Origin of the sequence: Propionivibrio soli, from assembly GCF_025770765.1 — a bacterium.
GTDB lineage: Bacteria > Pseudomonadota > Gammaproteobacteria > Burkholderiales > Rhodocyclaceae > Propionivibrio > Propionivibrio soli.
The window spans coordinates 1-57,671 of the sequence record NZ_JANZKY010000013.1 but is presented as its reverse complement, the minus strand read 5'-3'; the positions used below and the strand labels follow the sequence as shown (position 1 = coordinate 57,671).

The window sequence follows — 57,671 nt, the reverse complement described above, 5'->3', positions numbered from 1 at the left end:
AGGCTCGGCGAATCGACGTTAAGCGAGCTGCTGACCGCCCCTCCGCGGATGGAAAAGCATGTCTTCTCCGATGGTACGGAACGTCTTGTGAGCATTCACAGCCTGCCGCAATACGGTCTCAAACTCATGGTCACGCGCGACCTGAAGGCCGCCCTGCAAACCTGGCACGACGTGGCTTTCTGGGCCTTGCTTGGAATCGTGCTGCTCTCGGTTGTGCTCATTGTTTCCGTGCGTCGCATCGCGCGCTCCGACCGCCGCTATGCTGAAGCGCGCGATGCGCTGCGTCTGCAAAAGTCGCGGGCCGGGAAGTTCGAAGCGCTGGGCACGCTGGCCAGCGGAGTGGCTCACGATTTCAATAACGTACTCGCCGCGATCGTCGGCTTCGGCGAAATGGCGCGCGACGCGGCACCCCCTGGCAGCAGCCAGGCGCGGCACCTGGACAAGGTGATGCAGGCCGCGCTGCGCGGGAAGGCATTGATCGGCCGCATCCTCAAATTCAGCCGCACGGGCGCCCACACCGCGGCCGTGTTCCGGCTGGAGCCGATTGTGGACGAAGTGCTCAGTTTGCTTGAGAGTTCGCTGCCCGCCGGCGTCCGGGTCGAGCGCTATTTCGACGCGGGGCCTGGAAAGCTGCGCGGTGATCCGACACAGGCATTCGAAGCCGTCATGAACCTGTGCACCAACGCCATTCAGGCGATGCCCGAAGGCGGCACGCTGCGCGTCAGCATCATGCACACCACCTTGTCGGTATCCCGTCTGCTCTCACACGGCGAGTTGGCACCCGGCGCTTATCTTGCGCTTTCCGTCGCCGATGAGGGCTTGGGTATGAATACAGACGTCATGGAGCGCCTTTTCGAGCCGTTCTTCACGACGCGCGGCGACCGTTCAGGTACCGGTCTCGGACTTGCCGTCGTGCACGGCGTCGTAGGCGAGTTCCGCGGGGCGATCAACGTTGAGAGCGCCGTCGGCCGCGGATCGCAGTTCACGCTGTACTTCCCGGAAAGCCAGGACGAACTCACCGGCACCGCCAGCCTCCCGGAGTCCGCCATGCCGGTCTCGGGCCAACGCCTGATGATCGTCGACGACGAACCCGACCTCGTCGCGCTCACGCAGGAGACGCTGAACGGGCTCGGCTACGAATGCGCAGGCTTTTGCGACCCCAAAGCCGCGCTGGCGGCGCTGCGCGAAGACCCGAAGCGATTTGCTGCCATCATTACTGACGAAGTGATGCCGACGCTGTGCGGCACCCGCTTCACGCAGGCGTTGCGCGCGTGCGCCCCCGACGTCCCTGTCCTCCTCGTCAGTGGCTGCGGCGGCTCGTTCCTCGCCTCCCGGGCGGCCGCTGTCGGCGTCACCCGTGTACTTGCCAAGCCGCTGGAGCGCGCCGACCTGCAGCGCGCGCTGATCGAGGTTCTCCCGTCGGCAACACGCCAGGATGGGGCGCCAGCCGCGACGATAGCCACGGCGATCTGAGATCCAGTAGGCAAGGTCGCGATAGGCAGCTAGGCAGCGCAAGACGCTCGCGTTGACCGCGCTTGCCACCGCCGCTAGACAACGGTCGCCTGTTCCTCGGCGTTCTGTTGCTCGACCTCGCTGCGCAGCGTGTTGTACCCGGGGCGGTAGGGAAAGCCGCATTCGCGGGCGGCATGCGCCGCGCCGCCAAGCAATGGGCAACTGCCGAACAGGTCGGCGACCCAGTCGACAAAAGCGCGCACCTTCGGCGAAAGATGCCGGTTCTGCATATACCCCACGGAAATGGGCATCGGTGACGGCGAAAGTTGCGGCAGAATCTCGACCAGCGCCCCCGACTGAAGGTGCGGGATCGCCATGAAGCGTGCCGGCTGAATAAGGCCGAAGCCTTGCAGGCCGCAGGCGAGGTATGCCTCCGCGTCGTTCACTGAGACCATGCCGCGCATCTTCACCGGCGTCGCGACGCCATCCACGACGAAGTCCCAGTCGATCGTGCGGCCTGTGCGGTGAGAGAAGTAGTGGACAGCGTGATGATCCTGCAAATCGTCGATGCTCTTCGGCGTTCCATGACGTTCCAGGTAATCCGGCGAGCCGCAGGTGATCGAGCTGAACGATCCGATGCGCCGCGCGACGAGCGTCGAGTCCTGAAGCTCGCCGACGCGTATGACGCAGTCAACGGCCTCGCGTACGAGGTCCACCAACCGATCACCCATACCGATGACAAGCTCGACGTCGGGGTACTTCGAATGAAATTCGCATAGGCGCGGAATCAAAATGAGACGGCCAATCACTGACGGCACGTCGACGCGCAGGCGCCCCTTCGGTCCGCGGGCCGCGTCCCGGAACGACGCTTCCGTCTCGTCGACTTCCGCCAGGATGCGCGCGCAGTGCTCGTAATAGGCGGCGCCGTCGGGCGTCAGGCTGATGCGCCGTGTCGTCCGATTGAGCAGGCGTACTTGTAGCGCCGCCTCCAGGCTTTGAATGATCGTCGTCACCGTCGCGCGCGGCAGACCGAGGTTGTCGGCGGCGCGCGTGAAGCTGTGGCAATCGACAACGCGAGTGAATACTTGCATGGCTTGAAAACGGTCCATCGGTCGATTCTCCGGCTCGGATTGTTTGCTCGAACTGAATAGTGTTGTCGGATTTTGGATATTTATCCATAGACAAACAGCATCGAGAATTGCTCCATCGATTTTTGACTTTGTTTCACTACCGACAAACGCGATGGACACTCTGCTCAATCCGACCGCCTCACGCCTACGCGACTTCGCGATTCCCGGCCCCGCCGGCGCAATGGCCGCCCGTCTGCACGGAGAGCCGAAATCCGCAGGACTCCTTCCGGTCGTGCTCTACCTCCACGGGGGTGGCTTCGTGAGCGGTAGCCTCAATGACGCTGACGTGCCGGCGCGATTCATTGCCGAAGCGTGCGGCGTGTTGGTGCTGGCCGTGGACTATGCCCTTGCGCCGCAGCGCCCGTTCCCAGCCGCGCCCGAGGACGTGCATGCCGCTGCGCTATGGATGGCAGACAATGCTACGGGCTTTGGCGGCGACGTGCACCGCCTCGTGGTTGCCGGCGACGATGCCGGCGGCAACCTGGCGGCTAGCCTGACGCTGATGTCGCGCGACCGTAACGGCCCGGCCATTGCGGCCCAGGTGCTGATCGGTCCAATGCTCGATCCAAGCATGACGCGGCTTGCGGACGCCATACGGATCAAATCGGATATCGACGCGACCATATGTGCCGAACGGTATCGGCAGTACCTGCCATATTCCCGCCAGCGTCTGCATCCCTACGCCTCACCGCTCGTCTCATGCCGACAGGCGGGTCTGCCGCCAGCGTTGATTCTGACGGCGGAGTGCGACGTGTTGCACGACGAGGCCGAGAAGTACGCGGCCTCGCTGATTGCCGCCGGGGTGCCAACGCACGTTGTGCGCTTTCCCGGCATTACCCATGCGGCCCTTCCGCGCCACACGCCGGCGCTGGAAGAGATCGGTTGTTTTCTTCGTCATCGGCTGCGGACGGATAGCGCCTCGCGCACATAAACCCAAACGCCGACAAACGATTTTGCATTAACCCGTGTCACAGAAAGGAATCGCCATGCCCCGACGTCATAAGCAGTTCGTACTTGTCGCCGCTATTGCCGGCCTCTTCATCGTGGGCGGGGGGCTCACGGCTTATCAGAGCCGCGCGGCGGCGGCCCCCGGACCGGCGGCCGCCGCGCCGGCCACCGTTGACGTGGCCGAAGTCGGCAGCCGGCTGGTAACCGAATGGCAGCAATATTCCGGCCGCCTGGAGGCCGTTGAGCGCGTTGAGGTTCACCCGCAGGTCTCCGGAATATTGACGGCTGTCCACTTCAAGGATGGCAGCCTGGTAAAGAAGGGGGACCTCTTGTTCACGATCGATCCGCGACCTTTCGCGGCCGAGGTGGCGCGAGCCGAAGCCGTCGTCGCCGCCGCGCAAGCACGGGCCGCGTACACCGCGGATGACCTGGCGCGCAGCGAGCGCCTGCTTGCCGATAATGCCATCGCGCGACGCGACTTCGACGAGAAGCAGAACGCTTCCCGCGAAGCGGATGCCAATCTGCAGGCCGCCCGGGCTGCGTTGCGCGTGGCGCAGTTGAATCTCGAGTACACGCATATCACCTCGCCGATCACCGGCCGTGCCTCGCGTGCCGAAGTGACGGTCGGCAATCTCGTCGCTCCCTCTGATAGCCGGCCGCTGACGACGCTCGTCTCCGCAGATCGCATCTATGTGTCGTTCGACGTCGATGAGCAGAGCTACCTGAAGGTGGTGAGCGGCGCCCAGGGCAAACCGTTGCCGGTTCATCTCGGGTTGGCCAATGACGAAAACTACTCGCTGGAAGGCATTCTCAGTTCGGTCGATAACCGGCTCGACAGCACATCGGGGACGATCCGCGTGCGTGCGCTCGTCGACAACCCCGGCGGCCGACTGGTGCCCGGGCTTTACGCCCGCGTGCGACTTGGCGGTGCCGACCAGCGCGACGCGCTGCTGATCGACGAGAAAGCGGTGGGCACCGATCAGGACAAGCGCTTCGTCCTTGTCGTCGGTGCCGACGGCAAGACGGCGTATCGCGAAGTGCTGCTCGGCAGCATTCAGGAGGGCTTGCGCGTCGTCGAAAGCGGGCTCAAGGCCGGCGAACGCATCGTGGTCAACGGCCTGCAGCGCGTGCGCCCGGGCGATGCGATCACGCCCAACGCCGTACCGATGGGTGGCGCGACCACGCTAGCGCAGAAAGGCTGAGGACCACGCATCATGAACATCTCGCGATTCTTTATCGACCGGCCGATCTTCGCCGGCGTCCTGTCGATGCTCATCCTGCTCGGCGGAATCCTGGCGCTCTTCCGGCTACCCATATCGGAGTACCCGGAAGTAGTCCCGCCATCGGTGGTCGTGCGGGCGCAGTATCCGGGCGCCAACCCGAAGGTGATCGCCGAGACTGTCGCGTCACCGCTCGAGGAGTCGATCAACGGCGTCGAGGACATGCTTTACATGCAGTCGCAGGCGAACAGCGACGGCAACTTGACGGTGACCGTGTACTTCAAGCTCGGTATCGATCCCGACAAAGCACAGCAGCTCGTGCAAAACCGCGTCTCGCAGGCTTTGCCAAGACTACCCGAAGACGTGCAGCGCCTCGGCGTGACGACGGTAAAGAGCTCGCCGACGCTGACGCTGGTGGTGCACCTGATCTCGCCCGACGACCGCTATGACGCCACGTATTTGCGCAACTATGCGGTGCTCAACATCAAGGACCGGCTGGCGCGCCTTTCCGGCGTCGGCGAAGTGGCCATATGGGGCGCCGGCAACTATGCCATGCGGGTTTGGCTCGATCCGCAAAAGGTAGCGCAACGCGGACTGACGGCGCCTGACGTCGTGCGCGCGATTCGCGAGCAGAACGTACAGGTAGCCGCCGGTGTCATCGGTGCCTCTCCGACGCAGGCGGATACCGCGATGCAGTTTTCGGTCAACGCGCAGGGCCGGCTGCAGTCGGCCGAAGAATTCAGAGAAATTGTTCTCAAGTCGTCCCCCGACGGCGGCATCACACGGCTAGGCGATGTGGCGCGCGTCGAACTCGACGCCGCCGAGTACGGACTTCGTTCATTGCTCGACAACAAGCCGGCGATCGGCATGGGCATCATGCAATCGCCTGGCGCCAACGCGCTCGAAGTCTCGTCGCAGGTACGCGCGACGATGGCTGAACTCGCCAAGGATTTCCCGTCGTCCGTCGAGTACCGCATCGAATACGACCCGACGCAATTCGTGCGGGCCAGCATCAAGGCGGTCGTGCATACGCTGCTCGAAGCCATCGCGCTCGTCGTGCTGGTGGTCATCGTGTTCCTGCAGACCTGGCGTGCCTCCGTCATCCCGCTGCTCGCCGTCCCCGTGTCGATCGTCGGCACCTTCTCGCTGATGCTCGCCTTCGGCTACTCGATCAACGCCCTGTCGTTATTCGGGATGGTGCTTGCCATTGGCATCGTGGTCGACGACGCGATCGTCGTCGTCGAAAACGTGGAACGCAACATCGAAGCCGGCCTGACGCCGCGCGAAGCGACGTACCGGGCCATGCGGGAGGTCAGCGGGCCGATCATCGCCATCGCGCTGACGCTCGTCGCAGTGTTCGTACCGCTCGCGTTCATGACGGGGCTCACCGGCCAGTTCTACAAACAGTTCGCGATGACGATCGCCATCTCGACGGTGATCTCGGCGTTCAATTCGCTGACGCTCTCTCCAGCGCTCGCGGCGTTGCTGCTAAAGAGCCACGACAGCAAGCCCGACTGGCTGACGCGGCAGATGAACCGCTTTCTCGGCCGCTTTTTCGATGCGTTCAACCGCTTCTTCGGACGCGCTTCGGAGAGCTACGGACGGGGCGTGACGGGCGTCGTTCGGCGCAAGGTCTCCGCGATGAGCGTTTACGCCTTGCTGATCGCACTCACCGCCGGTGTTTCCTACATCCTTCCCGGCGGCTTCGTTCCGGCACAGGACAAGCAGTACCTGATCGGTTTTGCGCAACTGCCCAACGGCGCATCGCTGGACCGTACCGAGGCGGTGATCCGGCGCATGGGTGAAATCGCTCTCGCGCAGCCGGGGGTGGAAAGCGCCATCGCCTTCCCCGGCTTGTCGATCAACGGCTTCACCAACAGTTCGAGCGCCGGCATCGTCTTCGCGACGCTCAAACCGTTCGACGAACGTCACGACAAGAGTCTTTCGGCCGGAGCCATCGCGGGCGCACTCAACCAGAAGTACAGCGCGCTGAAGGAAGCCTTCATCGCCGTCTTCCCGCCACCGCCGGTGATGGGGCTGGGCACGCTCGGCGGCTTCAAGATGCAGCTCGAGGATCGCGGTTCGGTCGGCTACGCGGAGTTGAGCGCCGCGGCCAACGCCTTCATGGCGGCGGCGGCAAAGACGCCCGAGCTCGGCCCCACCTTCTCCAGCTATCAGATCAACGTTCCGCAACTCAACGTTGATCTCGATCGCGTGAAGGCGAAGCAGCAAGGCGTTTCCGTCACCGACGTGTTCGATACCATGCAGATCTACCTTGGTTCGCTGTATGTGAACGACTTCAACCGCTTCGGCCGCACCTACCAGGTACGCGCCCAAGCGGATGCGCCGTTCCGCTCCCGCCCTGAAGACATTCTGCAGCTGAAGACGCGCAACAGCAGCGGCGAGATGGTGCCGCTCTCTTCACTGGTGAAGGTGCGGACGACGTACGGGCCGGAAATGGTCGTGCGCTACAACGGCTACACGGCGGCCGACATCAACGGCGGCCCGGCGCCCGGTTATTCGTCGGCACAAGCGGAGGCCGCCGCTGAGCGCATCGCCGCCGAAACGCTGCCGCGTGGCGTGCGCTTCGAGTGGACAGACCTTACGTACCAGAAGATTCTGGCGGGCAACGCCGGCATCTGGGTGTTCCCGATCAGCCTGCTGCTTGTGTTCCTTGTGCTTGCCGCTCAGTACGAGAGCCTGACGCTGCCGCTCGCGATCATCCTCATCGTGCCGATGAGCATCCTGGCGGCCCTGGCCGGAGTCTTCCTGACGGGTGGCGACAACAACATCTTCACGCAGATCGGGCTCATGGTTCTGGTCGGGCTCGCCTGCAAGAACGCGATCCTGATCGTCGAGTTCGCACGCGAGCTGGAGCTGCAGGGCGCGACGCCGGCGGAAGCGGCGTTCCGTGCCAGCCGGCTGCGCCTGCGGCCGATCCTGATGACGTCGATCGCCTTCATCATGGGCGTCGTTCCCCTCGTCCTGTCGAGCGGTGCGGGATCGGAGATGCGGCACGCGATGGGCGTAGCGGTCTTCTTCGGCATGCTCGGCGTAACCTTCTTCGGCCTTTTCCTGACGCCTGTCTTCTACGTGCTGTTGCGCTCGCTCGGCAAGCGTCGCCCATTGCATTCGGCCACGCACCACGAAGCGCCGCTCGCCGCGCGCGAAGCCGTCCAACACGTCTGATGCGGAGAATGACCATGCTGCATACAACCCCCCGATTCAATGCCGCGGCGCTGACGCTACTGGCGAGCGCAATGCTGCTCGCCGGTTGCGCCACCGGCCCGGATTACCAGCGACCTGCCGTCGATACACCGACCGCCTTCAAGGAAACCGCGGAAGGCCAATGGAAAGCCGCCGAGCCGGCGGAAAGCGTGCCGCGCGGCGAGTGGTGGAAGGTGTTCCGCGATCCGACGCTCGACGCGCTGCAGACGCAGGCGGCGGAAGCCAACCAGGATCTGAAAGCAGCCCTGGCGCGCGTCGCCCAGGCTCGCGCCACGCAGCGCGATGCGCGCGCCGCGTACTTCCCGCAGATCGACGTCGGGGCCGGCCCGACGCGCCAGCGTTCGTCGCCCGCCTCACGCGGCCTGGAGGCGGGTGCCGACAGCGACCCGTTCACGCTATGGCGCGCGCAAGCCACGGTATCTTACGAAGTCGACCTGTTCGGCCGCATCGGCCGCACCGTCGACGCCGCCACGGCAGCCGGCGATCAGCAGGAGGCGTTGTTCCACTCGATGCAGCTCGCAGTTCAGGCCGACGTCGCGCAGACCTATTTCACCGTGCGCGAACTCGACGCTCTCGCCGAACTCTATGCGGAAACGGTACGCCTGCGCGAACGCAGCGCGGGTCTGATGCAACGCCGTTTCGACGAGGGCTACGTCAGCGAGCTGGAGGTTGCACGCACGCGTACCGAACTTGCCACGGCGCGTTCCGAGCAGGTCGGCGTCGCACGGTTGCGGGCCGCCGCCGAACACAGCCTGGCGATCCTGCTCGGGCAGGCGCCGGCCGCGTTCTCGCTGGCACCCCGGCCGCTCGACCATGCGACAGTGCGCGTCCCCAGCGGGCTGCCTTCAGCCCTGCTCGAGAGGCGACCGGACATCGCTGCCGCCGAACGGGCCATGGCCGCCGCCAATGCCCGCGTCGGAGCGGCACGGGCTGCGTTCTTCCCGAGCCTGACGCTGACGGGAACGCTGGGTTACGAATCCGCGGAGCTGGGCGATCTCTTCAAGTGGAGCAGTCGCGCGTTCGTTCTCGGTCCGGTCGTCGGGACGATGCTGTCGCTGCCGATCTTCGACGGCGGCGCCCGCGAGGCACGCCTCGACCGCGCCACCGCCGCTTACCACGAGGAAGTCGCCACGTACCGGCAAACGGTGCTACGCGCCTTCAAGGACGTCGAGGATAACCTCGCCCACTTGCGCCTGCTCGACGAGCAGATGCGGGCGCAGGACGATGCCGTACGCTCATCCCGCCGTGCCGCCGACCTGTCGCAGACGCAGTACCGTGAAGGCTCGATCAGCCACCTCGGCGTGATCGACGCCGACCGCAGCGTGCTGCAGCAGCAACGCGTCGCGGTCCAACTCGGCGCGGAACAGGCTCGGGCCACCGTCGCCCTGATCCGGGCGCTCGGGGGCGGATGGGATGTAGCGCAAGCAACGCCTTGAGGTCTTTGGGGCTGCTGAAAGCGAGGCAGCCCCGCATTCGCATTTCCCCGTCCTGCACACCGACAACGGCGATTCGAGGCACAATAATGGCACACGGAGCCACCGCGCCCGTCCGCCAATCACGTGACCAGGAGACCGCCATGGAGATGAAACGCCTGCATTCCGGGAAACTGCGCGCCGTCGGCTACGAGCCGCGGGATCGGCTGCTGCGGGTTGAGTTCGACAACGGCCGCGTGGTCGAACACAGCGGAGTCGGCGACGAGGTCTGGCGACGGCTGTCGACGTCCGGTTCGGCGTGGAGCTATTACCGCGACAACGTCGAAGAGGAGTACACGAGCCGCTTCGTTGCGGCGACCGAGACGGCCGAAAAGAGGCCCAACCCGCTCGACGAATTGTTCAAGAAGTAGCGCCACCGCTGTTCGGGGTACAGCGACCCGGGGGACGACCGCACGTCAAGCGTCTGGGCCCCGCCCGGTCTCATTTTTCGCGGCGCGGCGAAACGCCGGCCGTTCGAAGACGACCGGCAGCGAATCACGGGTAAATGGTTTGAACCGCTGTATGCGAAAAAACAGCGGGGCGTTGCCAGCGTCTCGGTACGCTACGCCCAGGTGTCGATACGAGCCTGAGCCGTGTTCAGCGCCGATTCCTTGATCTTGTTCATCGTCTGGTTTTGCTCGGCTTTGATCGCAAAGCTCTCGCTGACGACCGCCTTCAGCGCTTCGTGCTGTTTCTGCATGCGGGCGAGGTCAAGTTCCGTTCCGCGCGCATTCGCCTGGTTGTTCTGCTGGATGTAAGCCATTGCACTACTGCCGACGCTACCGACTGCCATTCGGGATCCTCCGGGTCTCGGGTGGTGGGTTTGAAAAAGCCAGGGTGGATTTATATCAGGGAGAGACCCTGAAATCGTGTCTTTTTTGTGTCGCGTCGTGCACCTTGTGACACTGGACAACGGGGGCCGGACACGAAACAGGCGCTGCCGTACGAGGGAAAGGAGTCAGCTGCGGGAGCCAGTCGCAGAAATCAGCGGCGCAGTTCGGCGACGAAATCGTAGTAGTCGCTGCGGCACCAAGTGTGGGTGATTTCAACCGGGCGGCCATCGCTGTGGTAGCCGATGCGGGTAATGAAAAGGAGCGCCTGCCCGAGCGGAATACCGAGGAGTTCGGCATGGCGGGCGTTGGCGTTGGCAGCACGGATGTGCTGCAGCGCGCGCGCCGGTACGCAGTCGCGTTCCGCGAGATAAGTGTAGAGGGAATCCGTCACCGCCTCCGGGTCCGGAACGACCGTGATCGGCAACGCGCTCGCCTCATACGCCATCGGCGTCTCGTCGGCGAGACGAACCCGTTCGAGCCGCGCAACCCGTTCGCCGGGCGGCAGGCCCAACGCCACCATTTCTTCCGGACCGACGACCGAGATCACCCGCCGTATCCAACGCGAGTGGGGGACAAATCCCCTTTGCTTGAGCTCTTCGGTAAAACTCGTCAAACGGGTTAGCGGCTGTTCGAGCATCGGCGCGATGTAATTGCCCGAACCGTGCCGACGCACCACAAGTCCTTCGTCCACCAGCGCACCGATCGCCTTACGCGCCGTCACGCGCGAGATTCCCAGCTTGTCGGCGAGCACCCGCTCGGAAGGCAGGGGGTCGTCGGCGCTGAACCGGCCTTGACGAATCAGCCGTTCCAGTCCGTTACGGACCTGCAGATAGAGGTGCGGCGACGCCGTAGGATCGAGCTTGAGTTCGGCGACCAGGGAATCCGCTTCTTGCGATTCGGCTATGTTGCTCACTTATTCGGAATCGTTCTGCGAAAGATGGCGAGACATGCCGAATGATACCACTCGGCCCGGATACCGGATCGTAGCGAGGGGCGCCTTGGAAACTTCCCCTCGGCCGACAACGACGAAAGCATATGTCGGCCGAATGCGCGGACGCCTCTCGCGCGTCCTCCGAATCGCTCAGCTTGTCGCAGCACCCTTGGCCAGCAGGCGCTGCATCGCCGCGGCGACAAGTTCGGCCATCGGTCCAACGACGATCTGGACGTTCTGGCTATTGAGCTTGATCACACCGCTGGCTCCGGCACGGCGCGCCGCCGCTTCGTCCACCCGAGACCCGTCCTTCAACGTGAGCCGCAGGCGGGTGATGCAGGCGTCGACGTCGGAAACGTTGGTCGCACCGCCGATCGCCGAGAGGTAATCGCGGGCGAGCGACTCGACCTCACTGCCCGAGCCCTTTGCCGCCGATCCATCGTTGCCCGACGCAGCACCGCCGAATACCTTATGCATGGCGGTCGCGATCGATTCGGCTTGTGGGCCGACGATGATCTGGACGTTCTGGTTGTTGAGACGAATGACACCGCTCGCGCCGGCACGTTTCGCCGCCATTTCGTCGACCTTGCTCACGTCACGCAAGGTAAGCCGCAGACGGGTGATGCAGGCGTCCGCATCGACCACGTTTGCCGCCCCGCCGATGGCCGCCAGATAAGCGCGGGCCAGGCTCTCGGCATCGCCCATGGACGCGGAAGCGTGCGCGGGGGCGGTGCCCATTCCCTGTACGGGAGAAGTCGCAACTCCCTTCTCGTTCTCATCTTCCTCGCGGCCCGGCGTACGCAAGTTCAGCGCGCGAATGGCGAACGAAAACACGAAGTAGTAGAGCGCGAAGAAAACGACGCCTTGTACGATCAACATGTACCAGTTAACCGCCAGCGGGTTGCGGGCCGAAAGCATCATGTCAACGAGCCCGGCGCTGAAACCGAAACCGGCGATCCAGTGCAACTGCGCCGCGAGGAAAACCGAAATGCCGGTCAGGAGCGCATGCAGCACATAAAGCAGCGGAGCGACGAACATGAACGAGAACTCGAGCGGCTCCGTCACGCCGGTGAAGAACGACGTGAAACCCGCGGCGAGCATCAGCGAGGCAACACGCGTACGGTTGGCCGGTTTGGCGGCACGGTAGATCGCAAGCGCCGCGCCCGGCAGGCCAAACATCATGATCGGGAAGAACCCGGCTTGGTACATGCCCGTCACGCCGAGCACTGCCTTGCCTTCGGACAGCGCCTTGGCGCCGGCCAGGAAGTTCGGGATGTCGTTGATGCCGGCCACGTCGAACCAGAACACGCTGTTCAGCGCATGGTGCAAGCCCACCGGGATGAGCAGGCGGTTGAAGAACGCATAGATGCCCGCACCGACCGAGCCGAGGTTGACGATCGACTCACCGAAGCCGACCAGGCCGCTGTACAGCGGCGGCCACACGGCCATGAGTATGAACGAGACGACGATCATTACCGCCGAGGTGATGATCGGCACGAGGCGCCGGCCGGAGAAGAAGGCTAACGTCCTGTGCAGTTCGATGCCGCTGAAGCGGTTGTAGAGTTCGGCGGCAATCACGCCGCACAGGATGCCGACGAACTGGTTCTCGATCTTCTTGAACGCGACCGGCACCTGCTCGAGCGGTATCGCCTGGATTTGGGCGACGACGTTCGGCTTGAGCAGCGTCGTGACGACAAGGTAGCCGACGAGACCGGCCAGCGCCGCGGCACCATCCTTGTCTTTCGACATGCCGTAGGCGACACCGATCGCGAACAGGATCGCCATCTTGTCGATAATCGCCGCGCCGGCCTGGATCAGGAAGGCCGCCACGGCACTGTCGGCACCCCAACCGTTCGGGTCGAGCCAGTAACCGACACCCATCATGATCGCGGCCGCCGGAAGAACCGCCACCGGTACCATCAACGCGCGACCGATTTTTTGCAGATAGCCTAGAGCGCTCACTTTGATTTCCTCATGTAGAAAACGAAACGACACTTCTGCGAAAAGAACCGGATGCCCGCACCGGATTCGTCCGGGCATGTCGGTGATAAAACTCGTTCGGTCGGAGGGCTCATGCCCCGTTCAGCCGCTTTCATCGCTCGCCCCCCGTCACTTCAACCCGCCGCTCCGTCAAGCCACGGCCAGTTCTTCTTCACGTATTCCCGTACCGCCGCCGCCGATGGCAGATCGACCGCCTGCCGTGCCGCGTCACGACAATCGGCGAGGCTGAGGCGCCGCACTACGGCCTTGATTTCTGGAATCACCGCAGGGCTCAATGACAGCTCGCTCGCGCCCAGGCCGAGGAGCAACGGCACCGCCAGCGGGTCCGAGGCGAGAGCACCGCAGACGCCAAGCCACCGCCCGTGGCGCTCCGCGCCCTGCGCAGCAAGGGCGACAAGACGCAACACCGCCGGATGCAAACCGTCGATACGCGCCGCCAATGCGGCATTCCCTCGATCCATGCACAAGGCATACTGCGTAAGATCGTTCGTACCGACCGAGAAGAAGTCCGCCTCGCACGCAAGCTGGTCGGCGAGTACCGCAGCGGCCGGCGTTTCGATCATCACGCCGACTTCGATCTTTTGTTCCCCTCCGCTTTCGGCCGCCAAACGGTCGATGAGGGCACGTACGGCGCGCACCTCGCCGACGTCGGCGACCATCGGCAGCAAAATCTTCACGGCCGCGCGCGGCTGCACACCGAGGATCGCGCGCAACTGCTCGATGAAGACCGCTTCGCGGGAAAGCGACAAACGGATGCCGCGCAGACCGAGCGCCGGGTTCTCCTCGTCTGCCAGCGGCAGATACGGCAGGGTTTTGTCGGCGCCGACATCGAGCGTACGGATGATTACATTGCCCGGTTGGCACGCCCGCATCGCGTCGACGATCTCCTGATAACACGCGCACTGCTCCGCCTCTGTGGGCGCCGACTGGCGTTCGGCAAACAACAGTTCGGTACGCAGGAGACCGATCGCCTCGGCGCCTAGTGCTGCGGCTTCAGTGGCATCGGCGGCGCTGGCCACGTTGGCGGCGATCTCGACGCGCGTTCCGTCGCGCGTCGTCGCCGGGTCACAGGCCCGGGCGCGCGCTTCGGCCGCGAGGCTCCGCCGACGGGCGACTTCCGCTTCCGCGGCGGTGAGATCCTGCATGGAGGGCGCTACATCGAGAACGCCACGGTCGGCGTCGAGCACGACCATGGTCTCGTCGGCGATTTCGGCCAGACGCGGCCCGAGGGCCACCAGAGCCGGAATACCATGGGCGCGGGCGAGGATCGCGACATGCGAGGTCGGCCCGCCCTGTTCGGTCGCAATGCCGGCGACACGGGCGCGCAACAACGCCGGAAAATCCGATGGCGCGAGATCATCGGCAATCACGATCGAGTCCGGCGGCAGCGAGAGCGCCTCCGCTTCCTCGCCGGCCAGCTTGCGCAATACCTGGCGCTCGACATCGCGCAGGTCGGCGGCGCGCCCGGCCAGCAAGGCATTTCCGGTGGCCTGCAACGTGGAACACTGTGCTTCGACGGCGGCTCGCCAGGCGAATGCGGCGCTCTTGCCGGCCGCGATCAATCCGGCGGCATAGGCAAACAATTCCGGGTCTTCAACCAATGTGCGATGCGCGGCGAAAATGCCGGCTTGCTCGGCGAGACCGCGTCGCGCCGCTTCGGCGACGGCCGCCTCGATCTCGCCGGCTACCGCCTGCAGCGCGGCCGCGAGCGCGCGCCGTTCAAGAATTTCGCCCTCGCCCTGCTCGCGGATCGCGGCTACGGCGTGACCGAAGCGCGCGGTGGCGCCGATGGCGAGGCCGGGAGCAGCGGCAACGCCGGCCAACTGATGTCCGTTCAGCGCCACCGATGCAGCAACCGGCGCTACGATGCTCGCCGGCATGGGCATTTCGGCAGGCAACGGCGTCTCCAGAGCCACGACAGCGGCTTCCAGCGCGTCGCCTGCGCCTTCGCCAACGGCGACGACTTGGACTTCTTCGCCTTCATCGACAGCCAAGCCCATGACGGCAGTGACACTGCGCGCGTTGGCGCGCCGACTGCGCGCTTCGATCTCGACGACGGCCGCGAAGGGCTTGACCGAGGCGGCGAGGGCCGCGCACGGCCGGGCATGCAGTCCGCCCGGGTGGCGGACAATGGCCCAACCTTTAGCGGTCTCTGCGTCGGCTGCCGTGAGCGAAGAAGCGTCCGATGCCTGCCCAGCCTCGCCTGCTTCGGCGTCGGCTTTCGTGCTCACGGCGAGTAGTGGGGCACCGACCGCAACAGTAGAGCGGTCGGTACGCCACGTGATAGCGAAGGCGTCACCGTTCTCGACGGTCAAGATGGTAATGGAGGGCTTGCCTTGGCGGGCGAGTTCGGCGATGTCGAACTCGATCAGCGGTTGCCCGGCGTAAACGAGATCGCCTTGCGCCACACGTGTCGAGAACCCGGCACCTTTCAGGAGCACGGTGTCGATACCCACATGCAGGAGGACGCGCATCCCGTCGTCTGTCTCGAGAATGCAGGCATGCCGCGACGCATGCAGTTGAACGACGCGCCCGGCACAGGGAGCGCACAACCGACCTTCGGTCGGATCGACCGCGACACCGTCGCCCATCATGCCGCCGGCAAACACCGGGTCGGGCACCGACCCGAGCGAGACAACCGTTCCCGTGGCGAACGCCGACAGCGTCTGTTGCGACAAGGTCATCGATGGCTCCATATCGGGTCGCCGTAACCGCGGCCCCCCGCAGATTAACTAGAATGAAACCAGTGTAAGACCAGTTGTAACAGCGTGTCAACGAGGTACACGCTTCGCGGATAGCAACTCTGCTCTCCTACAGTTCTCGCATACTGCCGTGGTAGAAACCAGTGGGCGTTTCTTGACAGAGCGGTCAGCGCATTGACCTCCTCGCCCGACTGGTACTATAGTGGAATTACCAATTCGGATAAGGCTTATGCAGAATCAACTCACCGGATGCATCCTGACGCCTGAGGGATGGGTGAAGGGATCGATTTCCTTCGATACGCGAATTGTCGCCATCGAGGGGGAAGAGGTGCCGGCTCCCAGTCCGGCCGATGCTCTCGTTCTCCCAGGATTCGTGGACCTGCACGTGCATGGCGGCGGTGGTGCCGACGTGATGGACGGCGAGGGAGCGATCGACGTGTTGGCCCGGACGCATGCGCGCCACGGGACAACCAGCCTGCTGGCGACGACGATGACGGCACGCCGCCCGGAAATCGAGCATGCCCTGCGCGATGTAGGAAGGGCCATGCGGTCCCGCGCGGAAGGCGGCGCGCGCGTTCTCGGCGTCCATCTCGAAGGCCCGTTCATCAACCCCGGCCGGCTCGGCGCCCAACCCAACGACTGCCGTCCGGCAACGCCGGAGGAACTCGGGGCGTTGAACGCCTTGGCAACGATCCGCGTACTGACGATTGCGCCAGAACTCGCCGGTCATCTGGATTTCATTCGCCAGTTGAAGGTGGCCGGCATCGTGCCGCAGATCGGCCACAGCAACGGCAGCTATGAGGACGGCGTGGCTGCGCTCGACGCCGGAGCCGGCGGCTTCACCCACTTGTTCAACGCAATGAGCGAACTGCATCACCGCAAGCCGGGCATGGTCGGCGCGGCGCTGGCGCACGCCGAGTATGCCGAAATCATTCCGGATTTGCTACATGTCCACCCCGGCGCAATCCGGGCGGCAAAGCGGGCGATCCCCAAACTCTATTGCGTGACGGATTCGACCTCCGGTGCCGGCATGCCGGACGGCGAGTATCACCTTGGATCGCAGCGCGTCACCCGTTGCATGGGCGGTGTCCGGCTTGCTGACGGCACGCTGGCGGGAAGCGTTCTGACCATGGACCAGGCTTTCCGCAACTTGCTGTCGATCGGTATACCAATCGATGAAGCAGCGCGCCACGTATCCACCTTCCCGGCGGACTACCTCGGCGAGTTTGAACGCGGACGGCTCCAGCCAGTGGCCTACGCCGATATCGTCGTCATGTCGCCGCAGATGCATCTGACGCATGTGTTCGTCGAAGGCGAGGCGATCAACCTTTGCCACCATTGACGGCGCAACCCGATCACGCCGGCGCCGCCGTGCTTTTCTTCGCCGTCCAAACCGAAATCAATGGAACATAGATGGAAATAGTCATCCAGGAAACGCCGGAAGCCGCAACGGAGATCGCGGCAATGATCGTTGCCCGCCTACTGCGCGAGAAACCCGATGCCGTGCTCGGGTTGGCGACGGGCAGTACGCCGTTGCTGCTCTATCGCTCCTTGATCGAGAAAAAGCTCGACTGGAGTCGCGTGACGACGTTCAACCTCGACGAATACATCGGCTTGCCGCAAGACCACCCGCAGTCATACCACAGCTTCATGTGGACGAACCTCTTCCGCCACGTCAACATCGACAGGGCCCGGGTGCATATTCCTGACGGCAATGCCAAAGACATTCCGGGAGTCTGCGCGGCCTACGAAAAAAGAATCCGCGCAGCGGGAGGCATCGATCTGCAGATATTGGGAATCGGCACCGACGGCCATATCGGATTCAACGAGCCGACGTCGTCGCTCGCTTCGCGTACGCGCATCAAGACGCTGACACCGCAGACGCGCAAAGACAACGCGCGCTTTTTCGGCGACGAGGAAAGTGTGCCGCATCACGTTGTCACGATGGGCATCGGGACGATCATGGAAGCGCGCGAAGTACTTCTGCTGGCGTTTGGAGCACAAAAGGCGCAGGCCGTGGCCGAAGCGGCCGAGGGCCCGATGACCGCCATCAATCCGGCGTCGGCCCTGCAAATGCACCCGGAGGCGCGCTTCTGTCTGGATACCGGCGCCGCGTCCAAGCTGCAGCGCGCCGAATACTACCGCTGGGTTTACGACAACAAGCCAGACTGGCAGCGTCCTTAAAAAGCGCTATGCGCCGCAAAACCGCGTCAAACGCGGATGCCGAGGGCCTGCAAATCGGTGCTGAGCTGTTCGGGCGAAGTGAATCGCAGCGCGTGCATGCCGATGTTCCTGGCCCCCTCGACGTTGGCCGGGCTGTCGTCGATGAACACGGCCCGCTCGGGGACCACGTCGTAACGTTCGCAGAGCAGCCGATAGATCGCCGGGTCCGGCTTCACGATCATCTCGTCGCCGGAAACGAGGACGCCCTCGAACTCCTTGAGGAACGGGTTGAGGCAGACGGCACGCGGGAAGGTCTCGCGCGAAAAGTTCGTCAGCGCCAGCGTCCTGTAGCCGGTTTCGCGCAGCCGACGGGCCAATGCGACGGTACCGTGGATGGGTTCGGCGATCGTCTCTTCCCAGCGGTCGAAGTAGGCCTGCAAGAGATGACGATAGTGCGGAAAATCAGCCGAGAGTTGAGCGATGCCGCGCTCGAAGGTCTGGCCGGCATCGTGCAACGCATTCCAGGCGGCGAAGTCGACCTCGGCAAGGAAGGTTTCGACAGCGGCTTCGCTCGGCAACAGCTTGCGGAAAAGCCAACGTGGATCCCAAGGAATCAGGACATTGCCGACGTCGAAGACGACGGTATCGATGGGTGCCTTCACTCCTCCGCGGCCCCCTCGGCTTCCGTGACCAGACTTTCCTCGGCGGCACGCCGGGTCATCACCTTGCCGATGATCAGGACCAACAGGGCGCCGATCACGGGCAGCCCGTAGTGCATGTATTCCATGCTGCTGACGGACGACGCCACGACCTCTTCCTTGTAAAGCATCTCACCCGCGATCCAGCCAAGCAGCATGGCGCCGAGCGTTACGATCACGGGGAAGCGATCCATGAACTTGAGAACGATGCTGCTGCCGAAAATGACGATGGGAATCGACAAGGCAAGTCCGACCACGAGCAGCAGAAGTTTGGTTTCGGGCGGAGCGGCATCCGCCGCGCCGGCGACTGCGAGAACGTTATCCAGGCTCATCACCAAGTCAGCGATCAGGATCGTCTTCACGGCGGCAAGCAGGCTCCCCGCTTCCTCAATGTCGTCCTCGCCGCCATCGTCGGTGAGGAGCTGAATGCCGATCCAGATCAGCAGGACGGCTCCGATCGCCTTCAACCAAGGCAGGCCGAGCAACTGCACCGCGAATATCGTCAAGGCGATCCGCATGCCGATGGCTGCGATCGATCCCCACACAACCGCTTTCTTTTGCTGCGATGCCGGAAGAGCCCGCGACGCCAGGGCGATCACAACGGCGTTATCTCCGGATAGTAGGATGTTGACCCACACGATTTTCAGCATCCCGACCCAGAACGCGCTCGACCATAAAAAAAGCATCGCCCCCTCCACTCAGTGGTCAAAAGTCCAGATTTTCTCCTATTTTTTACATGAGTTGTGCATAGATTGATCGGATGTCGGCCACACTCATCGGTCGAGGGTTGTTGTCGAGCAATCGCGTCACCTTCGCCGCGCCGTCAACCAAGGCATCGAGATCGGCCTCGGTGATCTTCCAACGCTTGAGGTCGGCGGGGATCTGCAGGTCGCGATTGAGCGTGAAAAGCGCTTCGATCAGGGCGGCGGCCGCCTCGTTGTTCGACCGTCCGGCCACGTCGATACCCATGGCGATGGCGACGTCCCGGAACTTCCCCTCGTTGCCGACGACATTGAAGCGCATCACAAAAGGAAGCAGGATGGCATTCGAAATACCGTGCGGAATGCGGTATTTGCCGCCGAGCGGGTAGGCCAACGCATGCACCGCCGTCGTACTCGAAGTGGCAATGCACATACCGCCGTACATCGCACCCAGCAGCATGTCATGGCGCGCTTCGAGATCGTCGCCCTGTGCAAATGCCTTGCGGATACTGCGCGAGATCAGCGTAATCGCCTTGAGCGCCAGCATCTCGCTGAACGGGTTGCCCTTCTTCGACGTATAGCATTCGATCGCATGGCAGAGGGCGTCCATCCCGGTCGATGCGGTGATAGCAGGCGGCAGGCCGAGCGTCAGTTGCGGGTCGAGGATCACCACGTCGGGCATTAGCCTCGGGCTGACGATGCCCACCTTCAGTTCGTCTTCGGGCACCAGGACGATGCTGTTCGGCGTTGCTTCCGAGCCGGTTCCGGCTGTCGTCGGAATCATCAGCGTCGGCACGCCGCGGCTGGCGATCGGCGCCTTGTTCAGCAAGTCGCGCAATGACACGTCGTTAGCCAGCAAGACAGCCGCGACCTTCGCCACGTCCATGGCGCTGCCGCCACCGATGCCGACGACGAGTTGCGGCGCATGCAGCCGGGCCGCCGCGACGATGGCATTGACTTGGTCCACATCCGGCTCGGGCGGCGTATTGTCGATGACGGCCACAGCCACCCCGGCGCTCTCCAGCAACGCCTTCGGTTTGTCGATCAGGCCTGCACCGGCCACGCCCTTGTCGGTGATGATAAGCACCTTTTCGGCGCCGATTTCGGCGACGATCTCGGTGATGTTGGCGACGCTTCCTGGCCCGGCGACGATGCGTCCGGCATTGAGTAGGGTGTAGGTGCTCATTTTTCCGCCTCCCGGTATTGCCTGTTCATTTGTTGCCCGCCTTCACCCACTCCTCACGCAGCCGCACGTAGCGGATCTTCTGGCGGTAGAAGGTGTAGGCGATATGGATGAAACCGTCCGGCGTCTGCTTGATGCTCGGATACGAGTACTCGCGATTGAGCTGCAGTTCCGAGTTATTGGTCATGCAGTAGCCATCGCCGACTTCGAGATTGCGTTTGAACGGCCACGTGCGGCCGCCATCTTCTGAGATGGCCAGGGTCATCGGCGCGCGCGGCGCGCCCCAGAATGCCGTGCGTCGGCCGGCGGAGGGCGTCGGTTCGACGGCCGGAGACGCCGCGCTTGCCATTTGCTCTTCATCTTCGATCTCGTCGTAAAGCGACAATCGACGTTCGATGGCCTGCGCCGCCGACGAATCGTTGAAGACGATCGCCAAATGGCCGTTCGTCAGGCGAGTGAATTGAATCGACGAGTTGTTGTTGGGAAGTTCGGTGGGGACCGGGGGTGTCCACGTCCGCCCATTGTCGTCGGAGCGGCTCATGTACACGTTGTCGGCCCAACGGCTGCGGTACATCGCAAACAGCGAGCCGTCCGGCATCTTCTCGATGTTCATGTGCACGCAGCCCACGCTGGCAGGCACTTCAACCTCATTCCATGTGCGCCCTTGATCGGACGAAATACGCACGGCGCTCACGTCGTCGTTGCCGACCCATTTCTCGCCTGGCGACGTCCTGCAATAGAAAACGGGAATGAGCCAATCCCCATTATCGAGAACGATCACCGGCTGGCGTACGAACGTTCCGGGCTGGTCGAACAACACGCCGATCGGCCCCCACGTAACGCCGTTGTCCTGCGAGACGCGGTAACGGATGATCGAAGTATCCTGGTTGCCCGACTTCTGCGCCGTATAGAACAGCCGCAAGGTGCCGTCCGGCGCGGGAAAGAGAATCGGGTTCTGTTCGGAGCGAGCCGGATCGTCGGACAGCTTGACGGCCGGCGACCAGCATGTGCCGCCGGCAGGCAATCGGGAAAAGTAAACCGAGATATCGGACTTTCCCTCCTGGCTACCGCCGAACCAGACGCAGGCAAGATCGCCGTTGGACAGCGGCATCAGGTTAGCCGCGTGATTCTGCACGCAGGGCGATGGAAGATCGGCGATCAGTCGCAACGGATCGTCGGGGTGGGGATTGAGACACGCGGGATTCTCTCCCGGCCACGGGGTCGCGGTCGTCATGGCTGAACTCCTGGCGTGATGATGCTAAGTGTCCGTTACAGGCCCTTGCGGCGGCGCCCTTCAAGCAACTTCAGCGCGTACTCGGCGGCATCCACCAGACTGTCCGGATTGGCAATGCCCTTGCCGGCGATGTCGAAGGCGGTCCCGTGATCAACCGAGGTGCGCAGGATGGGCAAGCCGAGCGTGACATTCACGCCGCTGATTGCCTGCCATTTGCCGGAAACCGGATCGACGTCGAAACCGAGGAGCTTGACCGGGATATGGCCCTGGTCATGGAACATGGCGACGACCGCGTCGAACTGGCCGGCACGCAGCTTGATGAACACCGTGTCTCCCGGCACCGGACCAATCACGTCGTAACCCTGGTCGACGAACTCCTTGATGATCGGCGCGATGATCTGCTCGTCCTCCTTCCCAAGAATTCCGCCCTCGCCGGAGTGGGGATTGAGACCGGCAACGCCCAGACGCGGCTTGTCGAATCCGAGGCATTCGAGAGCCTCGAGCGTCACCGAGAAGACTCGGCGCAAGCGGGTGGGAGTCATCCGCGACGGCACGTCAGCAATGGCGCAGTGCGTGGTGACGTGCGTGACGCGCATCGGCCCGTGGGCAAGCATCATCACGGCGTCACGCTGGCCGGTGAGATGCGCCAGCAGTTCGGTGTGGCCTTCATAATGGTGACCAGCGAGGTGCAGCGCTTCCTTCGAGAGCGGCGCCGTGACGATGGCGTCGGCTTCGCCGGCCTGAACCATCTCGGCCGCCTTCTTTACCGCGCGGTAGGCCCATTCGCCGCCGACCGGAGCGATCTGGCCGGTGACGATTTCCCCCGCGACCGGCCCCACGTCGATCATCTTCAACGGCAATGCCCCAACGTCGACGCCCAACTGCGCACACGCTTTGTTCAACGCGACCGAACTGCCGAGGACAAGCAGCTCCATGCGTTGCTTGGCGATTTCCGGCGCCAGCTTGAGCGCGGCCTTGGCGACGATTTCGGGCCCGATCCCGGCCGGATCGCCCATGGTGACCGCCAGACGGATGGCTTTAGACATTTCGTTTCCTCTCAACAAGACGTTGCATGACCAAGGGCGGCGTACAAGGCGACGAGGTCATCCCGCGTACCGAACGCGCCCGAACGTGAGTAACAAGGCAACCCGTCCCAGACGCCGCCGATCACCTGCGCACAGCCCCAACCGGGCCGTGGCGATGGATGCGTGAGCAATCCCGTGGCTCCCGACGCTCGGCAAAGACCGAGCAAGGTGTCACCGCCGACGACGATCAACCGGCCGGGCTTCGGAAGTTCGCCGACGAGCCTCTTCGTATTCGCGTCCAGGTTTTCGGTCGCCCGGCGCACATCGATACGCTGCCGTGGGGAAAGGTCGAACCAGGCTTCCGCCGCGCCTGAGCGGACTTGCGAAATCGCGGACACCATCTGGTCCGGGTCCGCTGCTTCGGCTATCGCCCCCGGGTTACGGCATGCCCGCAATGCAGCCCATTGCTCGCGAAAAACCGCCTGGAAGCTGGCACTGATCATCACGGTCGGCCCAGAGCCTCTGGGCAATTCCGAAGTCGCTTCGTTTGCCGCCACCAAGCCATGTCGGCGCGCCAAGGCGTTGCCCAGGCCGGCACTGCCGATCCACATCACCCGCCCGGAGAGGCTCTCGCCGCGTTGCACGACATCGTCAAGTTCGGCATCCGTGCTTGCGTTAGCGATCCAAAGCTCAGGGGACTCTTCGACCCTCGGGTTCGACGTGATACCCAGGCGAGCGAACTCGTCGCGAAACGGAACAGCCACCGGCTGCGGCGGCTCGCCGGAATGCACGATCCATTGGTGACCATCGGCAGTGATGCGTCCCTGACCGGGAAATGCAGGCGCAAACACCGCGTGGTCGAAAGCAGCACGCCGGTAGAGCCAGCCCATTTCTTCAAATGTGTTTCCGCGCAACAAGCTGTCGACTTTCTTGAGCGCCACCCGGCCAGCTGCAAACCAGTCGGCGACGGGTTCGAGAAAACCGGGCAGGCTCGCCGGTTCGACGTCCCGCGTCGGCGTGGCGACCACGGCCACTTCATGATTCTCGACCTCGTCCACCGGCGGCCGATCTAGAAACACCGGTACGCTGCCCTCAAAGGCTGCCGCCGTGTCGAGCGCACCGGTCAAATCGTCGGCGAGAATCCGGACTTGCGTCATGCGGCGTTCTTGGCGATGGTCAGCTTGGCACCCACCGAGCGGATTCTCTCCAGCTCTTCCTGCGGCGCGCCTTCGTCAGTGATGACTTCGGCAATCTCGCCCATATCGCAAACGGTCATGAAGACGCGCGGGCGGAACTTCGAGGCGTCAACCAAAAGCCGGCACGACGTTGCTGAACGCATCAATGCACGTTTGACGGCGGCCACTTCGGGCGACGTTTCGGAAACCACGTTGTCGGTCACCGCATGCGCGCCGAAAAACAGGACATCGGCACGGATCAGCTTAGCGGCGTTCTGTACCTGTTCGCCCACCAACGTGTTGCTGCCGGGGCGAAGCTGCCCGCCGAAAACGTGCACTTGCACGAGGGAACTGCTGTTCAGCACCTGGGCAATCTCGATGTCGTTCGTCACCGCAACGATCGGGATCTTGCGCGCCACGACGGCGCGGGCAGCTTCCAGCACCGTGCTGCCGCTATCAAAAATCACGCTCTGCCCGGGCACCAACGACTCGGCCGCAGCGGCACCGATGAGGCGTTTTTCGCGCGGCGACAGATCGCGCGCTGCCGTGATATTGGGCTCGAACGTGCTGTATTGAAGATGACGGAGAATCGCGCCGCCATGCGTCCGCTCGACGACACCCTCTTCGGCCAGAGCGTCGAGGTCGCGCCGCAAGGTCGACAGCGATACGTGAAGCGCCTCCGCCAACTGCTGCAGCGTCACGGCGCCATGATGATGCAGGAACTCGGCGATCCGCTGCCGCCGCAGGGCCGGCAGCAAAGGCGTGTTCTCCACATCCAGCCAGTTATCGTTCTGCACTACCTGTTCCACGATTCCTCACTTTCCCGGCTCGGCAGCCGCTTTTCTTGGTAGATTTTGACACTTTACGATAGATAACGCAATCGACACGACAGCCCTATTTCTAGTCCATATCAAGATAACGTCACATTTAGGCGGCTTACCACCACCAAATCACCCTTTCTAGATTAGGCATTTGTCCTCGGCTCCTTAACGCAGGCCAGCACACACAACCATAATGTTCTGATTATTAGCGATAAAATGATAAACAAAAACTTTCTATTAAGATCGTCATCAGCCCATTTTGAGCACGTGGTAATTATTAGTTCGTTGTGACGCTTTACGAAAGATTTTGTTGACAGTCTGTCACATATCTATCAACATTCGTCACAATCCATCTCCACGGATGGCAAGCTTTAAGCCGCCCCGGGAGCCATAACGGAAAAATTACAGTTGCGCCGAAAGAAGGAGAGCATTCGATGAACGCGCGGATCAGGGGAGTCCTCACCGCCATCATTACCCCGTTCGATTCTGACGGCCGGGTTTGTCCGCAGCGACTACGGCGGCAAATACAGCGGCAGATGGAGTACGGCAACGGCATATTTTGCAATGGCACGAACGGCGAATTCTTCGTGCTCAGCCTGCAAGAGAAGCTTCTGGTCACAGAAACCTGTGTCGAAGAAGCGGCAGGAAAAGTGTCCGTTGTAGCGCATATCGGAGAAATCTCCACAGCGTCGACGATCAAGCTTGGCAAGGAAGTCGCCGCCATGGGGGTGGACGCCGTCTCGGTGATTGCGCCGTTCTTCGTCCCCCTCAAACAAGACGAACTCATCTACCACTATACGGCGATCGCCGACTCCGTACCGGTACCCGTATTTCTCTACAACATCCCCGCGCGGACCGGGAACACCATCGAACCGGCGACGGCAGCAAAGCTCGCGCAGCACCCGAATATCGCCGGCATCAAGGACAGCGCCGGCAGCTACGAAAGCCTGAAAGGTTTCCTCGACGCCGTTAAGGACAGTCCAAACTTTGACGTCTTGAGCGGTCCGGACCACCTGGCCCACCAAGGTTTCCTCGACGGATGCTCGGCCTGCATTTCGGGACTGGCCAACGTCTGCCCCGAGGGAGTGAGCTTGATCTGGAGGCATTTCCGCGACGGCAACATCGAGAAGTCGAAGGCGGCGCAAGACTTCATCAGCGGACTGCGGAAGGATCTTTATGCCGTCTGCTTCGCGCCAGCGGCCGTCAAGAAAGCCACCGCCCTGCTTGGTGAAGACGTCGGCGACAGCCGTTATCCGATCCTGTTCTCCGACGCCGACATCGCGACGATCAGGCAAGTCGTCGCGACGTACGGGAAAGCACCTGTTCTTTAAGGAGATTGTGCGAAAGGGTGCAGGGAAGCGAACAGTGCCGGCGGAACAAAGAAAACAACGGCGTTTCGCCAAGAATTTCAGCAAGGGTCCATTAGCAAATCGGGCCGAAACCGGGGTGGCTAAACCACCGCAACCGTACCAAAAAGCAAGGAGGTTCATCGTGAATAAAGCAACTTTCGGTTCCCGCCGCGGCTTTGCGAAACTGCTCGCGGCCGCCTTCGTCGCCGGCTTTGGTATAACCGGCACCGCTTACGCGCAGAACTACCCGGCAAAGCCGGTCACGCTCGTCGTTCCTTACCCGGCAGGAGGCGCGAACGATATGCTGGGCCGCCTGATCGGTCAGAAGCTCTCCGAGGGGCTCGGCCAGCAATTCATCATCGAAAACAAGCCGGGCGGTGGCACGCTGATCGGCGCCACGGCGGTGGCCAAGGCCGCGCCGGACGGGTACACGCTGCTCGTCGGCGGTTTTGCCTCGAACTCGGTCAGCCCGTTGCTGTTCAAGGCCGATTACGACCCGATCAAGGACTTTGAACCCATCGGCATGTTCGGCACGGCGCCGACCGTGGTCATCACCTATCCCGATTCGCCCTACAAGACGATCAAGGACGTCGTCGAAGCCGCGAAGAAGAAACCGGACCAGATCATGTACGGTTCTTCCGGCAACGGCTCGCCGCTGCACATGTCAGGCGAGATGTTTACGGCGCAGGCGGGTGTGAAGATGGTCCACGTTCCCTACAAGGGCGGCAGCGCGCACATCCTCGACCTGATCGGCAAGCGGCTGGACGTCATTTTCGATACCTCGACGAACTCGACGCCGCTGATCAAGGGTGGCAAGGTGCGCCCGATCGCTGTCTCGTCGAAGACACGCCTCCCCGATTTCCCCGACGTCCCGACGCTTACCGAGTCCGGCTATCCTGACTTTTCGGTCAACGGCTGGTATGCGCTCTACGCTCCGGCGAAGACGCCTAAGCCCATCGTCGACAAGCTGAGCGCCGAGTTGCAGAAGATCATGAAGATGCCCGACGTCGTCGAAAAACTTCGCGGCGTCGGCGTCACCCCGGGAACCGGCAAAGCCGACGAACTCGCCGCCTATGCGCCGGCCGAACTCGAGAAATACCGGAAGCTGATCAAGGACGCCAACATTAAGGCGGATTAACTCCGGAGAACCCACCCTTTGTTGCGGCGGATGTCCCGGCACCGGTGGTCGTCGGGACATCGATCTTGCGGCTCCACGCATTCCAAGGAACTTCATGAAGATCAAGAGTCAGCGGGACTTTGTCTCGGGGCTTGCCCTCATCGTCACCGGCGCCGCCTTCGCCATTGGCGCCACCAACTACAGCTTCGGAACAGCCATCCGCCCGGGCCCCGGTTACTTTCCATTCGGACTGGGGATCATCCTGGCCATTCTTGGCGGCATCGTCCTCTTCGGGTCCCTGACACAGAATCGCAAGGGAGGCGATCCGATCGGAGCGATTCCCTGGCGTCCGCTCGGGTGCATCGTGGGCGCCATCGTTTTCTTTGGTTTCTTCCTGCCGAAGCTCGGCTTCCTGATCAGTTTTCCCGTGATGATCGTCCTCACCGCCGCGGGTGGGAATGAATTCACCTGGAAAGACGCGTTGCTCAATGCGTTCATCCTGACCGTGATTTCTTACCTGATCTTCATCTACGGCCTGCAACTCACGATTCCGCTCTGGCCTGCGCACGGATAACGGCAACGATTAAAACGGAAAACGCGCCATGGATTTCCTCCACAATCTCTATATCGGCTTCCAGACATCGCTGTCGCTGATTAACCTCTGGTACGCCTTCCTCGGCGCCATGCTTGGCACGCTGATCGGCGTCTTGCCCGGCCTCGGCCCGATCGCCACCATTGCGATGCTGCTGCCGTCGATGTACACGCTAGAACCGACATCGGCATTGATCATGCTCGCCGGCATTTATTACGGAGCGCAGTACGGCGGCTCGACCACGGCCATCCTCATCAACGTACCGGGCGAAGCGTCGTCCGTCGTCACGGCCCTCGACGGCTACAAGATGGCGCGCAAAGGGCGGGCCGGCGCGGCGCTTGCCACGGCAGCGCTAGGGTCGTTCTTCGCTGGCACGATCGGTACGATGGTCGTGGCTGCCTTCGCGCCCCCGCTGACCGCGTTGGCTTTCGAATTCGGCGCCCCCGAATACTGCGCGCTGATGTTCCTCGGCCTCGTTGGTGCCGTCGTTCTCGCGTCTGGCTCATTGGCCAAAGCGTTGGCGATGGTGGTGCTTGGCCTGCTGCTCGGTCAGATCAATACCGACGTCATTACCGCCGTCCCACGCTTCAGCTTCGGCATCACCGAGCTCATGGACGGCATCAATTTCGTCGTCATTGCCATGGGGGTCTTCAGCTTTGGCGAAATCATCGCCAACCTCGGCAAACCCGCCGAACACCGCGACGTTTTCATCAAGAAGGTCACGGGCCTCATGCCGACGAAACAGGACTTCAAGGATTCGGCGCCTGCTGCCCTGCGCGGCACGATCCTCGGCTGCCTGCTCGGCGTGCTGCCGGGAGCCGGGCCGATGCTTGCCTCCTTCACGTCCTACTCGGTCGAGAAGAAGGTAGCCAAGAACCCCGGTGAATTCGGCCAAGGAGCCATTCAGGGAGTGGCGGGGCCGGAAGCCGCCAACAATGCCGGCGCTCAGACCTCCTTCATCCCGATGCTGACGCTCGGCATTCCGACGAGCGCGGTGATGGCGCTCATGATCGGCGCCATGACGTTGATGGGCATCCAGCCAGGCCCTCAAGTGATGACCACGAACCCGAGCCTGTTCTGGGGGCTGATCACGTCGATGTGGGTTGGCAACCTGATGCTCGTGATCCTCAACCTGCCGCTCATCGGCATCTGGGTGAAACTGCTCACAGTGCCGTACCGCTTTCTGTTCCCGGCGATCATGGCATTCTGCGCGATCGGCGTGTACACGCTCTCGAACAACACGTTCGACGTGTATTGCGCGGCCGCCTTCGCCGTGCTCGGTTTTGTCTTCCATAAGCTTGGCTTCGAGCCGGCACCGTTGATTCTCGGTTTCATCCTCGGGCCGATGATGGAAGAAAACCTGCGGCGAGCCCTGCTGATGGCGCACGGAGACTGGAGCGTTTTCGTCACCCGGCCGATTTCAGCAACGATGATCGTGGTTGCCGTGGGCCTCATGATCGCGATTACGCTGCCGGCAATCAGCAAGAAGCGCGAAGAGGTCTTCGTCGAGGACGAATAAAGAAGAAGCGTTACCCTGCGTTCCTCCTCAGGCCCCATGCGTATCGCATGGGGTTTTTTTTGCCCTTGGCAAATGGCCAAGTCGGGCCAAGTCGCAACAACCTGCCGGGCCTTGCCCGGTCAGAGAATCGAAGCTTCGCCGGCAAAGCCGCGCGCGGCGGCCGCCGCGGCATCCATGATGGTCACAACGCCCGCAACCTCATCGGGAGCGAGCGCCCCGAAGCCGATGCGGACTTGGTCGGAACCGCGTGCGGCCTGCAACCAGTAATCGGCGCCGGGAGACACAAGGACGCTGCTTTTCGCGCACTCGGCAATGAAGCGGGCAGGATCGACGTCGGCATCGAGACGCCCGAGCAGGCAAAGACCAGCGGGCGGATCGTCGAACCGCAACGGGCCGCGCAGGCCGGCGAGCACGTCGCGTAGCGTTTCGCGAACCATGCGATAGCGCGGGCGAACCCGTTCGAGATGCCGCGCGTAGTCGCCCTGCCGGATGAATCGAGCCAACGCCCGCTGCAAGAACGCCGAGCAGCCAAGGTCGTCGGCGACCTTGAGCGCGAGCAGACGGGCGATCAGGGCCGGTTCCGCCGTGACGCTCGCAATCCGTAAAGCCGGAAGCAGGCATTTCGAAAAGGTGCGGATGCGTACAACGCGCGCCTGCGGATATTGCGCGGCGAGCACTGCCAACCTTGTCGGCTGTTCGCCGAGATAATCGAGATCGCCGAGATAGTCGTCCTCGATCACGAGAAAACCGCCTGTCGCCGCCGCCTCGAGAACCCTGCGACGGGCCGCTTCGGACCACGTCCGCCCGGTCGGATTGGCGTAGGTAGGGCAGCAATAGAAGGCGGCGACCGCTCCCGGTTCGGCTAGGCGGCGCAACGATTCGGCGTCCGGGCCATCCTCTGTCATGGCGACGGGGACGACACGCGCGCCGGCGTGCCCAAAGGCGAGCCGCGCGCCCGGGTAGCAGGGGTCTTCGACGGCAGCCGCAATGCCAGCGTCGAAGATACGGGCAATCAAGGCCAACGCCTGCTGCGAACCCGATGTAATGAGCATCCCCGACACCGGGTCCGAAGCAATGCCGATTTCGCGGTCGATCTCGGTGACCGCTTCCCGGAGGCCGAGGTAGCCGCGGTATTCCTCGTACCCGCCACAGCGTTCGTCGTCCGATGCGGTTTGAAAAACGAGCCGCGCAAATTCCTTCACCGGATGCAAGCGCAAATCCGGTTCGATGCGGTTGAGTTGGTATTCCCGACGCTGGTTCTGAGCGCTTCCCGCCACCCGGTAACCCGAACGCGGCGAAGCCAATACCAGCCCAGACGCACACAATTCCCGATACGCCGCAACGACGGTGGTGGGGCTGACTCGAAGCCGCCCTGACAAGCCGCGCACCGACGGCAACGGCGTTCCCGCCGGCAAACGTCCGGCCCGGATCGCCTCCCCATAGGCCGAAGCGATCTGGTCACGTACCGGCAGTGGCGATTGGGAGTCGATCTGTACTGATACAGAAATCATACACACGCCCGGTTATTGCCTTGTTTGTATCATAACACGCCCCTTAGAATGGGGCCGTCTGTGTTTGCAAGGGAGTTGCCATGGAGACGTCTTACGCGCAGCGCATGAGCGCGATGAAACCATCGACCATTCGGGAAATGCTCAAGCTTACCGAGCGCCCCGGAGTGATTTCGTTCGCCGGCGGGCTTCCCGCCCCCGAGTTGTTTCCGGTGGAGGACATCCGAGCCGCCGCCGAACGCGTACTCGGCGAATGCGGCGCCAAGGCGTTCCAATATGGAGCAAGCGAAGGCATCGCGCCGCTGCGCACCCGGATCGCCGAGGAAATGAAAACACGGCAAATCGGCTGTATGGCGGACGACGTGCTGATCACCACGGGGTCGCAGCAGGGACTCGACCTGCTTGGGAAGGTTTTTCTCGACCCGGGCGACGTGATCCTCACCGAAACCCCGACCTACTTGGCCGCGATCCAGGCCTTCCAGTGTTTCGAAGCGAGCTTCCAGCCGGTGGTCACCGACGACGAGGGAGTAATTCCGGAAGCGGTGGACGCGCTGGCCGCCGCAGGACGCGTGCGTTTTCTCTACGTCATCCCGAATTTCCAGAACCCGACCGGACGCACGCTTTCTCTCGTCCGTCGGCGCCAACTTGCCGAGATCGCCGCGCGCCGCAACCTCCTCATTGTCGAGGACGACCCTTACGGACGACTGCGCTATCGAGGCGAGCACCTGCCGCCGATCAAGTCCTTCGACGAAGGCGGCCACGTCATCTACTTGAGCACGTTTTCGAAGACCGTCGCGCCCGGTTTCCGCACCGGCTGGATCGTGGCCTCGCCCGCGGTCAGGGACAAGCTCGTGATCGCCAAGCAGGCAGCCGACTTGCATACGTCGAGTTTCGACCAACTGGTGCTCGACCGCTATTTGGCCGACTTCGACAACGCGGCGCATGTCCGGCGCGTCTGCGCCGCGTATGGCGAACGCTATGCGGCAATGGACGCAGCTCTGCGGCGCCACATGCCGGCCAGCTTTTCCTGGACGCAACCCGAAGGCGGAATGTTCCTATGGGTCCGTGGCCCGGAATCGTTCGACTCGATGCACGTCCTCGGCGAGGCGATTGCCGAGGGCGTCGCCTTCGTTCCCGGTGCCGATTTCTTCCCGCGCGGCGGAGGCGGCAATAACATGCGCCTCAATTTCTCAAACGCGGGTATCGAAGCCATCGAGGACGGCATCACACGATTGGCGGCCATCTGCGCTCGCTCCGCCCAATGACGCAAGGCGACGACGACATGGCGTCGCCTCTACCTCCGCCACCTGTTTCACTTCCCCGACGCCAATAGGGGCACGAGCTTTACCGACGCTCATGCCCTCGGCGAGCGCCGTTAAGCGTCGCCGCTCGCGATTCGCGCCAACTAACGATCGACGTACCTGAGTGAACGTTCCGCCAACACGCAGGGCGTTGCATATCCTGCTTCCGGAATGCCGCGAAGGTCAGCGGTAGAATGACGAACGCGTTTCGGACTCCTCCGGCCTGCAGCCGCCGGCTGGCCGTGCCGGCCGAGTAGCGAAACGAAGCGCCGGCGAAAAAGACGGGAACCATGGCCGTGCCCAGGCTTCTGAGTGACATCCATGCTTGAATTATCCGACCTCGGCCGTGCCTTCGACGGGCGGCCCGTCCTGCGCGACGTCTCCCTGATCCTGGGCAACGGCGAGTACGTCGCCATCGTCGGCGAATCCGGGGTGGGCAAGTCGACGCTCCTCAACCTGATCGCGGGCCTCGATAGGCCGGATGCCGGACGCATTCGACTCGATGGCGACGACTACGGCAGCCTTGACGAAGACGCTTTGACGCGGTTGCGGCGGCACAAGCTGGGCTTCGTTTTCCAGGCGTTCCACATCCTGCCGCATCTCACGGTCGCCCAGAACGTGGAGTTGCCGCTCTGGCTTCAGGGAGTCGATGGAAAGACGGCCGCGGCGCCGGCACAACGTCTGCTCGACGCCGTCGGCCTCGGCGATCGCGCATCGAGTTGGCCACGCGAACTCTCGGGAGGCGAAGTGCAGCGCGTGGCCATTGCCCGGGCGCTGGTACACCGGCCGCGGTTGGTCCTCGCTGACGAGCCGACCGGCAACCTCGACCCCGCGAACGGCGCGCGCGTGTTGGCACTGCTCGCCGAGCAGATCCATGCCGCAGGAGCGATCGGCATTCTCGTCACCCACTCGCGCGATGCCGCCGCCACCGCTGACCGCGTATTGCGTCTAACGCCCGAAGGTTTGCGCGAGTAGGATGCGGCCGGTACTCACCCCTGTCTTTCTCGGATCGCTTTCACGTCGACGGCTGACGACGGCGTTTTCGCTGATTGCCGTTGTTCTCGGCGTCGCGCTTGGCATGGCGGTTCAAGCCGTGCACACGGCGGCACTCTCCGAATTCTCGCGCGGCGTGCGCACCGTCGCCGGCGAAGCCGATCTGCGCATCGTCGGACCGCGTAACGGTTTCGACGAGACGGTGTATCCGCTCGTCGCCGCGCTTCCAGAAGTCGCCGCCGCCAGCCCGGTGGTGGAAGTAACCACGCGCGTCGCCGGGCAAGAGCAGGCGCTTCAGATCGCCGGCGTCGATCTGTTCGCCGCCGCAGGCATCACCCCAGCGCTGTTAGCTCGTCCCAGTGCCGGCAGCGATCGTTTGTCGGTGCTCGGAGAGGATCGGATTTTCCTTTCCGACGCCGCACGGGTTCAGCTTGGCGCCCCCCCCGGCAGCGAACTCTCGTTGCGAGCGGGTATCCATCTAGTCCGTGTCGTGGTCGGCGGCGACATTCCAGCGGCGGCCGAGAACAGTCGCCTCGCCATCATGGACATCGCCGCGGTTCAGCGCCAATTCGACCGGCTGACCCGGCTCACACGCATCGACGTGCGGGCCACAAACGGCGTCTCCCTCGAAACGGCCAAGCGGGCTGTACAGGCCGTGCTGCCCACGGGGGTCATCGTCGAAACGCCGGAAGTGGCGGAGAATCAGGCGGCCTTGCTCTCACGCGCTTACCGCGTGAACCTCACGATGCTGGCGGCCATGGCGCTCCTCACCGGGAGCTTTCTCGTCTTCTCGGCGCAGGCCCTCTCGGTCGTCCGGCGACGCAGCGAGTTCGCCTTCCTGCGCGCGATCGGGCTCTCGCGCCAGCGGCTGCTCGTGTGGCTGCTTGGCGAAGGCGCGGCGATCGGGCTAGTCGGCGGGGTACTCGGCGTTGCGCTGGGTTACGCGGTGGCCTGGGCACTGCTCGAGCTTTTCGGCGGCGACCTCGGTGCGGGTTACTTCGCCGGGCTGCGGCCTCGGCTTGAATTTACTCCAATCGCCAGCCTGACCTACGGCACGCTCGGTATCCTCGCCGGCATTGCCGGCGCCTGGTGGCCGGCGCGCGAAGCGGCGACCGTACCGCCCGCGCAAGCGCTGAAGGCCGGCGATGACGCATCGATCCCGGTGGGACACGGGCATCCGCGGGTCGGTCTCGTGTTGCTCGCTGTCGGCATCATTGCGTGTTGGTTACCGCCACTGGGCGATTTGCCGGTCGGCGGCTACGCCGCGATCGCCTGCCTGCTTGGCGGCGGCGTGCTGCTGTTGCCGGTTTTCGCCGCTGCGCTGGCGCGGCGCCTGCCGAACGCGCTCTCCGTTCCGGCACGGCTTGCCAAGGCACGGCTCGAAGCCGTTCCCGGCCATGCGGTCATAGCCGCGGCCGGCGTGCTGACCAGCGTTGCGCTTTCGGTGGCGATGGCCATCATGGTCGCCTCGTTCCGTGACTCGGTTGATGCCTGGCTGCATCAACTGCTACCGGCCGATCTGTACGTGCGCGCCGGCGCCGTAGAGACCGGGACGACCCTCGACGGCGAAACGCAGGCGCGCATCGCGTCCACACCGGGCGTCGGTACCGTCAGCTTCACCCGGCACGAGAGTCTGCGGCTGTCACCGGAGCATCCGCCCGCGGCGTTGATCGCCCGCCCATTGTCGATGGACGGCAGAGAATTGCCGGTCGTCGATCGCGCACCACCCGAGAGCGATCCCTCCGCTGTTCCCATTTGGATTTCCGAGGCGATGAAAGACCTTTACGGCTGGCGGCCCGGGCAGCGCGTCGAACTGCCGATTGCCGGGCACGCCGCTCCGGTACGCGTCGCCGGGGTATGGCGCGACTACGCCCGTCAAACGGGCGCCGTCATGATCAACCTGACTGACTATCGGCGACTGAGCGATGACCGGTTGGCAAACGATGCCGCCATCACACTGGCACCGGGTCACGGTGCCGCCGATGTGGCCGCCCGGGTAGCGGCGACCGCGGCTCCCGGAACCTTGCAGATCGCCTATCCGGGCGAAATCCGGGCCACAAGCCTGCGCATATTCGATCGCACCTTCGCCGTCACTTATCTGCTCGAAGCGGCCGCTGTGGCCATCGGACTGGCCGGCGTGGCGGCGAGCTTCGCGGCGCTGGCCGCCGCCCGCCGCAAGGAGTTCGGCATGCTTCGCCACCTTGGGGTGACGCGATCCCAGATCGCTTGGATGCTGGCTCAGGAAGGCGCGCTCGCGGCGGGCGCCGGCGTGCTTGGCGGGCTGGCGGTCGGTGGCGCGACGGGGCTCGTCCTAATCGAGGTGGTCAACCGGCAGAGCTTCCACTGGAGCATGGATCTGCACGTGCCCTGGGTTTCGCTCACCGTCTTCGCCGGCGTCCTGATCGCGCTCGCCGCCCTCGGCGCAGTAGTCGCCGGGCGAGCCGCGATGCGCCAGGAGGCGGTGCTCGCCGTGCGGGAGGACTGGTGATGAACCGGCGCGCTTTCCTGTTAGCGATGCTCGGCTCACAGGGCCTCATGCGATCTGCATTGGCCGAGGAAAGCCGCGCCGCACAACGAGGATCAAAGGGCGCCGGCAACGGTGATTCGGTGGCGTTTGCGCCGGTGGTTCCGGGGCGACGGCTCGTCTTTCCGGATGACTACGGAGCGCACCCCGACTTCCGCACCGAGTGGTGGTACGTCACCGGCTGGTTGAGACTGCCGGATGGCACTTCGATCGGCTTCCAGAGCACCTTCTTCCGCGTACGTACCGGCATCGGCGAAGACAACCCCAGCGCGTTCGCGCCACGCCAGCTCATCCTCGCCCACGCGGCGATTGCCGATCCGCGGCTCGGCCGCCTGCGCCATGACGAACGTATCGCTCGAGCAGCCTTCGACCGCGCCGGTTTCACCCGTGGACGGACGCATGTGTGGATCGGCGACTGGGTGTTCGAACAAACGGGCGACGGTTATCACGTCCTCATTCCGCGCAGCGAGTCCGGCGGTTTCGCCTACGAGTTGCAGTTCAGCACGCCGGACGCGCCGCTACTCAACGGCACCGGCGGCTTCAGCGCCAAGGCGCCCGATCCCCGGCATGCGAGCTATTACTACAGCCGTCCGCAACTCAAGGTTGCCGGGACGGTGACCCTCGACGGACGCGCTCTCCCGGTTACCGGTCTTGCCTGGCTCGACCACGAATGGTCGAGTGAGTTGCTACCCTCCGAGGCACAGGGTTGGGATTGGACCGGCATCAACTTCGACGACGGCGGCGCGCTGATGGCGTTCCGCCTGCGCCGCCAAGACGGTGGCCCGCTCTGGCATGCAGGGACGTTACGCAACGGGAATCAGAGGAATAGCGATATCCACATCCTGATGAATAACGACCTTACGCTCACGCCAACGAGGGAATGGGCATCATCGCGCACAGGCATTCGCTATCCGGTGCAATGGCAAGTGCGAGCGGGCGCCCGGACCTTCGATCTAGCGCCGTTGTTCGACGATCAGGAACTCGACAGCCGGCGTTCCACCGGCAACGTCTACTGGGAGGGCGCCGTACGCGCTCAAGAAACGGGGCGTACGGTAGGCAAGGGTTACCTGGAACTGACGGGCTACGACCGGCGCATCTGGATCGGATGATCGGCTGGCCGGACTCGGGCTTACATCTGCTTGCGAGTCCGGCCCTCCTTACCGGCTTTTGACGCACGCGACGGCGGACGGTTGCCGCGCATGCTCCCGGATTACGAGGTGCTCGCCGTGGCGTGCCAGAGGCGCAATTTCTCGAGCGAGAGATGGTCGGATGCGTGCAGCACCATGCGCGCGCCGTCGAACTCCTCGTTGCTCGTGTAGTCGCTAAGCGTGATCACCGTCGGTATGCCAGCCGCCAATGTCGCCGCCAGACCATGCGCCGAATCCTCGACCGCCAGGCAATCGCGCGGCGGAAGGTTGAGCTGCTCGAGCACTTTTTTGTAGACGTCCGGCGACGGCTTCTTCGCCTGCACGACATCGCCCGAAACGATCGCATCGAACCAGGAATCGGCGTTCGGACCGAGGTTCGCGCGCAGCAGGCCGACGATGTTCTCGAGCTTCGAACTCGACGCGATGCCTAGGCGGACGCCTTCGGTGCGCGCGTCGCAGATGAGCTGCCCGACGTCGGCGCGCAACGGGATGGCCCCCGCTGCGAGCAGGCGCTGGTAGTTGCGCGTCTTGATCTCGTGCACCCGCTGCATCAAGTCTTCGAAATCCGGGCGGGCGCGCGTCGTCGGATCGAAGTGCTCAGCGTAGAAATAGAGCCGTTCCAGCCCGCCGCCCTTGATCAGCAGCGTGCCGTAGAACGATTCGTCCCAGTGCCAAGGCAACCCCATTTCGACGAACGCCGCATTGAAGGCCGGGCGGTGCCCGTCGCGTTCCGTGTTGGCCAGCGTGCCATCGACATCGAAAATTATTGCGCGTAGAGCCATGATTGTTCTGTTCTCGTCTGGTTAACCGAATAGTTTCCCGTGCCGGTCAGTGCCCACGCAGCGACTCATTGAGGGCGTGCAAGGCGGCGCTACCGGGGCACAACTCCGCGTCGTCCAACTGGTTGAGCGGCTTTTCCACGGTGTTCAGGTAACGGTGCAGATCCTCGGCGCTGCTGTCGACATAGATGAGGCCGGTGACGATCTCGCCGAGCGCAGCGCGCTCCTGCAGGTAATTCATGGCGCCCACGCGGTCCGAGGGGTCGTACTCCTCGTGCAACTTGCGCAGGTGCAGCACCGAGCCGTCGTGTTGCACGATACGGCGCAGTTCGCCCGGAGCATACGTCGCGGTGATCTTGTCCTTGGGCAGAATTACGTCGAGCCGGTTGATGGCCTCATTGTGCTCGCGCACGTAGTCGTAACTCTTCGTCGACCCGGCGTGGTTGTTGAAGGTAACGCACGGGCTGATCACGTCGATCAATGCCGAACCTCGGTGGCGCATCGCTCCTTTGATCAGCGGGACCAACTGCTCCTTGTCACCGGAGAAGCTGCGGGCGACGTAGGTCGCGCCAAGCTGCAAGGCGAGCGTGACCAGATCGATCGGCGTGTCGTTGTTCACGACGCCGCGCTTGCTCTTCGACCCCTTGTCGGCCGTGGCCGAGAATTGACCCTTGGTGAGGCCATAGACGCCGTTGTTCTCGACGAGATAGACCATGTTGACGCCGCGCCGCATGGCGTGGGCGAATTGCCCGATGCCGATCGACGCCGAGTCGCCGTCACCGGAGACACCCATGTACAACAGGTCGCGGTTGGCGAGCGCCGCGCCGGTCAATACCGACGGCATGCGCCCGTGCGTCGTGTTGAAGCCGTGCGAGTTGCCCAGGAAATAGTCGGGCGTCTTCGACGAGCAGCCGATGCCGGAGAGCTTGGCGACACGGTGCGGCTCGATGTCGAGGTCGAAGCAGGCCTGCACGACCGCCGCGCTGATCGAGTCGTGGCCGCAGCCGGCGCAGAGCGTCGAGATCGAGCCTTCGTAGTCGCGCTTGGTATAGCCGAGCGCATTGCGCGGCGTATCGGGGCGCAGGAGTTTTGGTTTGGCGAGATAGGTCATGAGGCCACCTGTTTGCGAAGCGGAGTAACGTTGCTTTCCTTGATGACGTTGGCGATGCGATTGGCGATGAAGCGTGCCGTGATCGGCGTGCCGTCGTAGTGCAGGACGCGGATCAGCCGCTTCGGATCGATTTCGCATTCGTTGATGAGCAGCATGCGCAACTGCCCGCTTTCGTTCTGCTCGACGATGAATACGTGGTCGTGATCGTTGATGAAGTCGACGACTTCGTCGGCAAACGGGAAGCCGCGTACCCGCATCAGGTCAACGTGGATATGCTGCGCCTTGAGCAGGGCGAAGGCTTCGGCCATCGCCGGGCTCGTCGAGCCGTAGTAGATCGCGCCAAAACGGGTCGGCAGGCTGGCTTTCTGCTCGATCGGAGCCGGCACGAGCTTCTTCGCCGTTTCGAGTTTGCGGCGCAAGCGCTCCATGTTGTAGACGTAGTCGGTGCCCGTCTCGCTGTACTTGGCGTAGGCGTTGCGCGTCGTGCCGCGGCTGAAGAACGCGCCTTTCGTCGGGTGCGTACCGGGGATCGTGCGATAGGGAATGCCGTCGCCATCGACGTCGAGGTAGCGGCCGAAGTTCTTGCCGGCTTCGAGCTCGGCAGCGGTCATCACCTTGCCACGATCGTAGCGTCGGCTGTCGTCCCAGTCGAACGGCTTGCACAGCACCTCGTTCATGCCGATGTCGAGGTCGACCATGACGAACACTGGCGTTTGCAGCCGTTCGGCGAGGTCAAAGGCCTGGGCGCCAAGCGTGAAGCATTCGTACGGGTCTTCGGGGAAGAGGAGCACGTGTTTGGTGTCGCCGTGCGAGGCGTAGGCGCAGGAGATCAGGTCGGACTGCTGCGTACGCGTCGGCATGCCGGTCGACGGACCGCCGCGCTGCACGTCGAAAATCACCGCCGGCACTTCGGCGAAGTAAGCCAGCCCGAAGAATTCCTGCATCAGCGAGATGCCGGGGCCCGACGTTGCCGTAAAGGCGCGCGCGCCGTTCCACGAGGCGCCGATGACCATGCCGATCGAGGCGAGCTCGTCTTCGGCCTGCACGATGGCGTAGCGCGCCATGCCATTGTCCGGGTCGGTGCGGAACTTGCGGCAGTACGCGCTGAAGGCTTCGATGACGGAGGTCGACGGGGTGATCGGATACCAGGCGGCCACCGTGGCGCCACCGTACACCGCGCCGAGGCCGCAAGCGTCGTTACCGTTGACGAAGATGCGGTCGCCGACGCCGTTCGAACGTTGCACCGTCAGACCGATCGGGCATGGCAACTCGGCTTTGGCGCGTTCGTAGCCGAGCTTGAGCGCATTGACGTTGGCGCTGATCAGCTTGTCCTTGCCGCGGAACTGCTGCGCGATCAGGCCCTCGACGACGGCGAACTCCATGTCGAGCAGCGCCGTCAGCGCGCCGACGTACATGATGTTCTTGAGCAACTGGCGCTGACGCGGATCGGCGTATTCCCGGTTGCACATCTCGGTGAGCGGCAAGCCGAGCACGGTCACGTCCTCACGGAAACGCGAACGCGGCAGCATCTTGCTCGAATCGTAGAAGAGGTAGCCGCCGGGCGCGAGTTCGGCCACGTCGCGGTCCCACGTCTGCGGGTTCATTGCCACCATCATGTCGCAGCCGCCCTGGCGGCCGAGCCAGCCTTCGCCGGAGACGCGCATCTCATACCACGTCGGCATGCCCTGGATGTTCGACGGGAAGATGTTGCGCGGCGCCACCGGGACGCCCATGCCCATTACGGCACGCGCGAACATCTCGTTGGCAGAGGCGGAACCGGTGCCGTTGATGTTGGCGAACTTGATGACAAAATCATTACACTTGCGGAGGGATTGTACGGTACTCATGTTCTCGGGGCCTCCATGCCGGCCTGGGCGGCTTGCAGGAAAAATTTCTGCATGTCCCAGGCTCCGGTCGGACAGCGTTCGGCACACATGCCGCAATGAAGACAGATGTTCTCGTCCTTGACCATGACCCGCCCCGTTTTCAGTGCATCGGAAACAACGAGGGCCTGATCAAGATTTTTGGCGGGCGCTTTCAACCGTGTACGTAGATCTTCTTCCTCGCCGTTGGTCGTGAAGGTGATGCATTCGGTGGGACAGATGTCGGCACAGGCATCGCATTCGATGCAGGTCTTGGCGTTGAAAACGGTCTGCACGTCGCAATTGAGACAGCGCTCGGCTTCCGAGCAGGCCATGAACGGATCGAACCCGAGTTCGAGCTCAAGCTTGATGTCCTTGAGCGTCTTCTCAAGCGCCTTCACCGGCACCTTCTTGCGCTCCTCCTCGGACACTTGGTTGTCGTAGATCCATTCGTGGATGCCCATCTTCTGGCTGACGAGGCTGAAGTTGGGCGGCACGCGCAGTTCGAGGTTGCGTCCCTTGCAGAAGAGATCGATCGAGATCGCCGCTTCGTGGCCGTGTGCCACGGCCGTGATGATGTTCTTCGGACCGAACGCAGCATCGCCGCCGAAGAAGACTTTCGGCAACGTGGACTGGAAGGTCTTGGCATTGAGGACCGGCAGCCCCCACTTGTCGAATGCGATGCCGATATCCTTCTCGATCCACGGGAAGGCGTTTTCCTGGCCGATGGCGACGAGCACTTCGTCGCATTCCATGAACACGTCCGGCTCGCCGGTGGGAACGAGCTTGCGTCGGCCCTTTTCGTCGTATTCGGCCTTGACGATCTCGAACATGACGCCCTTCAACTTGCCGTTGTCGTGCACAAATTCCTTCGGCACGTGCATGTTGATGATGGGAATCTGTTCGTGCATCGCCTCTTCCTTTTCCCATGGAGAGGCTTTCATTTCGTCGAAGCCGCTGCGCACGACGACTTTGACGTCGGCGCCGCCAAGGCGGCGCGCCGAACGGCAGCAGTCCATCGCCGTGTTGCCGCCGCCGAGGACGATGACGCGCGGGGCAATGCTCGTCGTGTGGCCGAAGGCAACGTTGGCGAGCCAGTCGATGCCGATGTGGATATGCTTGGCGGCCTCTTTGCGGCCCGGAAGGTCTGCGTCGCGGCCGCGCGGGGCGCCGGTGCCGATGAAGACGGCATCCCACGGCTCGTCGAGCATCTTCTTGAGGCTGTCGATCCAGTGATTGAGATGCAGATCAACGCCCAGATCGATGATGTAACCGCATTCCTCGTCGAGCACGCTATCAGGCAGGCGGAATTTCGGAATTTGCGTCCGCACCATGCCACCGGCGGCCTTGCCGGCGTCGAAAACGCTCACTTCGTAGCCCTGCAACGCCAGGTCGCGAGCAACGGTCAGCGACGCCGGGCCCGCGCCGACACAGGCGACGCGTTTGCCGTTCTTCTTCTCCGGCGCTTTCGGCAGTTGTTCCTTGATGTCGTCTTTGAGGTCGGCGGCCACTCGCTTGAGGCGGCAGATGGCTACCGGCTCCTTGTCGATACGCCCGCGCCGGCATGCCGGTTCGCACGGACGATCGCAAACGCGTCCGAGAATTCCCGGAAACACGTTCGAGTGCCAGTTGATCATGTACGCGTCGGAGTAGCGCCCGCCGGCGATCAGCCGGATGTACTCGGGCACCGGGGTGTGGGCGGGGCACGCCCATTGGCAGTCCACGACCTTGTGGTAGTAGTCGGGCCCACCCGTATTTGTCGGTTTCACGTGCTTTCAGACTCCAGTATGAAGAGGGAAAGAGGACAGCGGCCATTTGATCGGCACGTGCGTCCGTGCCGTTTCATCTTGGTAGCGCAATCCCTCGGGTTTCCCGGTTTTTCTTCTTGCCACCGCGACAAGCGCGGCGCCGGCTCCCTGATAGGAAAGCGGGCACGTCCGGCGATAGGGTGGAAGCCTCTCACCGAAGGCGCAGGCCATATTGTAGACGGGCGCCGACCGAACGGCGATTTTTCGGAATAACTAGAGCCGATTGGGAACGGTATTGGTGGTAGTCGGAGGCAATCACTTCGACTGCTGGATAGCCGCTATGAGACGGCCGTGGGCGAAAGGTATTCGTCGACAAACGAACGTGATGCCGGGTGTTTAGTGTGGGAAAACACCGCCGGAAAAGGGATGGCCGACCTGCGGCTTTGGCAGAAAGAATATGGGCGGCACGCTTACCAGCCACCGCCCGAAGTCGTTCACGTAAGTTGCAGAAGGCGCCGCCGCGTTACCGCGGCCGCGCCTTTTCTGTCAGGACGGATCCGCTATTTTGGTCGCCACGACGCGTGCGCAGAGCGCCAGAGAGACGGCCCCCGCGTCCGGATGACCCAGGCTGCGCGCGGTGTGCGAGCGCGCGCGGCCGAGTTTCGGGGTGAGCTGCGCCGTTGCTTCAGCGGCCTTGGTCGCTGCCTGCGCGGCGTCGGCCCACGACGCCGCGAGCGGCCGCCCCTTGCTGACTTCGGCACACAGCGTGGCAACGAACGGATCGAACGCATCGACCAACGTCTTGTCGCCAACGCGCGCACGGCCAAGCCGGGTGATCGCGTCGTAACCGGCCTGCGCGCCTTTGGCGATGGCTTCCGCCGTCAACGGGGCTTCGTCGCTGAGCGCACCGCTCCAGGTGCGCAAGGCAAGGCCCCAGAGCGCGCCGGACGTCCCGCCCGCGCGGTCGGCCCACGCGTCACCGGCGGCCGAAAGCACACTGGCGGCACCGGCACCGGCGGCCACCGCTTGTTCGGCGGCTTCGGCAGCGGCGGCCGAACCGCGGGTCATGCCTTGGCCGTGGTCGCCATCACCGGCGAGTGCGTCGATACGGCCAAGTTCCGCTTCGGCTTCCCGCAACGCCTTGGCAATGGCTCCGAGAACACCCGCGACACACTTGCCGTCGGCTTTCGATTGGGCAGACGCCGGACCGAAAGTGACCGTTCCCTTTTCTTCGGAGAACGCCGGCGCCGGCTGCGTCGGGATGATCGCCCCGCGCCGCAGCACGGGCGTATCGCAGGGTGCGCACCAGTATTGTTCCAGTTCGTCGTCCAGCCAAGTGAGGGTCAGCGAGCAACCGGCCATATCGAGACTCGTCACGAATTCGCCGACTTCCGGCTGAACCGCTGTGAGGCCTGCCTTCTTGAGCGCCGCCTCGACACCTGTCCATAGCACGAACAGCTCCTCATACTTGGTACAACCAAGGCCGTTCAGAACAACCGCAACGCGGCCGTTGGAACCAGCCGGCTTTTCCATGGCCAGGCGTTCCACCAGGGTAACAGCCAGCTCATCCGCCGGGCGAATGTCGTCTTCGCTGATCCCGGGTTCCCCGTGGATGCCGAGGCCGATGCCCATGCGCTGGGCCGGAACCGTAAACAACGGCTCCTTGGAACCCGGCAGCGTGCAGCCGGTAAAGGCGACGCCGAAAGACACGGTGCGTTTGTTGGCCAGGCGCGCGATGCGCTCGACCTCGTCGAGGGTCTTTCCCGCTTCGGCGGCTGCACCGGCGATCTTGAACACGACGAGGTCGCCCGCCACGCCGCGGCGCTGGCTCGCCTTGTCGGCCGGGGCGCTGGCCACGTCGTCGGTAACGGGCAGGATGCGCACGTCGATCCCTTCCGACATCAGGCGTTCGGCCGCCAAACCGAAGTTGAGCACGTCGCCCGCATAGTTGCCGAAACCGAGCAGGATGCCACCGCCTCGGTGGGCGTGACGGCACACGTGGGCGACGCTATGGGCCGAAGGCGAAGCGAACACGTCGCCAGCGATCGCCGCATCGGCCAGGCCCGGCCCCACGAAGCCGGCAAAGGCCGGGTAGTGGCCCGAACCGCCGCCGACCACGACGGCGACCTTGCCCTCCGGCGTGGCCGTAGAACGGACGACACCGCCCGTCACCGGGCGCACGGAACGCGCGTAGATCGAAGCGAAACCGGCCATCGCCGTCGTAGCGAAGTCTTCCGCGTTATTGAGTATGCAAGTCATGTGGGGTCCCCCAACAGGCAATGGTTAGCAATAGATACCAGGTCAGTTGCGGCGCCACCCTGGGCGAGCGCCGCGGTAATACCGTTCTCCCAGCTACCGCCCGCACTCGAAGTCGAATTCCACGTCCACAGCTTTCCCTCAATCGTGGACTCCCGGCGGCGGCATCGGTTAGTCATCTTGCGCTCGATCTCTCGTGCGAATGCGTCAAAACGACTTCTTGCGGCTCGCCGCCTCGCTGACGATCTTAACGATGCGAGCAAATCCTTCGGCTTTCCATGCCGCACGGCCGACGAACAAGCCGTCGACGTCCTCGATCTCGATCAGTTCTTTTCCGTTTTCGGGCGTCACCGATCCGCCGTACAGGATGCGCGTTTCGAGTGCAGCGTTCTCGCCACGGTGCTCGCGCAGTATCCGGCGTAGTGCGGCGTGGCGCGCAGCGACGTACTCGGGCGAGGCCGCGTCCGCGGCGCCAATCGCCCAGCGTGGTTCGTAGGCCAAAACAACGTCGGCCGTTCTTTCAATAGGCTGGCCCGCAAGAGAAGTGAGCACCTGCTCACTGAGCACTTCGTCAGCACGCCCGGCCGCCTTTTCGGCGGCGGTTTCGCCCAGGCAGATGATCGGCACGAGCCCGGCCGCCATCGCCTGGTCGACCTTGCGGCGTACGAGCGGGTAGGTTTCCCCGAAGTGTTGCAGGCGTTCCGAGTGCGCGAGTTCAACATAACGGCAACCGGCTTCGACGAGCATGGGCGCCGAGATTTCGCCCGTCCAACCGCCCGCGTCGTCCCAATGCATGTTCTGGCCGCCAATAGCGACCGGCGAATTGGCGAAAGCCGCCCCCGCCGCGTGGAGCGACGTGAAGGGCGGCAGGACGAAGACATCGATGCCGGACACATCCACGCCGGTCAACGCCTGTTTCAGCGCGGCGGCATAACGGTAGGCGTCCGCCGCACCGTTGTTCATCTTCCATCCGGTTCCGGCGATAGGTCGGCGCATGGCTCTCTCTGTTTCCTCTTCTTGTTGTCATCCCGGCCGAGCCGATGCCAGCTTGGCCGGCCGGGTGTGTACGCCGGCTACTTGCGGTATTTGTGGTCGAGTTCGTCGACCGCGGCAACGTTGCCCGCCGATGGCCCGGCCGGGTCGAAGTCCGACGCGATCCAGGCGTTGACGATCGTCTTCGCCAGTTCCGGCGCCACGACGCGGGCGCCCAGGGTGATGATGTGCGCGTTGTTGCTCTTCGCCGCCCGCTCCGCCGAGAACGTGTCATGCGTCTGCGCGGCGCGGATGCCGGGTACCTTGTTCGCCGACATGGCCACGCCGATGCCAGTACCGCAGACGAGAATGCCGCGGTCGAATTCCTTGGCGAGAATCGCCTGCGCCACCCGCTCGGCGATGTTGGCGTAGTATTCCGACGCGCCGGTGGGCGAGTGGCTGAGATTGACGGCTTCGATGCCTTTCATTCCGGCGAGATGGGCGGTCAGGATTTCCGCCAGGCCGACCCCGGCGCTGTCACCGGCGACTGCGATTTTCATGGCGCTTCTACCTTTCGTTAGGGTGATGAGTTGCGGCTGAATTCAGTATAATACATTTGTATTTTGGCAACAACATTTGTTCAAGCGGGAAAGTCGGACGACGTTTCCCGCGCAGCAAGTCTTGGAGGAGAGGCCATGAGCATCGGCGAAACCACCCTTTACAACGAGCAGACACGCGCACGGATCGCCTGGTATTACTACGTCGCCGGGCTAACGCAGCAGGAGATTTCGGACAAGCTCGGTTTGCCGAGGGCGCGCGTAAACCGCATCGTCGGGCAACTGCGCGCCGACGGCTCGGTGGTGGTCGACATCCGCCTGCCGCTCGTCAGTTGTGTCGAACTCGAGGAGCGCCTGAAAACGGCATTCGGTCTAAAGCTCGTCTCGGTCGTCCCCTCGGCCGATGACGATGAGCAGCAGCGGCGTATGCTCGGCGACGCGGCGGGTGTCGTTCTCGACAGCCTGCTCGCCGATGGCCAGTGCATCGGCGTTGGTTGGGGAAGGACGCTCATTGCCAGTATCAAGCGCCTGCGCGAACGCGAACTGAAAGACGCCTGCGTCGTGTCGCTGATGGGCGGCCTCACCAAAGGCTCGGAAACGAACACGTTCGAGGTATCGACGGAACTCGCCCGCACCCTCGGCGCCGATTGCTACTACGTAACGGCGCCAATCTATTGCCCCAGCGCGGAAAGCCGCGAGATCCTGCTTACGCATAGCGGCGTCAACGAAGTAATGGCACGTGCGAAACAAGCCGACATCGCGCTTGTTTCGTGCGGTGACCTGACGTCGCGTACGAAGCTGACCGCGATCAACACCGTGAACGAACAGCTGCCGCAGCTGGAAAAGGATGGCGCGATCGGCGAATTCCTCGGGACGTTCATGGGTGCCGATGGCGACCCCGTGAACCACCCGCTGAACAGAAAAGTCATTGCCATGCCGCCGGCGGACCTGAAGGCGATTCCGCACAGCTTCCTGATTTCTGGCGGGCTTTATAAAGCCGAAGTCATCCGGGCAATCCTGCACAAGGGCTACGTAAACTGCCTGGTGACGGACGAAGCGGTCGCCCGCCGCCTGCTCTCCCCGGAAAATCGCCCAAAGACATCGAACCGTAAAGCGGCGGCCACGGCTTGAGCGGAGAAATCCGTCCCTGTCGACGGTAGCGGCTGGATGCGTGCCGCATTCCCGGGGACGGAAAAAGAGGCGATCGCTGACGCCCTCTGCCGAGTGCCTAAATTGCGTGCTGGATGCGCTCCCACGTCCCGGAGAGATGATCCAGCATGGCTTTCGCCAGCCGCACTCCGTCGCGAGCTTCCAGGGCGGTGATCATTTCCTCGTGATCCCGAACAGCCGCCGCCCACGATTCATCGGTCTTGTCGCCGATGAAACGGATGCGCTTCATCCGCGTCTGCAGGATCTCGTGCACCAGGGCGAGCGATTCATTGCCTGCGAGCGAAATCAGCGCCGAGTGGATGAGCTGGTTGCGCTTGAAATACTCAAGGCGATTGCGTGACTGGTAGTACGCGAGCATTTCGTTGTGCAGGCGGCGGACTTCGCGGATATCGTCGTCGCTCGCGTTCTGGCAGGCCATCGGCCCCGCCATCGCCTCCAAGGTGCTCAGCACATCGAGCATGTCGCGGGCATCCTTGATCGTCAGCTTACGCACGAAAGCGCCGCGGCTAGGAATCAACTCGATCAACCCTTCGGTCGCCAACACTTTAAGCGCTTCCCGCAATGGCGTTCGCGAGACGCCGAGTTGTTGCCCGAGTTGACCTTCGTGGATGCGGGCTCCGACGGGCAATTGCCCTTCGATGATCATGTCTCGGATGCGCGAGACGACCACGTTATGCAATGTCGGGCGCTCGATCGGTAATACACCGGCTTCGGTCGGACGGAGCGCACCGGAGGAGGTGCCATTCACGCCATTGTTCATTTGCTAAGTCCCTCTTCTTCTGGAAACCGGGCTGCGTATTTTAGCGCCGGCCGATGCAATACCGTTGACCCTGTTTTTCTGCATTCTGAATTCAGGATTCTACATGTTACATCGTTGACAACAATGTTCAAGCTGGCGCATGATGCAAGAAAACTCCAAAAAACCTTATAGGAGAGTCTTCGTGACCCAAACTGCATCTGCCGCACGGCGCCCCGTTATTGCATTGGCCATGGGCGACCCCGCGGGTATCAGCCCCGAATTGACCGCCAAGCTGCTCGCTCTCGACGAAGCGCGTGCCGCTGCGGATTTCGTGGTTTTCGGCGATATGCGCATCCTTGAGGACGGCGCCCGTATCGCAGGGACGAAAGTGGACGTCGCCGCAGTGAAGGCGGACGAGCCGTATGTTCCCGGTGAACGCCCCGTTTTCGTCGATCTGCATCACCTCGCACCCAGCGACGTGAAGCGCGGTGAAGCGACTCCCGAAGGAGGCGCCTTCGCGCTGGAGAATTTCAGGCGCGCTTTGACCTTGGCCCACAAGGGCCAAGCGGACGCCGTGTGTTTTACGCCGTTCAACAAGAAGGCCATGCGCTACGTCTATCTGGGCTACGACGACGAGATCCGTTTCGTCGCCGAAGTGATCGGCTTCAATGGCCACGCCCGGGAATTCAATATTCTGGGCAGCCTGTGGAACGCTCGCGTTACTTCGCACCTGCCCTTGTCACAAGTCGCGGCGAATATTTCGGTGCAGCGCATCCTCGATGAGATGGCGCTGACGGACCGTTGCCTGCGCGCTGCCGGGTTTGCCAATCCGCGCATCGGCGTCGCCGGTCTTAACCCGCACGCCGGAGACGGCGGCAATTTCGGGCTTGAGGAAATCGAGGTCATCGAACCCGCGGTAAAAGCCGGCGTTGCCCACGGACTCAACGTCTCCGGGCCGTTCCCGGCCGACACCGTATATTTGCGCGCAAAAGGCGGCCAGTTCGACGCCGTCCTCTCGATGTATCACGATCAAGGGCAAATCGCGATGAAGCTCATGGGCTTCGACCGCGGCGTGACCTTCCTCGGCGGATTCCCCTTCCCGATCTGCACGCCAGCCCATGGGACGGCGTACGACATTGTGGGGAAAGGCATCGCCAATATGGGAGCGACGCGGGAGGCTATCCTCCTCGCCGCACGCATGGCGGCGCGTTCGATCGCGGCACGGCAAGGGCAATGAACAAGACCCGACCGCTGCATTGAAGTTTTATCAACGAGCTTCAACACAACACAAGGAGCCAAACGATGTCCAGAATCAAGTTGACCGCCACGTTGCTGGCGAGCGCTCTGTACGCAACGGCCGCCAGCGCGGCCTGGGTACCGGAAAAACCCGTTGAATTCGTTGTCGCCTCGGGTGCCGGTGGTGGTACCGACACGTTCGCCCGGACGATCCAGTCGATTATCCTCAAGTACAAGCTGATGGATGCGCCGATCGTCGTGGTAAACAAGGGCGGCGGCAGCGGCAGTGAAGGCTTCGTCTACGGCTCGGGCAACGGCGCCGACCCGTACAAGGTCACCTTCGGCACGAACAACGAATATCTGCTGCCGCTGGTCGCCAAGATGGGCTACACCGCGGACGCGCTGGTGCCCGTCGCCGCCTTGGCTCTCGACGACTTCCTGATCTGGGTCAATGCGCAAGCGCCGTATAAGGACGCGAAGAGTTTCATTGAAGCCGGCAAGAAGGCTGAGCTGAAGATGGGCGGTTCGCAATCGAAGGACACGGACCAGACGCTGGTCAGCATGATAGGTGCCGCCACCGGTGCGAAATTCACTTATATTCCGTTCAAGAGCGGTGGTGAAGCGGCTGTGCAGCTTGCCGGCGCGCACATCGACGCGAACGTGAACAACCCTAGCGAGAACATCGGCCAGTGGAAGGCCGGCATGGTGCGTCCGCTCTGCGTGTTCAGCCCGGAACGCATGGCGCAAGGACCGAAAGTCACGAAGGACATGTCATGGGGCGACATCCCGACCTGTAAGGAATCCGGTGTGCCGATCTCGACGTACCAGATGCCGCGCACGGTCTGGTTACCGACGGGTGTTTCGAATGATGCAGTTGCCTTCTACACGGATATCTTGAAGAAGGTCAGCGAAAAGCCCGAATGGAAGGCATATATCGAAAAGACGTCGCAGACCGACCGCTTCATGACCGGCGACGCGTTGAAGAGCTACATCAAGCAGGATGCCGAACGCGCGACCGACGTATTCAAGCGCGAAAAGTGGATGGTTCAATAAGCTGAAATAAACGAAGCGTCTCCGGCAGTATTCGGGGCGGGTAATCCCCGCCCCTTTTTACAATCAGAGTGGAGTGTGTCTCATGCAGAACCCTTCCGGGACCCTGTTAAGCCGTTTCTCGATGGAGGTCGGGGTCGCCTGTTTCACCGGCCTGCTCGGCGCGATCGTCTGCTACGGATCGACCGAGTTCGGCACCGGTTGGGGCGATGCCGGGCCCGAACCTGGCTACTTCCCGTTCTATATCGGCCTGTTCATCATGCTCGCCAGCGCAGGCGTCCTGGTGCAGGCGTTCCTTACCCACCGGGACCGCCAGGAGGTCTTCCTCACTCGCGAGCAAGGGCATCGCATCTTGCTGTTCTTCCTGCCCATGTTCGCTTTCGTCGCCGCCTCGATGGTGCTCGGCCTCTACGTTTCGTTGGCGCTCTATCTGTTCGGCGTCATGACGATCCAGGGCAAATACTCCGCACCCAAGGCACTGTCGGTATGCCTCGGGACAATCGTCGTTTTCTACTTCGTTTTCGAAAAGTGGTTCCAAGTGCCGCTGCTCAAAGGCCCTCTGGAAGCCTGGCTGAAGATTTACTGAGATGGCACGGCGTACCTACGTACAACAGGTACACACAGCCGGCTTGAAGGCATAAATTAGGGAGGAACACCTTGGACAATTTTGGCAACCTGATGGCAGGCTTCGGAATCGTCTTCTCCGCCTACCATCTCGCGCTCATGGCGGCCGGCGTTCTGCTCGGCATCCTGGTCGGCGTCCTGCCGGGGCTCGGCGCTCCGAATGGCGTATCGCTGCTGATTCCGCTGACCTTCACGATGGACCCCGTGTCGGCGATCATTCTGCTTACCAGCATGTATTGGGGAGCGTTGTTCGGCGGGTCGACGACGTCGATCCTATTCAATATCCCAGGCGAACCGTCGTCGGTGGCCACCACGTTCGATGGCTATCCGATGGCCCAGCAGGGCCACGCCACGCACGCGTTGACGCTGGCCTTCGTTTCGGCCGGCATCGGCGCACTCGTCGGCGTCGCCGTGATCACCATGCTCTCCGGCTGGGTCACGCAGTTCGCCCTGAAGTTCAGCTCGCCGGAGTATTTCGCGGTGTATCTGCTGACCTTCTGCAGCTTCATCGGCATGGGCAGCGCGTCGCCGTTCAAGGCCATCGTTTCGATGATGCTCGGTTTCGGCTTTGCCACGGTCGGCATGGACGGCATCTCGGGCAACACGCGCCTCACCTTCGGCTTCCCGGAACTGATCAAAGGCATCAGCTTCCTTGTCGCCGTGATCGGTTTGTTCGGTCTCGGTGAGCTCATCCAGACGATGGAGGAAGGCCTGCGCTTCGAAGGCATCCACGCTCGCATCCGCATGCGCGACGTGTTTCGTGCGATCGCCACGCTGCCTTCGCATATCGTGACCTTGGTGCGTAGCGCCTTGATCGGCTGCTGGATGGGCATCACGCCTGGCGGCCCCACGGCGGCGTCGTTCATGAGCTACGGTCTGGCCAAGCGGTTCTCGAGACGTAAGGACGGCTTCGGCAAGGGTGAGCCCGCTGGCGTCGTGGCGCCGGAAACGGCCGACCACTCGGCCGGTACCTGCGCGATTCTGCCGATGCTCGCCCTCGGCGTTCCGGGCTCGGCGACCGCCGCGGTCATGATGGGCGGCCTGATGATCTGGGGCCTGACGCCCGGCCCGATGCTCTTCATCGAGCGTCCGGACTTCGTCTGGGGAACGATTGCCAGCATGTACCTCGGCAACGTCATGGCCGTCGTCCTTGTCCTCGCGACGGTGCCTCTCTTTGCCGCGATCCTGCGCGTTCCGTTCTCGATCATCGGCCCGATGATCGTCGTGGTGTGCTTCATCGGCGCTTACCAGATCAGCGGTGCGCGGCTCGATTTGTGGCTGGCGCTTGTTTTCGGCGTCTTCGGCTACCTGCTCAAGAAGCTCGACTATCCGATCGCGCCGATGGTGTTGGCGATGGTCCTCGGCGACAAGACCGAGGATGCATTCCGGCAATCGATGATTTTCTCAAAAGGATCGCTATCGATTTTCTGGACCAACTCGACGCTGGTCGCGGGAATCATGGTCGTCGCGATGGTGCTCCTGTTCTGGCCGCTGATCAGCAAGCTGATCCAGCGCGCGCGCGGCCAGGCCGCCTAGAAGGAACGGCACCGATGTCCGAACTACCCAGAATCGGTTTCATTGGTGCCGGTCTCATGGGGCGCGGCATGGCGGACAACTTGCTCGCCGCCGGCCATCCACTGACCATTTACATCCACAAAAGGCGAGACGGGATCGCCGGGCTGCTTGAGCGTGGAGCTCGGGAAACGAGCGACTTCGGCATACTGGCGCGCGCCAGCGACGTCATATTCCTCTGCGTCGACAATGCCGGCACCGTGCAGTCGGTTATTGCCGGACTAACGCCCGATCTGCACCCCGGGCACCTCGTCGTCGACGTAACTACGTCGTATCCCGAAATCACGCGTCAGATTGCCGCCGGACTGCGTGCACGGGGGGTGGAATACGCCGACGCGCCGGTCACCGGCGGCCCGGCACAGGCACAGGCGGGCACGCTCGGGTCGCTCGTCGGTTGCGAGGAATCCTTGTTCCCGCGCGTCCGCGAACTCGCCATCCGCTACTCCAAAGCAGTGCACCGGGTCGGCGATGTCGGCACCGGCCACCTGGCAAAACTGCTCAATAATTTCGTTAGCCAGGGCACCGTCGTGTTGCTCGCCGAGGCCTACACCCGGGCGGCCGACTTCGGCGTCGACTGGCACGCGCTGTACTCGGTAATGGAAGCGGGTGCCGCCCGTTCGGGCACCCTGGAAAAAATGGTGAAACCGGCGCTCGAAGGAAACTTCGACGGTAGCCAGTTCACCGTGCGTAATGCGCTCAAGGACATCGGTTACTTCTGCCGTCTCGCGGAATCCTCCACACGTGGCAAAAGCGCGGTCGGTGAGGAAATCCGCCGCGTCTTCTCAAGCGCGGCCGTCGCCGACCTCGGCGACCGCTACGTCAGCGCCCTCCTCGATCCGCAGGTTCGCAACCGGTAGCAAGCAGGGATTCTCCCGCCATCCGCCCCGAATCGACGATTGTCGCGGAGCGACAGGGAGGAGCGAAGGATGTTTTGAGCATGCTCGAGCGCTCAATACATCCTTGCCCTGTCGTTACCTTGTACCTTTTTCTATCTCTGCATGAGGGCACGAACGATGACTATTTCTCGACGATTGATGATCCTAGTGGCCGTTTCTCTCGCTTGCGTGCTGCTGTTGTCTGGCATGAATCACTACCAGATCGCCCGTGTGTATTCGGCCGCGAACTACGGCAACGAGAAAACGGTGACCAACCTGCAGGCGCTCAATAAGGCGCTGATCTCCTTCTTCCGTATCCAGACCAGTACGCTGACGCACGCGGTAACCAACGACCCGAAGGTCAAACTGGAAATCGAGAAGACGCTGGAGGACGACATTGGCCGCCTGAATGACGACCTCAAGAACTACGAAACCTTGCTCGTCAATGACGAAGACCACCGTCTGCTCGATGAGGAACGGAAGACGTTGGGCGAATTCCTGAACGTCATTGACGTGGTCCGTGCCGCTTCTCGCGACTACCGGAACGAGGACGCGCTGGCAGAAATCGCCAACGGCAAGCCGGTGATCGACAAACTGACCAACCAGTTGCTCGCCCACATGCGTTTCAACGACGAAGAAGGCGAAAGGCAAGCGGCCATCGCGGCAGCCGCCAGGCGACAGGCGGATCTGACGGCAGGTGCCGTCGTTCTCGTCATGTTCTTCGTGCTCGCCGGCGTCGGACTCCAGACCCGGCGCGCCCTCACGCAGCGTATTGCGCAAGCCAACACCGTCGCGGCGACAATCGCGGCCGGGGATCTGACCGAGTTCACTTCCAAGACGGGTGCCAACGACGAAGTCGGCCAACTGCTCGATTCGCTGGACAAGATGCGGCGGGACCTCGGCACAACGATCGGCGAGATCGCCCAGCATGCCGGCCGGGTCGGCGCGTCGGCGACTCAGTTATCGACCGCTGCACAACAGGTGTCCACGAGTACCGAAGCACAGACCGGAGCGACGGCGGCCGCCGCGTCGGCAGTTGAAGAACTGACGGTGAGCATCGAGCACATCGGCAACAACGCGCTCGAAGCCAACGAACATGCCGTCACGGCGGGCGAGCGCGCCACGACGAGCGGCGATGACGTGGAGCGTGCCGCCAAGCAGATCGGGGACGTAGCCACTCAAGTTGAGCACACCGCGGGTGAGGTCCGAACCTTGTCCGAGCAGGTCAAGGAGATCAGCGGCATCACGCAGGTGATTCAGGAAGTCGCCGATCAGACGAGCTTGCTCGCGCTCAACGCCGCCATCGAAGCGGCACGAGCCGGAGAACAGGGACGTGGCTTTGCGGTGGTGGCTGACGAGGTAAGAAAGCTGGCCGAGCGAACAACCGGATCGGTCAAGGAAATCGCATCGGTCATTTCGGCCATTCAGCAGGGTGCCGTGACCACCGTGACGAGCACCGAGGCAAGCCGGCAGGTCGTCGGGCAGGTAGCCGGAACGGCGCGCGACGCGAGCGAATCGATGGGTGAAATCCACGAGGCGTCGTCGACGGTGCGACAATCGATCGAAAGCATCTCGGGTGCCTTGCGGGAACAAAAGGCCACCTCGGCCGACTTGGCGCGGACGATCGAATCGATCGCCCAAATGTCCGAGGAAAACGCGGCGGCGGTCACCTCCGTCGCAGACACCGCTCGGGCCTTGGTCGATGTCTCTGAAGCATTGCGGTCGAGTGTGGGCCGCTTCCGCCTAAGCGAAACCCGAGAGATCGAATTACCGGCCAGTTAGCCTAGTGCGCTGCAGGCGCTATCCACGCTATTGCACGCAACGAGAGGCGCCGCGTGCAGGTGATTTCTGCAGCGTCACGAGACATCGCACGGCCCCGAAGGGCGCCGCACGATCTGGAAAACACGGCGTTGTTGCCGCCCCTCGCGGGGCGGCAACAACTGACGAAGCGGCCGGGACCGATTTGATCGGCTAGCCTCGCCTTAGCGGACCTTGCCGGCCTTCCAGGCGTTAAGCAGGGCCTCATAAGCGATGGTCTCGCCCTTCGGCTTCTCGTTCGCGAGCTTCTTCCACGGGGCCGCCTTGTCGCTCAAGTACTGGTTCGGGTCGCCCTTCTTGTTCATCTTCGGGGCGCAACGGGCCATCCCGGCGCGTTCCAGTCTTGCCATCACCTGATCCATTTCTTCGGCCAGGTTGTCCATCGCCTGCTGCGGCGTCTTCTCGCCCGTTACCGCGACGGCGACGTTCTTCCACCACAGTTGCGCAAGTTTCGGATAGTCGGGCACGTTGGTCCCCGTCGGTGTCCAGGCCACGCGCGCCGGGCTGCGATAGAACTCGACCAGTCCGCCGAGCTTCGGCGCGGCATCGGTCATCGCTTGCGACTGGATGTCGGATTCGCGGATCGGCGTCAGACCAACGAGCGTCTTCTTCAACGACGTCGTCTTCGACGTCACGAACTGGGCATAGAGCCAGGCCGCGGCTAGGCGGTTAGGATCGTGTGCCTCGAAGAAGGTCCACGAACCGACGTCCTGATAGCCGTTCTGCATGCCTTGCTTCCAGTACGGGCCGTTCGGGCCAGGGGCCATGCGCCACTTCGGCGTGCCGTCCTCGTTCACGACGGGCAGGCCCTTCTTGGTCATGTCCGCCGTGAAGGCGGTGTACCAGAAGATCTGCTGCGCGATCTGGCCTTGCGCCGGTACCGGCCCGGCCTCGCCGAAGGTCATGCCGGTCGCTTCTTTGGGCGCATACTTCTTCATCCAGTCGACGTATTTGGTGAGCGCATAGACGGCCGCCGGGGAATTCGTGGCCCCCCCGCGCGCGACCGAAGCGCCGACCGGATGACAACCGTCAGGCGTAACGCGGATGCCCCATTCGTCAACGGGCATACCGTTCGGAATCCCGATGTCGGCCGACCCGGCCATCGACAGCCACGCATCGGTGAAGCGCCAGCCGAGCGACGGGTCCTTCTTGCCGTAGTCCATGTGCCCGTAGATCGGCTTGCCGTCGATCGTCTTCACGTCGTTGGTGAAGAATTCGGCGATGTCTTCGTAGGCGCTCCAGTTGAGCGGAACGCCCAGCTCATAGCCGTATTTGGCCTTGAACTTGTCCTTCAGATCCTGACGCGCGAAGAGGTCGGCACGGAACCAGTAGAGGTTGGCGAACTGCTGATCCGGCAACTGGTACATCTTCTTGTCGGGCGCGGTGGTGAAGCTGCGGCCGATGAAGTCCTCCACATCGAGTCCCGGGTTCGTCCATTCCTTGCCCTTGCCCGCCATGTAGTCGGTCAGGTTCATGATCTTGCCGTACCGGTAATGGGTCCCGATCAAGTCGGAGTCGCTGATCCATCCGTCATAGATCGACTTGCCCGACTGCATCGACGTCTGCAGTTTCTCGACGACGTCGCCTTCCTGAATCAGGTCGTGCTTGACGTTGATGCCGGTGATTTCGGCAAACGCCTTGGCCAGCGTCTTCGACTCGTACTCATGCGTGGTGATGGTTTCCGAGACGACGCTGATGTCGTTGACGCCCTTCGCCTTGAGTTTTGCGGCGGCGTCGATGAACCACTTCATCTCGGCCATCTGCTGTTCTTTGGAGAGCGTGGACGGCTGGAACTCGTTGTCGATCCACTTCTTCGCGGCGGCCTCGTCGGCCCAGGCTTGCCCGCCAGTGGCGCAGGCGATTGCGACGGTCAATGCGTGATAGCGTAGTTTCACAATCATTTTCCTCCGATACGTTTGACCCCTGTGTCTTGGCTGTTCTCTCGGCTCCAGGGGAAAGCAAGCCGTGCTTGTTGTCCAAAAGTCCCTAACCCTTGCGCATGATGAATACGAGAAGTCCCATCGAGAGCACAAAACTGATCCAGATCGAGGGGTCGTTCTCGAGCCCGAACCATTCGGCCAGCTTGCCGCTGATGCCGACGAAGCCGAGGTTCACATAGGCGGCGGCGAGCAGACCGATGAACAAGCGGTCGCCGCGCGTGGTTTCGATCGGCAGGAATCCCTTGCGGGAAATCGTCGGCGAGCGGATTTCCCAAACCGTCATACCGACGAGCATGAGGGCGATGCTGGAAAAGAAGACCGCTACCGGCGTGGTCCACGCCATCCATTCAAGCATGTTGATCTCCAATCAAACGCGGCCCATCGCGAAGCCCTT

At 63.1% G+C, this 57,671-nt stretch carries 46 protein-coding genes (1 of these 46 running past the window's edge); 23 read left to right on the top strand and 23 right to left on the bottom strand.

The genetic code is table 11. From position 1 onward, the window contains the following. Positions 1-1,473: the 3' portion of an ATP-binding protein gene (locus tag NZ453_RS15530; protein WP_263771621.1), read on the top strand. It extends 645 nt beyond the left edge of the window; only the last 1,473 of its 2,118 coding nucleotides appear in the window; its start codon lies beyond the left edge, outside the window; it ends in the stop codon at positions 1,471-1,473. A gap of 74 nt (positions 1,474-1,547) precedes the next feature. On the opposite strand, the gene NZ453_RS15525 is transcribed toward NZ453_RS15530, so the two are convergent. Continuing rightward, positions 1,548-2,561 (bottom strand): LysR family transcriptional regulator, encoded by a 1,014-nt coding sequence (locus tag NZ453_RS15525; protein WP_263771620.1) that lies wholly within the window; start codon positions 2,559-2,561, stop codon positions 1,548-1,550. Positions 2,562-2,694: 133 nt separating this feature from the next. Between NZ453_RS15525 and NZ453_RS15520 the strand changes: the two genes are divergently transcribed. From NZ453_RS15520 to NZ453_RS15500, 5 genes are all read left to right on the top strand, one after another. Further along, positions 2,695-3,513, top strand: a complete 819-nt coding sequence (locus tag NZ453_RS15520; protein WP_263771619.1) for an alpha/beta hydrolase — start codon at positions 2,695-2,697, stop codon at positions 3,511-3,513. 55 nt (positions 3,514-3,568) lie between these two features. After that, on the top strand, positions 3,569-4,732 hold the full coding sequence (locus NZ453_RS15515; RefSeq protein WP_263771617.1) for an efflux RND transporter periplasmic adaptor subunit: 1,164 nt from the start codon (positions 3,569-3,571) through the stop codon (positions 4,730-4,732). Positions 4,733-4,744: 12 nt separating this feature from the next. Beyond that, on the top strand, positions 4,745-7,939 hold the full coding sequence (locus NZ453_RS15510; RefSeq protein ID WP_263771616.1) for an efflux RND transporter permease subunit: 3,195 nt from the start codon (positions 4,745-4,747) through the stop codon (positions 7,937-7,939). Between the two features lie 14 nt (positions 7,940-7,953). Beyond that, positions 7,954-9,414, top strand: coding sequence for an efflux transporter outer membrane subunit (locus NZ453_RS15505; RefSeq protein ID WP_263771615.1), 1,461 nt, complete (start codon positions 7,954-7,956; stop codon positions 9,412-9,414). A 140-nt stretch (positions 9,415-9,554) separates the two neighbouring features. Beyond that, a complete protein-coding gene (locus NZ453_RS15500) occupies positions 9,555-9,821 on the top strand; it encodes a KTSC domain-containing protein (protein WP_263771614.1) in 267 nt (88 codons plus the stop codon). A 191-nt stretch (positions 9,822-10,012) separates the two neighbouring features. On the opposite strand, the gene NZ453_RS15495 is transcribed toward NZ453_RS15500, so the two are convergent. The 4 genes from NZ453_RS15495 to ptsP form a co-directional block, all read right to left on the bottom strand. Beyond that, a complete protein-coding gene (locus NZ453_RS15495) occupies positions 10,013-10,243 on the bottom strand; it encodes a hypothetical protein (protein ID WP_263771613.1) in 231 nt (76 codons plus the stop codon). Between the two features lie 191 nt (positions 10,244-10,434). Further along, a complete protein-coding gene (locus NZ453_RS15490) occupies positions 10,435-11,196 on the bottom strand; it encodes a GntR family transcriptional regulator (protein ID WP_263771611.1) in 762 nt (253 codons plus the stop codon). Positions 11,197-11,364: 168 nt separating this feature from the next. Beyond that, entirely contained in the window at positions 11,365-13,176 is a 1,812-nt protein-coding gene (gene nagE / locus NZ453_RS15485) for an N-acetylglucosamine-specific PTS transporter subunit IIBC (protein ID WP_263771610.1), read from the bottom strand. Between the two features lie 152 nt (positions 13,177-13,328). Beyond that, entirely contained in the window at positions 13,329-15,899 is a 2,571-nt protein-coding gene (gene ptsP / locus NZ453_RS15480) for a phosphoenolpyruvate--protein phosphotransferase (RefSeq protein WP_263771609.1), read from the bottom strand. A 247-nt stretch (positions 15,900-16,146) separates the two neighbouring features. Between ptsP and nagA the strand changes: the two genes are divergently transcribed. Both nagA and nagB read left to right on the top strand, forming a co-directional pair. After that, complete coding sequence (gene nagA, locus NZ453_RS15475) at positions 16,147-17,259, top strand: N-acetylglucosamine-6-phosphate deacetylase (RefSeq protein ID WP_263771608.1); 1,113 nt, start codon at positions 16,147-16,149, stop codon at positions 17,257-17,259. 71 nt (positions 17,260-17,330) lie between these two features. After that, entirely contained in the window at positions 17,331-18,101 is a 771-nt protein-coding gene (gene nagB / locus NZ453_RS15470) for a glucosamine-6-phosphate deaminase (protein WP_263771607.1), read from the top strand. A gap of 26 nt (positions 18,102-18,127) precedes the next feature. On the opposite strand, the gene NZ453_RS15465 is transcribed toward nagB, so the two are convergent. From NZ453_RS15465 to NZ453_RS15435, 7 genes are read right to left on the bottom strand one after another with little or no spacing between them, the layout of a single operon-like run. After that, positions 18,128-18,742: an HAD family hydrolase gene (locus NZ453_RS15465; protein ID WP_263771606.1), complete on the bottom strand. Its 615-nt coding sequence runs from the start codon at positions 18,740-18,742 to the stop codon at positions 18,128-18,130. Beyond that, positions 18,739-19,464, bottom strand: coding sequence for a TerC family protein (locus NZ453_RS15460; RefSeq protein ID WP_263771604.1), 726 nt, complete (start codon positions 19,462-19,464; stop codon positions 18,739-18,741). Before NZ453_RS15460 ends, NZ453_RS15465 begins: the two co-directional genes overlap by 4 nt. Positions 19,465-19,510: 46 nt before the next feature. After that, on the bottom strand, positions 19,511-20,665 hold the full coding sequence (locus tag NZ453_RS15455; RefSeq protein ID WP_263771603.1) for an iron-containing alcohol dehydrogenase: 1,155 nt from the start codon (positions 20,663-20,665) through the stop codon (positions 19,511-19,513). A gap of 25 nt (positions 20,666-20,690) precedes the next feature. After that, positions 20,691-21,896 (bottom strand): sialidase family protein, encoded by a 1,206-nt coding sequence (locus NZ453_RS15450; protein ID WP_263771602.1) that lies wholly within the window; start codon positions 21,894-21,896, stop codon positions 20,691-20,693. A gap of 35 nt (positions 21,897-21,931) precedes the next feature. Then, positions 21,932-22,942 carry a 4-hydroxythreonine-4-phosphate dehydrogenase PdxA gene (gene pdxA / locus NZ453_RS15445; protein ID WP_263771601.1) on the bottom strand — a complete coding sequence of 337 codons (1,011 nt, stop codon included), beginning with the start codon at positions 22,940-22,942 and terminating at the stop codon, positions 21,932-21,934. A gap of 11 nt (positions 22,943-22,953) precedes the next feature. After that, positions 22,954-24,078, bottom strand: coding sequence for a four-carbon acid sugar kinase family protein (locus tag NZ453_RS15440; RefSeq protein WP_263771600.1), 1,125 nt, complete (start codon positions 24,076-24,078; stop codon positions 22,954-22,956). Then, positions 24,075-24,905, bottom strand: a complete 831-nt coding sequence (locus NZ453_RS15435; protein WP_263771599.1) for a DeoR/GlpR family DNA-binding transcription regulator — start codon at positions 24,903-24,905, stop codon at positions 24,075-24,077. The genes NZ453_RS15440 and NZ453_RS15435 overlap by 4 nt, the downstream gene beginning before the upstream one ends. 446 nt (positions 24,906-25,351) lie before the next feature. Between NZ453_RS15435 and NZ453_RS15430 the strand changes: the two genes are divergently transcribed. From NZ453_RS15430 to NZ453_RS15415, 4 genes are all read left to right on the top strand, one after another. Next, complete coding sequence (locus NZ453_RS15430; protein WP_263771598.1) at positions 25,352-26,248, top strand: dihydrodipicolinate synthase family protein; 897 nt, start codon at positions 25,352-25,354, stop codon at positions 26,246-26,248. 160 nt (positions 26,249-26,408) lie between these two features. Further along, on the top strand, positions 26,409-27,404 hold the full coding sequence (locus NZ453_RS15425) for a Bug family tripartite tricarboxylate transporter substrate binding protein (RefSeq protein WP_263771597.1): 996 nt from the start codon (positions 26,409-26,411) through the stop codon (positions 27,402-27,404). A 94-nt stretch (positions 27,405-27,498) separates the two neighbouring features. Then, complete coding sequence (locus NZ453_RS15420; RefSeq protein ID WP_263771595.1) at positions 27,499-27,957, top strand: tripartite tricarboxylate transporter TctB family protein; 459 nt, start codon at positions 27,499-27,501, stop codon at positions 27,955-27,957. Between the two features lie 28 nt (positions 27,958-27,985). Then, on the top strand, positions 27,986-29,494 hold the full coding sequence (locus NZ453_RS15415) for a tripartite tricarboxylate transporter permease (protein ID WP_263771594.1): 1,509 nt from the start codon (positions 27,986-27,988) through the stop codon (positions 29,492-29,494). 119 nt (positions 29,495-29,613) lie between these two features. On the opposite strand, the gene NZ453_RS15410 is transcribed toward NZ453_RS15415, so the two are convergent. Further along, entirely contained in the window at positions 29,614-31,005 is a 1,392-nt protein-coding gene (locus NZ453_RS15410; RefSeq protein WP_263771593.1) for an aminotransferase-like domain-containing protein, read from the bottom strand. Between the two features lie 80 nt (positions 31,006-31,085). Between NZ453_RS15410 and NZ453_RS15405 the strand changes: the two genes are divergently transcribed. The 4 genes from NZ453_RS15405 to NZ453_RS15390 all read left to right on the top strand — a co-directional run bounded on the left by NZ453_RS15405 (position 31,086) and on the right by NZ453_RS15390 (position 36,929). Then, positions 31,086-32,267: an aminotransferase-like domain-containing protein gene (locus tag NZ453_RS15405; protein WP_263771592.1), complete on the top strand. Its 1,182-nt coding sequence runs from the start codon at positions 31,086-31,088 to the stop codon at positions 32,265-32,267. A 357-nt stretch (positions 32,268-32,624) separates the two neighbouring features. Then, a complete protein-coding gene (locus NZ453_RS15400) occupies positions 32,625-33,278 on the top strand; it encodes an ABC transporter ATP-binding protein (protein ID WP_263771590.1) in 654 nt (217 codons plus the stop codon). A 1-nt stretch (position 33,279) separates the two neighbouring features. After that, complete coding sequence (locus tag NZ453_RS15395; RefSeq protein ID WP_263771589.1) at positions 33,280-35,784, top strand: FtsX-like permease family protein; 2,505 nt, start codon at positions 33,280-33,282, stop codon at positions 35,782-35,784. Continuing rightward, entirely contained in the window at positions 35,784-36,929 is a 1,146-nt protein-coding gene (locus NZ453_RS15390) for a lipocalin-like domain-containing protein (protein WP_263771588.1), read from the top strand. The genes NZ453_RS15395 and NZ453_RS15390 overlap by 1 nt, the downstream gene beginning before the upstream one ends. Positions 36,930-37,030: 101 nt before the next feature. Here the strand turns inward: NZ453_RS15390 and NZ453_RS15385 are convergent, their stop codons facing one another. The 7 genes from NZ453_RS15385 to NZ453_RS15355 form a co-directional block, all read right to left on the bottom strand. Then, on the bottom strand, positions 37,031-37,750 hold the full coding sequence (locus NZ453_RS15385) for an HAD-IA family hydrolase (RefSeq protein ID WP_263771586.1): 720 nt from the start codon (positions 37,748-37,750) through the stop codon (positions 37,031-37,033). A gap of 46 nt (positions 37,751-37,796) precedes the next feature. Next, positions 37,797-38,858: a 2-oxoacid:ferredoxin oxidoreductase subunit beta gene (locus NZ453_RS15380; RefSeq protein WP_263771585.1), complete on the bottom strand. Its 1,062-nt coding sequence runs from the start codon at positions 38,856-38,858 to the stop codon at positions 37,797-37,799. Then, on the bottom strand, positions 38,855-40,705 hold the full coding sequence (locus NZ453_RS15375; RefSeq protein ID WP_263771584.1) for a 2-oxoacid:acceptor oxidoreductase subunit alpha: 1,851 nt from the start codon (positions 40,703-40,705) through the stop codon (positions 38,855-38,857). Before NZ453_RS15375 ends, NZ453_RS15380 begins: the two co-directional genes overlap by 4 nt. Next, positions 40,702-42,489, bottom strand: coding sequence for an FAD-dependent oxidoreductase (locus tag NZ453_RS22080; RefSeq protein ID WP_263771583.1), 1,788 nt, complete (start codon positions 42,487-42,489; stop codon positions 40,702-40,704). Before NZ453_RS22080 ends, NZ453_RS15375 begins: the two co-directional genes overlap by 4 nt. A gap of 525 nt (positions 42,490-43,014) precedes the next feature. Beyond that, the gene (locus NZ453_RS15365; protein WP_263771582.1) at positions 43,015-44,727 is read right to left on the bottom strand and encodes a dihydroxyacetone kinase family protein; all 1,713 of its coding nucleotides are present in this window, start codon (positions 44,725-44,727) and stop codon (positions 43,015-43,017) included. A 204-nt stretch (positions 44,728-44,931) separates the two neighbouring features. Continuing rightward, complete coding sequence (locus tag NZ453_RS15360) at positions 44,932-45,720, bottom strand: triose-phosphate isomerase family protein (protein ID WP_263771581.1); 789 nt, start codon at positions 45,718-45,720, stop codon at positions 44,932-44,934. A gap of 77 nt (positions 45,721-45,797) precedes the next feature. After that, positions 45,798-46,256, bottom strand: a complete 459-nt coding sequence (locus NZ453_RS15355; protein WP_263771580.1) for an RpiB/LacA/LacB family sugar-phosphate isomerase — start codon at positions 46,254-46,256, stop codon at positions 45,798-45,800. A gap of 135 nt (positions 46,257-46,391) precedes the next feature. Here NZ453_RS15355 and NZ453_RS15350 point away from each other — a divergent pair, with 135 nt between their 5' ends. Beyond that, complete coding sequence (locus tag NZ453_RS15350; RefSeq protein ID WP_263771579.1) at positions 46,392-47,384, top strand: sugar-binding transcriptional regulator; 993 nt, start codon at positions 46,392-46,394, stop codon at positions 47,382-47,384. Positions 47,385-47,481: 97 nt separating this feature from the next. On the opposite strand, the gene NZ453_RS15345 is transcribed toward NZ453_RS15350, so the two are convergent. Continuing rightward, on the bottom strand, positions 47,482-48,183 hold the full coding sequence (locus NZ453_RS15345; RefSeq protein ID WP_263771578.1) for a GntR family transcriptional regulator: 702 nt from the start codon (positions 48,181-48,183) through the stop codon (positions 47,482-47,484). 181 nt (positions 48,184-48,364) lie between these two features. On the opposite strand from NZ453_RS15345, the gene NZ453_RS15340 reads away from it, so the two are divergent. The 6 genes from NZ453_RS15340 to NZ453_RS15315 all read left to right on the top strand — a co-directional run bounded on the left by NZ453_RS15340 (position 48,365) and on the right by NZ453_RS15315 (position 55,301). Continuing rightward, on the top strand, positions 48,365-49,399 hold the full coding sequence (locus NZ453_RS15340) for a 4-hydroxythreonine-4-phosphate dehydrogenase PdxA (protein WP_263771577.1): 1,035 nt from the start codon (positions 48,365-48,367) through the stop codon (positions 49,397-49,399). A 65-nt stretch (positions 49,400-49,464) separates the two neighbouring features. Beyond that, positions 49,465-50,451, top strand: a complete 987-nt coding sequence (locus NZ453_RS15335; protein WP_263771574.1) for a tripartite tricarboxylate transporter substrate binding protein — start codon at positions 49,465-49,467, stop codon at positions 50,449-50,451. Between the two features lie 82 nt (positions 50,452-50,533). Then, positions 50,534-51,034, top strand: a complete 501-nt coding sequence (locus tag NZ453_RS15330; RefSeq protein WP_263771573.1) for a tripartite tricarboxylate transporter TctB family protein — start codon at positions 50,534-50,536, stop codon at positions 51,032-51,034. A gap of 71 nt (positions 51,035-51,105) precedes the next feature. Further along, complete coding sequence (locus NZ453_RS15325) at positions 51,106-52,608, top strand: tripartite tricarboxylate transporter permease (protein WP_263771572.1); 1,503 nt, start codon at positions 51,106-51,108, stop codon at positions 52,606-52,608. Between the two features lie 14 nt (positions 52,609-52,622). Further along, positions 52,623-53,501, top strand: a complete 879-nt coding sequence (locus tag NZ453_RS15320; RefSeq protein WP_263771571.1) for an NAD(P)-dependent oxidoreductase — start codon at positions 52,623-52,625, stop codon at positions 53,499-53,501. 156 nt (positions 53,502-53,657) lie between these two features. Then, entirely contained in the window at positions 53,658-55,301 is a 1,644-nt protein-coding gene (locus NZ453_RS15315; protein WP_263771570.1) for a methyl-accepting chemotaxis protein, read from the top strand. Positions 55,302-55,501: 200 nt separating this feature from the next. Here NZ453_RS15315 and NZ453_RS15310 read toward each other — a convergent pair whose 3' ends face one another. After that, entirely contained in the window at positions 55,502-57,232 is a 1,731-nt protein-coding gene (locus NZ453_RS15310; RefSeq protein ID WP_263771569.1) for an ABC transporter substrate-binding protein, read from the bottom strand. A 91-nt stretch (positions 57,233-57,323) separates the two neighbouring features. Further along, a complete protein-coding gene (locus tag NZ453_RS15305; RefSeq protein ID WP_263771568.1) occupies positions 57,324-57,632 on the bottom strand; it encodes a DUF2160 domain-containing protein in 309 nt (102 codons plus the stop codon). Positions 57,633-57,671 lie beyond the last annotated feature (39 nt).

Coding starts and splice junctions, on each gene's coding strand:
- NZ453_RS15525 (WP_263771620.1), bottom strand. CDS start 2,561: ATGGACCGTTTTCAAGCCATGCAAGTATTCACTCGCGTTGTCGATTGC.
- NZ453_RS15520 (WP_263771619.1), top strand. CDS start 2,695: ATGGACACTCTGCTCAATCCGACCGCCTCACGCCTACGCGACTTCGCG.
- NZ453_RS15515 (WP_263771617.1), top strand. CDS start 3,569: ATGCCCCGACGTCATAAGCAGTTCGTACTTGTCGCCGCTATTGCCGGC.
- NZ453_RS15510 (WP_263771616.1), top strand. CDS start 4,745: ATGAACATCTCGCGATTCTTTATCGACCGGCCGATCTTCGCCGGCGTC.
- NZ453_RS15505 (WP_263771615.1), top strand. CDS start 7,954: ATGCTGCATACAACCCCCCGATTCAATGCCGCGGCGCTGACGCTACTG.
- NZ453_RS15500 (WP_263771614.1), top strand. CDS start 9,555: ATGGAGATGAAACGCCTGCATTCCGGGAAACTGCGCGCCGTCGGCTAC.
- NZ453_RS15495 (WP_263771613.1), bottom strand. CDS start 10,243: ATGGCAGTCGGTAGCGTCGGCAGTAGTGCAATGGCTTACATCCAGCAG.
- ptsP (WP_263771609.1), bottom strand. CDS start 15,899: ATGACCTTGTCGCAACAGACGCTGTCGGCGTTCGCCACGGGAACGGTT.
- nagA (WP_263771608.1), top strand. CDS start 16,147: ATGCAGAATCAACTCACCGGATGCATCCTGACGCCTGAGGGATGGGTG.
- nagB (WP_263771607.1), top strand. CDS start 17,331: ATGGAAATAGTCATCCAGGAAACGCCGGAAGCCGCAACGGAGATCGCG.
- NZ453_RS15460 (WP_263771604.1), bottom strand. CDS start 19,464: ATGCTTTTTTTATGGTCGAGCGCGTTCTGGGTCGGGATGCTGAAAATC.
- NZ453_RS15455 (WP_263771603.1), bottom strand. CDS start 20,665: ATGAGCACCTACACCCTACTCAATGCCGGACGCATCGTCGCCGGGCCA.
- NZ453_RS15450 (WP_263771602.1), bottom strand. CDS start 21,896: ATGACGACCGCGACCCCGTGGCCGGGAGAGAATCCCGCGTGTCTCAAT.
- pdxA (WP_263771601.1), bottom strand. CDS start 22,942: ATGTCTAAAGCCATCCGTCTGGCGGTCACCATGGGCGATCCGGCCGGG.
- NZ453_RS15440 (WP_263771600.1), bottom strand. CDS start 24,078: ATGACGCAAGTCCGGATTCTCGCCGACGATTTGACCGGTGCGCTCGAC.
- NZ453_RS15430 (WP_263771598.1), top strand. CDS start 25,352: ATGAACGCGCGGATCAGGGGAGTCCTCACCGCCATCATTACCCCGTTC.
- NZ453_RS15420 (WP_263771595.1), top strand. CDS start 27,499: ATGAAGATCAAGAGTCAGCGGGACTTTGTCTCGGGGCTTGCCCTCATC.
- NZ453_RS15415 (WP_263771594.1), top strand. CDS start 27,986: ATGGATTTCCTCCACAATCTCTATATCGGCTTCCAGACATCGCTGTCG.
- NZ453_RS15410 (WP_263771593.1), bottom strand. CDS start 31,005: ATGATTTCTGTATCAGTACAGATCGACTCCCAATCGCCACTGCCGGTA.
- NZ453_RS15405 (WP_263771592.1), top strand. CDS start 31,086: ATGGAGACGTCTTACGCGCAGCGCATGAGCGCGATGAAACCATCGACC.
- NZ453_RS15400 (WP_263771590.1), top strand. CDS start 32,625: ATGCTTGAATTATCCGACCTCGGCCGTGCCTTCGACGGGCGGCCCGTC.
- NZ453_RS15395 (WP_263771589.1), top strand. CDS start 33,280: ATGCGGCCGGTACTCACCCCTGTCTTTCTCGGATCGCTTTCACGTCGA.
- NZ453_RS15390 (WP_263771588.1), top strand. CDS start 35,784: ATGAACCGGCGCGCTTTCCTGTTAGCGATGCTCGGCTCACAGGGCCTC.
- NZ453_RS15385 (WP_263771586.1), bottom strand. CDS start 37,750: ATGGCTCTACGCGCAATAATTTTCGATGTCGATGGCACGCTGGCCAAC.
- NZ453_RS15380 (WP_263771585.1), bottom strand. CDS start 38,858: ATGACCTATCTCGCCAAACCAAAACTCCTGCGCCCCGATACGCCGCGC.
- NZ453_RS15375 (WP_263771584.1), bottom strand. CDS start 40,705: ATGAGTACCGTACAATCCCTCCGCAAGTGTAATGATTTTGTCATCAAG.
- NZ453_RS15365 (WP_263771582.1), bottom strand. CDS start 44,727: ATGACTTGCATACTCAATAACGCGGAAGACTTCGCTACGACGGCGATG.
- NZ453_RS15360 (WP_263771581.1), bottom strand. CDS start 45,720: ATGCGCCGACCTATCGCCGGAACCGGATGGAAGATGAACAACGGTGCG.
- NZ453_RS15355 (WP_263771580.1), bottom strand. CDS start 46,256: ATGAAAATCGCAGTCGCCGGTGACAGCGCCGGGGTCGGCCTGGCGGAA.
- NZ453_RS15350 (WP_263771579.1), top strand. CDS start 46,392: ATGAGCATCGGCGAAACCACCCTTTACAACGAGCAGACACGCGCACGG.
- NZ453_RS15345 (WP_263771578.1), bottom strand. CDS start 48,183: ATGAACAATGGCGTGAATGGCACCTCCTCCGGTGCGCTCCGTCCGACC.
- NZ453_RS15335 (WP_263771574.1), top strand. CDS start 49,465: ATGTCCAGAATCAAGTTGACCGCCACGTTGCTGGCGAGCGCTCTGTAC.
- NZ453_RS15330 (WP_263771573.1), top strand. CDS start 50,534: ATGCAGAACCCTTCCGGGACCCTGTTAAGCCGTTTCTCGATGGAGGTC.
- NZ453_RS15320 (WP_263771571.1), top strand. CDS start 52,623: ATGTCCGAACTACCCAGAATCGGTTTCATTGGTGCCGGTCTCATGGGG.
- NZ453_RS15315 (WP_263771570.1), top strand. CDS start 53,658: ATGACTATTTCTCGACGATTGATGATCCTAGTGGCCGTTTCTCTCGCT.
- NZ453_RS15305 (WP_263771568.1), bottom strand. CDS start 57,632: ATGCTTGAATGGATGGCGTGGACCACGCCGGTAGCGGTCTTCTTTTCC.